Annotated in this window: 37 protein-coding genes and 1 pseudogene; 29 read left to right on the top strand and 9 right to left on the bottom strand. The window is 39.8% G+C overall.

What is annotated here, in order from left to right:
- Window positions 1–125: 125 nt before the first annotated feature.
- Window positions 126–422, bottom strand: coding sequence for a cupin domain-containing protein (locus CQA58_RS06645; RefSeq protein WP_115569941.1), 297 nt, complete (start codon window positions 420–422; stop codon window positions 126–128).
- A gap of 47 nt (window positions 423–469) precedes the next feature.
- Between CQA58_RS06645 and pyrC the strand changes: the two genes are divergently transcribed.
- From pyrC to CQA58_RS06615, 6 genes are all read left to right on the top strand, one after another.
- On the top strand, window positions 470–1,489 hold the full coding sequence (gene pyrC, locus CQA58_RS06640; protein WP_115569940.1) for a dihydroorotase: 1,020 nt from the start codon (window positions 470–472) through the stop codon (window positions 1,487–1,489).
- Between the two features lie 180 nt (window positions 1,490–1,669).
- Window positions 1,670–2,728: a type II asparaginase gene (locus CQA58_RS06635; protein WP_211305721.1), complete on the top strand. Its 1,059-nt coding sequence runs from the start codon at window positions 1,670–1,672 to the stop codon at window positions 2,726–2,728.
- A gap of 88 nt (window positions 2,729–2,816) precedes the next feature.
- Window positions 2,817–3,392, top strand: coding sequence for a Crp/Fnr family transcriptional regulator (locus tag CQA58_RS06630; RefSeq protein WP_115569939.1), 576 nt, complete (start codon window positions 2,817–2,819; stop codon window positions 3,390–3,392).
- Between the two features lie 100 nt (window positions 3,393–3,492).
- Complete coding sequence (locus CQA58_RS06625; RefSeq protein WP_115569938.1) at window positions 3,493–4,158, top strand: endonuclease; 666 nt, start codon at window positions 3,493–3,495, stop codon at window positions 4,156–4,158.
- A 71-nt stretch (window positions 4,159–4,229) separates the two neighbouring features.
- A complete protein-coding gene (locus CQA58_RS06620) occupies window positions 4,230–4,886 on the top strand; it encodes a DNA-methyltransferase (protein ID WP_245942794.1) in 657 nt (218 codons plus the stop codon).
- A 77-nt stretch (window positions 4,887–4,963) separates the two neighbouring features.
- Window positions 4,964–5,992: a lipid A deacylase LpxR family protein gene (locus tag CQA58_RS06615; RefSeq protein WP_170126761.1), complete on the top strand. Its 1,029-nt coding sequence runs from the start codon at window positions 4,964–4,966 to the stop codon at window positions 5,990–5,992.
- 20 nt (window positions 5,993–6,012) lie between these two features.
- On the opposite strand, the gene tpx is transcribed toward CQA58_RS06615, so the two are convergent.
- Window positions 6,013–6,507 (bottom strand): thiol peroxidase, encoded by a 495-nt coding sequence (gene tpx, locus CQA58_RS06610; protein ID WP_115569935.1) that lies wholly within the window; start codon window positions 6,505–6,507, stop codon window positions 6,013–6,015.
- Between the two features lie 120 nt (window positions 6,508–6,627).
- Between tpx and CQA58_RS06605 the strand changes: the two genes are divergently transcribed.
- From CQA58_RS06605 to CQA58_RS06580, 6 genes are all read left to right on the top strand, one after another.
- Window positions 6,628–6,840, top strand: coding sequence for an alkylphosphonate utilization protein (locus tag CQA58_RS06605; RefSeq protein WP_115569934.1), 213 nt, complete (start codon window positions 6,628–6,630; stop codon window positions 6,838–6,840).
- Between the two features lie 14 nt (window positions 6,841–6,854).
- Complete coding sequence (locus CQA58_RS06600; RefSeq protein ID WP_170126760.1) at window positions 6,855–7,517, top strand: uroporphyrinogen-III synthase; 663 nt, start codon at window positions 6,855–6,857, stop codon at window positions 7,515–7,517.
- 82 nt (window positions 7,518–7,599) lie between these two features.
- Window positions 7,600–8,442: a peptidylprolyl isomerase gene (locus CQA58_RS06595; RefSeq protein ID WP_170126759.1), complete on the top strand. Its 843-nt coding sequence runs from the start codon at window positions 7,600–7,602 to the stop codon at window positions 8,440–8,442.
- Window positions 8,443–8,463: 21 nt separating this feature from the next.
- The gene (locus tag CQA58_RS06590) at window positions 8,464–9,387 is read left to right on the top strand and encodes a class II fructose-bisphosphate aldolase (RefSeq protein ID WP_115569931.1); all 924 of its coding nucleotides are present in this window, start codon (window positions 8,464–8,466) and stop codon (window positions 9,385–9,387) included.
- 15 nt (window positions 9,388–9,402) lie between these two features.
- Complete coding sequence (gene efp, locus CQA58_RS06585; protein ID WP_115569930.1) at window positions 9,403–9,966, top strand: elongation factor P; 564 nt, start codon at window positions 9,403–9,405, stop codon at window positions 9,964–9,966.
- Window positions 9,966–10,514: a DJ-1 family glyoxalase III gene (locus CQA58_RS06580; protein ID WP_115569929.1), complete on the top strand. Its 549-nt coding sequence runs from the start codon at window positions 9,966–9,968 to the stop codon at window positions 10,512–10,514. Before efp ends, CQA58_RS06580 begins: the two co-directional genes overlap by 1 nt.
- A 183-nt stretch (window positions 10,515–10,697) precedes the next feature.
- Here CQA58_RS06580 and gatB read toward each other — a convergent pair whose 3' ends face one another.
- The 3 genes from gatB to CQA58_RS06565 form a co-directional block, all read right to left on the bottom strand.
- Window positions 10,698–12,119 (bottom strand): Asp-tRNA(Asn)/Glu-tRNA(Gln) amidotransferase subunit GatB, encoded by a 1,422-nt coding sequence (gatB, locus tag CQA58_RS06575; RefSeq protein WP_115569928.1) that lies wholly within the window; start codon window positions 12,117–12,119, stop codon window positions 10,698–10,700.
- A gap of 641 nt (window positions 12,120–12,760) precedes the next feature.
- Entirely contained in the window at window positions 12,761–14,266 is a 1,506-nt protein-coding gene (locus CQA58_RS06570) for an OmpP1/FadL family transporter (RefSeq protein ID WP_115569927.1), read from the bottom strand.
- Between the two features lie 42 nt (window positions 14,267–14,308).
- Window positions 14,309–14,752 (bottom strand): GatB/YqeY domain-containing protein, encoded by a 444-nt coding sequence (locus tag CQA58_RS06565; RefSeq protein ID WP_115569926.1) that lies wholly within the window; start codon window positions 14,750–14,752, stop codon window positions 14,309–14,311.
- A gap of 74 nt (window positions 14,753–14,826) precedes the next feature.
- On the opposite strand from CQA58_RS06565, the gene flgH reads away from it, so the two are divergent.
- The 4 genes from flgH to pseI are packed head-to-tail and all read left to right on the top strand — an operon-like array spanning window position 14,827 to window position 18,475.
- Window positions 14,827–15,543 (top strand): flagellar basal body L-ring protein FlgH, encoded by a 717-nt coding sequence (gene flgH, locus CQA58_RS06560; RefSeq protein WP_115569943.1) that lies wholly within the window; start codon window positions 14,827–14,829, stop codon window positions 15,541–15,543.
- The gene (gene pseF / locus CQA58_RS06555; RefSeq protein ID WP_115569925.1) at window positions 15,527–16,207 is read left to right on the top strand and encodes a pseudaminic acid cytidylyltransferase; all 681 of its coding nucleotides are present in this window, start codon (window positions 15,527–15,529) and stop codon (window positions 16,205–16,207) included. Before flgH ends, pseF begins: the two co-directional genes overlap by 17 nt.
- Window positions 16,197–17,477, top strand: a complete 1,281-nt coding sequence (locus tag CQA58_RS06550) for a GNAT family N-acetyltransferase (protein ID WP_115569924.1) — start codon at window positions 16,197–16,199, stop codon at window positions 17,475–17,477. The genes pseF and CQA58_RS06550 overlap by 11 nt, the downstream gene beginning before the upstream one ends.
- Window positions 17,474–18,475: a pseudaminic acid synthase gene (gene pseI / locus CQA58_RS06545; protein WP_115569923.1), complete on the top strand. Its 1,002-nt coding sequence runs from the start codon at window positions 17,474–17,476 to the stop codon at window positions 18,473–18,475. The genes CQA58_RS06550 and pseI overlap by 4 nt, the downstream gene beginning before the upstream one ends.
- A gap of 75 nt (window positions 18,476–18,550) precedes the next feature.
- Here the strand turns inward: pseI and fur are convergent, their stop codons facing one another.
- Entirely contained in the window at window positions 18,551–19,000 is a 450-nt protein-coding gene (gene fur, locus CQA58_RS06540) for a ferric iron uptake transcriptional regulator (protein WP_115569922.1), read from the bottom strand.
- Window positions 19,001–19,095: 95 nt separating this feature from the next.
- On the opposite strand from fur, the gene CQA58_RS06535 reads away from it, so the two are divergent.
- From CQA58_RS06535 to CQA58_RS06510, 6 genes and pseudogenes are all read left to right on the top strand, one after another.
- Complete coding sequence (locus CQA58_RS06535; protein WP_115569921.1) at window positions 19,096–20,184, top strand: aminotransferase class I/II-fold pyridoxal phosphate-dependent enzyme; 1,089 nt, start codon at window positions 19,096–19,098, stop codon at window positions 20,182–20,184.
- Window positions 20,185–20,198: 14 nt separating this feature from the next.
- A pseudogene (locus tag CQA58_RS06530) lies at window positions 20,199–22,221 on the top strand (penicillin-binding protein 1A).
- Between the two features lie 95 nt (window positions 22,222–22,316).
- Complete coding sequence (locus tag CQA58_RS06525; protein ID WP_115569919.1) at window positions 22,317–23,531, top strand: hypothetical protein; 1,215 nt, start codon at window positions 22,317–22,319, stop codon at window positions 23,529–23,531.
- Between the two features lie 148 nt (window positions 23,532–23,679).
- Window positions 23,680–24,231 carry a DUF507 family protein gene (locus tag CQA58_RS06520; RefSeq protein WP_115569918.1) on the top strand — a complete coding sequence of 184 codons (552 nt, stop codon included), beginning with the start codon at window positions 23,680–23,682 and terminating at the stop codon, window positions 24,229–24,231.
- Window positions 24,228–25,346 carry a glutamine-hydrolyzing carbamoyl-phosphate synthase small subunit gene (gene carA, locus CQA58_RS06515; protein WP_115569917.1) on the top strand — a complete coding sequence of 373 codons (1,119 nt, stop codon included), beginning with the start codon at window positions 24,228–24,230 and terminating at the stop codon, window positions 25,344–25,346. Before CQA58_RS06520 ends, carA begins: the two co-directional genes overlap by 4 nt.
- A gap of 120 nt (window positions 25,347–25,466) precedes the next feature.
- Window positions 25,467–26,270 carry a hypothetical protein gene (locus CQA58_RS06510; protein ID WP_115569916.1) on the top strand — a complete coding sequence of 268 codons (804 nt, stop codon included), beginning with the start codon at window positions 25,467–25,469 and terminating at the stop codon, window positions 26,268–26,270.
- Here the strand turns inward: CQA58_RS06510 and tgt are convergent.
- Window positions 26,267–27,415, bottom strand: a complete 1,149-nt coding sequence (gene tgt, locus CQA58_RS06505) for a tRNA guanosine(34) transglycosylase Tgt (RefSeq protein WP_115569915.1) — start codon at window positions 27,413–27,415, stop codon at window positions 26,267–26,269. The genes CQA58_RS06510 and tgt overlap by 4 nt on opposite strands.
- An 87-nt stretch (window positions 27,416–27,502) precedes the next feature.
- Between tgt and CQA58_RS06500 the strand changes: the two genes are divergently transcribed.
- From CQA58_RS06500 to bioV, 6 genes are read left to right on the top strand one after another with little or no spacing between them, the layout of a single operon-like run.
- The gene (locus tag CQA58_RS06500; protein WP_115569914.1) at window positions 27,503–28,912 is read left to right on the top strand and encodes a TrkA C-terminal domain-containing protein; all 1,410 of its coding nucleotides are present in this window, start codon (window positions 27,503–27,505) and stop codon (window positions 28,910–28,912) included.
- Window positions 28,899–29,912 carry a 3-dehydroquinate synthase gene (gene aroB / locus CQA58_RS06495; RefSeq protein ID WP_115569913.1) on the top strand — a complete coding sequence of 338 codons (1,014 nt, stop codon included), beginning with the start codon at window positions 28,899–28,901 and terminating at the stop codon, window positions 29,910–29,912. The genes CQA58_RS06500 and aroB overlap by 14 nt, the downstream gene beginning before the upstream one ends.
- Window positions 29,909–31,531, top strand: a complete 1,623-nt coding sequence (locus CQA58_RS06490) for a mechanosensitive ion channel domain-containing protein (RefSeq protein ID WP_115569912.1) — start codon at window positions 29,909–29,911, stop codon at window positions 31,529–31,531. The genes aroB and CQA58_RS06490 overlap by 4 nt, the downstream gene beginning before the upstream one ends.
- The gene (mtaB, locus tag CQA58_RS06485; RefSeq protein ID WP_115569942.1) at window positions 31,509–32,765 is read left to right on the top strand and encodes a tRNA (N(6)-L-threonylcarbamoyladenosine(37)-C(2))-methylthiotransferase MtaB; all 1,257 of its coding nucleotides are present in this window, start codon (window positions 31,509–31,511) and stop codon (window positions 32,763–32,765) included. Before CQA58_RS06490 ends, mtaB begins: the two co-directional genes overlap by 23 nt.
- A 3-nt stretch (window positions 32,766–32,768) precedes the next feature.
- The gene (locus tag CQA58_RS06480) at window positions 32,769–34,388 is read left to right on the top strand and encodes an AAA family ATPase (RefSeq protein WP_115569911.1); all 1,620 of its coding nucleotides are present in this window, start codon (window positions 32,769–32,771) and stop codon (window positions 34,386–34,388) included.
- Window positions 34,375–34,896, top strand: coding sequence for a pimelyl-ACP methyl ester esterase BioV (bioV, locus tag CQA58_RS06475; protein ID WP_115569910.1), 522 nt, complete (start codon window positions 34,375–34,377; stop codon window positions 34,894–34,896). The genes CQA58_RS06480 and bioV overlap by 14 nt, the downstream gene beginning before the upstream one ends.
- On the opposite strand, the gene CQA58_RS06470 is transcribed toward bioV, so the two are convergent.
- Window positions 34,865–35,788 carry a PDC sensor domain-containing protein gene (locus CQA58_RS06470; protein ID WP_115569909.1) on the bottom strand — a complete coding sequence of 308 codons (924 nt, stop codon included), beginning with the start codon at window positions 35,786–35,788 and terminating at the stop codon, window positions 34,865–34,867. The genes bioV and CQA58_RS06470 overlap by 32 nt on opposite strands.
- Before the next feature lie 23 nt (window positions 35,789–35,811).
- A complete protein-coding gene (locus CQA58_RS06465) occupies window positions 35,812–36,675 on the bottom strand; it encodes a 1-aminocyclopropane-1-carboxylate deaminase (RefSeq protein ID WP_147288618.1) in 864 nt (287 codons plus the stop codon).
- A gap of 161 nt (window positions 36,676–36,836) precedes the next feature.
- On the opposite strand from CQA58_RS06465, the gene CQA58_RS06460 reads away from it, so the two are divergent.
- Window positions 36,837–42,927 (top strand): beta strand repeat-containing protein (locus CQA58_RS06460; protein WP_147288617.1); only part of this gene is annotated, 6,091 nt, incomplete at its 3' end.

Here is a 42,927-nt window from a genome sequence, read left to right as displayed (position 1 = left end):
AGTTCAATCTTGGAGCAAGATATAGTTTCTAGGATATGAGGATAGAGAAAGGGTGGGATAAAAAAAGGGGTGGGAAATAAAATGAGGGAAAGAGGGGTGGAGAGATGAGGAAAATCCCCCTCTCTCTATCGATACAAACTTAGTCTTACAATAGAGTTGCTAAGGGCTTCAAGGCTATGAACCACCCCTTGCTCTAAGAAAATGCTATCAAGCTCATTCATCTCAAAAAACTCTCCCCCTACTCCAAACCTAATCTTTCCGCTTAGCACCTGCACTCCGATTTGTTTGGGTGCTTTGTGATCTTCTAGCTTCCCACCTTGAGCCAAAGTGATTTTTATCTCTTTGCTCCCCTCATACTCAAACATCACTTCAATCGTTTTCTCTTGGCTAAAATCAGCCTCATTCCATTTTTTGATTTGCATTAAATCTCCTTATTTTATAATTTGCCAAAACCAAGAAGGACTAAGCGATGCAAATCACTCTAAAAAATCCCCTAGATATGCACCTCCACTTAAGAGAGGGCGATACTTTGGCGTGTGTTTTTCCTTTTAGCTTCACTTCTTTTGCTGGAGGAGTTGTGATGCCAAATCTCTCCACCCCTATCACCTCCACAGCACTTGCTATGGATTATCAAGAGAAGCTTTATGCCCTTAGCAAAGAATTTGAAGCAAAAGTGGCTCTTTATATCACACCAAATTTAAACAAACAAGAATTATTACAAGCAAAAGAGAAGGGAGTAAAAATCCTCAAGCTCTACCCCAAAGGCTCTACAACCAATAGCCAAAATGGAGTAAGTGAGATTTTGGACAAAAGCACACTAGAGATTTTTTCCATTGCTCAAGAGCTAGGATTTATCCTCTCAATCCACGCTGAGAGTGGAGGGTATAGCCTTGATAGGGAATTTGAGTTTTTAGAAATCATCAAAGAGATTGCAATCAATTTTCCCACTCTCAAAATCATCATTGAGCATTTAAGCGATAGGCGAAGCATTGAGGTATTGGAGAGATACTCTAATGTCTTTGCCACCCTCACACTTCATCACATCACGCTCTGCCTTGATGATTTGCTTGGAGGGGGATTAAATCCTCATCTCTTCTGCAAACCTATTTTGAAAAGCCCCAAAGACAGAGACGCCCTGCTCTCCTTAGCTCTTGAATCTCATCCAAAGGTTTGCTTTGGCTCTGATAGTGCCCCTCATCTGCTTAGCAAAAAACTCACTTCTCCTGCAAGTGCTGGGATTTTTTCAGCTCCTTTTTTGCTAGAGCAACTCTGCACCCTCTTTGAATCACACAACAAGCTTGAAAATCTCCAAAGCTTTATAAGTGATAATGCGATTAAAAACTATGAACTCAATCTTCAATCAAACAAAATCATCACTCTTCACACATCTCCTTGCACTATCCCCTCCTCTATCCCTATGGGCAAAGAGTGCATTGTCCCCCTAAATGCAGGAAAAACCCTGCCTTGGAGCATTTCTCTTCACTCCTAGTGGTGAAGAGTGCTTTACAAAAAGAAACAAAATCTCTCCTCTTCTCCAAAAAATGGGAATAAGAACTTTTCTTTAGAAAAACTTTTGAATAAAAATCAATTTTTGTCATCTTTTGTCAATTTTTTAAAGATTAGATACAAGATAGCCTAAATATTGGGCAAGAAAACACAAGGAGAAAAAATGAATAGGTTTTTAAGAGCAGTTGCCATTGTTTGTATGGCTAGTTTTTTGAGTGCTGGAGATAAGCCTGTGGTTTATATTTTAGCAACAGGTGGGACGATTGCTGGAGCTTCAAGCTCTTCTACGGCTTCTTCTTATGATGCAGGTAAAGTGCTGATTGAAACAATACTACAAGCCCTCCCCAAAGATGAAGTCGCAAAGTATGCAACTCTCAAAAGTGAGCAAGTTTTGCAAAAAGGAAGTCAAAATCTCACACCAAGTGATTGGCTAAAAATCTCAAAGCGTGTCAATGAACTTCTCAAAGACAAGAATATTGATGCAATTGTCATCACACATGGGACAGATACGATTGAGGAGAGTGCAATGTTTTTGCAACTCACTACAAAAAGTGATAAGCCTGTGGTGCTTGTAGGTGCGATGCGTCCTTCCACTTCGCTTAGTGCTGATGGTCCAAAAAACCTCTTTGATGCCATTGTCCTAGCAAGTTCTCCTCTCTCTAAAGGCAAAGGAGTGCTACTCACTTTTAATGGCAATATCCTCAGTGCCTCTGATGTTACAAAAAGCTCTCCTGTGCATATTGATGCATTCAAACCTGCAAATATTGGCTATCTAGGTTATATGTGGAATAACACTCCTTATTTTCTAAGAGATAACTTGCAAAGACATACCACCCAAAGCCAATTTGATATCTCCAACACCTCCTCACTCCCCCAAGTAGAAATCCTCTATGGATATGCAGGGAGCAGTGCAAAAGCAGTAGAAGATGCAGTCAAAAATGGAGCTAAAGGGATTGTATATGCAGGAGTGGGAAATGGAAACTTCAATGATGAAGTGCAAAAAGCACTAATCAAAGCAAGTCAGAGTGGGGTAAAAGTAGTGCGAACCTCAAGAATCATCTATGGACCCACACCTCAATGGGGAGAGGTTGATGATGAAAAATATGGATTTATCACATCTTGGTGGCACACTCCTCAAGCTACAAGAATTATTTTAATGCTTGGATTAAATGCTGGGATTACAGATAGCAAAGAGCTTCAAAAACTAATGCTCTCTTACTAAACCCCTTTATTCTAGTGATAGGGTTTCTCCCTATCATTTATCTTAAAAATTTTTGCTACAATCTCCAAAAATCTTTGGAAAATTAACAATGCAAGAATATTTTCAAGAAAAAGACTTACTTTATTTTACTTATCCCAAAGGCAAACGCCTCTTTGTCAATCAAGAGATATGTGAGGGAGTAATGTGTCTTTTGAGTGGGAAAATCCGAGTCTTTAGCACTTCTTACAATCACAAAGAAATCACACTTTTTTTCTTAGAGCTAGGAGAGTTTTGTGTGCTATCAGCCTCTTGTGTTTTGCCAAGTTTTGAGCTTGACATCACACTAGAAGTCCAAGAAAAAAGTCAAATCGCACTCCTGCCTAGTCAAAAAGTCAAAGCTCTCTCTAAAGAAAATACACGATTTGCTCTCAAAGTCAATGAAATCATCAACAAACGCCTATCTCAAACTCTTCAAGTCCTCACTAGTGTGGCTTTCACTCCACTTCAACAAAGGATCAAAGACTTCTTGCTTCAATCTCATCAAGAAGTGCTATATATCACTCATAAGGAATTAGCCAATCATCTAGGAAGTGCAAGAGAGGCAATCAGCAAAACCCTAAAGGAGATGAAGCAAAGGGGCGAAATAGATTTGCAAAGAGGAAAAATCATTATCAAAAACCTCTAGCAACACTTCAATAAAAATTTTTATCCAAATTTTTCTCAATTTTTATCAAAAAATTAATTATAGTTCTAAGTTTATTTTTATCCCCTATGAAGGCAAAGCAATGCGTATTTTTATCTTTTTTCTTTTTACACTCTCACTCTACTCTCAACCCTCTTTTTCCCAATCCAAGAAACTCCTTAAAGAAATTTACTCTGACAATCAATATACTTTTTATTGCAATACTCCTTATGTCTATGTAGGCAAAAATGCGATTTTGCAAAATGATGGGAGCTATACTCCAAGAAATCCCACCACCAAAAAAGGCAAACCCAACTTACGCACACAGCGAATTGAATGGGAACATATTATGCCTGCACAAAATTTTGGCAAACATCTGCCTTGCTGGAGAGAAGGTGGAAGAAAAGCGTGTCAAAAAGACCCTACTTTTACAAAAATGGAAGCTGATATGCATAATCTTGTCCCAAGCATTGGAGAAATCAATGGCGATAGAAGCAACTATCGATACGCCCAAGCAGGAAAAGAAGTCCCATTCAATCAATATGGCAAATGCAGATTTTATGTGGATTTCAAAAACAAAAGGGCTTATCCACGAGATGAGATAAAGGGCGATATTGCAAGAGCATATCTATATATGAGCAAAACCTACAATATCCCTCTAAGCTCTCAGGAGAGGAAACTTATGGAGGCGTGGGACAAACTAGATCCCATCAGCGAATGGGAAAAAGAAAAAAATCGCAGGATTGAGCAAATCAAGAACAAGCTCTAAAATGCAAAAACAACCATTTTTCTCTGTATTTTTTATAAAATCTCTTTGATATTTTGTCTTTAGGAGAATCTTTGCAAACCCTACTCAATCGCCCTCTTAGTATCTGTGGCTTAAAACTTCTCTCTCAGATTCCCCCTCAAAGCATCTCCCTTGCTTTCTTTGATCCCCAATATCGTGGGGTGCTAGATAAGATGAAATACGGCAATGAGGGAGAGAGGCAGAGGGGAAGAAGTGAGCTTTTTCAAATGAGCGAAGAGATGATAGGCGAGTTTATAGCCAAACTTCATCAAGTGCTAAAACCTAGCTCTTATTTAATGCTTTGGATTGATAAGTTTCATTTGTGTGAGGGAGTGCAAAAATGGCTAGAGAACACGACATTTCAAAGTGTAGATCTCATCACTTGGGATAAGGGAAAAATGGGAATGGGTTATCGCACAAGGCGACAAAGTGAGTATTTGCTTATCTTACAAAAAAAACCTATCAAAGCCAAAGGCACTTGGAATCTCCACAATATCCGCGATGTGTGGAGTGAGAAACTCTCAAGTGAGGAGCTAAAGACTCACCCCCACTCCAAACCCAAAGGACTGCAAAAAGCTCTAATCCTTTCTTGCACAAAAGAGGGAGATATTGTGCTAGATCCTGCAAGTGGAAGCTTTAGCGTGTTTGAGTGTTGCAAAGAGCTTGGAAGAAACTTTATTGGAACAAACCTAGAGAGCCAAGAGCAATGAGAGTTCAGAGGATTTTTAGCATTTTATTAGTATGAGTGCTAAAAAATCTTTGAATATCCCAAAATATAGGAGGAATGATGAAAAAAATATTTTTTATTGCATTGATTACAAAGCTCTCTTTATCTGCCCTAGAATCCCTCACTCCACCCCAATACACAAAAGAAGAAATCACGCCCCAGCCCTCTTCGCTCCCACTTTACAAAAAACACTATATTGGAGCAATAAGCCAAAATGACGCATATTTTGACTCAGTGATTGATCGCTACTACACAGCAGGACAAGGAATCCTTTATAGCTCTCCTGAGGGAGAATATGGACTGCTTGATAAAATTGGCTTGATTAAGGGCAATACCTCATTTTCTGTGGCAATCAACCAAAGCATTTATACCCCCATAGATAAGTTTGCTCTTGCTCCTGAAATCGGAGACCACCCATATGCAGGGTATCTCAATCTTGGTTTTGCACTTCATCACAGAACTCAAAACACTCTTGAAACTCTAGGGGTAAGAGTGGGAGTGAGTGGGAAATATGCCTATGGCAAAGAAGCACAAAATGGGATTCATTCCCTTATGGGACTTAGACTTTCAAATGGCTGGGATACGCAAGTGGGAGATGAGATTATCCTCAATCTCTCTTATGAACTAGCCTATCGCTACTTTTTTTTGGAGAGTGAATACTTTGATATTGATGTGATTCCCTCTCTTGAACTTGCTTTTGGAAATGCCAATGTCTTTGCCAAGCTTGGAGGAATGTTTCGTGCAGGATATAACCTCAAAACCACCTTTCTCCCTCAAGGGATTGCAGGGGAGAATTGGGGTTTTTCTAGTGGTAGAGTGTATGGCGATGGGCTAGGAATCTATGGCTTTGTGGGAATGTATGGCTCTTATGTAGGGCATAATCTTTTTATAGAAGGCAATGTCTTTGGCAAAAGCCCTTATCCTATCAGCACACAACTCTCTCCTTTTGTAGGCTCTGTTGTGGGGGGATTTTCTATCGTTTCAGGGATTATGAGCTTTACCTACCAAGTGATTTATACAAGTAAAGAGTTCAAAGCTCAAGATGGAGCTCACGGGGTGGGAAGTTTTGCGTTTGCGTGTAGCTTTTAGCCCACAAGGGGCTAAGAGGATTAAAACAAGTCCATTACAGCCTTATAGTTTGGCTCATTTGTAATCTCTGGCACGATTTCTTGATAGATAACCTTTCCTTCAGGATCTAGGACAATCACACCACGAGCAAGAAGTCCTCTTAATGCACTATCATCAATAAGCACACCATATTTTTTACCAAATTCTTTAGCTCTGAAATCACTTGCTACAACTAGGTTTTCAATCCCCTCTGTTGAGCAAAATCTTCCTTGAGCAAAGGGCAAATCCATACTGATGACAAACACTTGAGCATTGGGAAGTTTAGAAGCTTCAGTATTGAACTTTTTAGTTTGCATTGCACAAACACCTGTATCAAGACTAGGAACAAAATTGATGATTTGATACTTGCCACTTGCTCCACCGATTTTAACTTCGCTTAAATCTTTGCTAGGGAGTGTAACCTCAGGTGCAATCTCTCCGATTTGTAAAACTTTTCCTGCTAAAGTCACAGGAGTTCCTTGAAAGGTAGGTTTCATTATATTTTCCTTTTGTTTTAAGATAAGAATTTATTGTCTAAAAAAGACTCCAAAAATGTATCAAAAAGAATCAAATTTGAGGTAAATTTTCATCTTAAATATTTTCTATAAGGAGAAAAAATGAGCGTAAAAGATAGTAATGGGAATGAACTTAGTGCTGGAGATAGCGTGCAAGTCATCAAAGATTTGAAAGTCAAAGGTTGTTCTGCTACTCTAAAGCGTGGGACAATCATCAAAAACATTCGCCTCACCAACAAAGACGATGAGATTGAAGGAAAGGCTGACAAAGCAGGAGTAGTCGTGCTAAAAACCTGCTTTCTCAAAAAAGTTTAGCTAGGAGTGGGGCTTTGCGTGAAATCATCGTGGTGGGATATCAAAACTATGATTTTGCCAAAAGCCTAGTAGTGGGGGAAATCATTTATGAAGATTTTTGCCTTGATTTAAGAGGATTTGAAGCATTAATCTTCACTTCCAAAAACGCTATCCTTTCCTTAGAGGAAAATGCCAAAAAACACTCCCAAATGCAAGAGTGGAAGCAAAAACCAAGCTATGTGATAGGTAGGGGAAGTGCAAAGGTTTTGCAAAATCTTGGAGGCAATCTTGCCTATATCTCGCCAAACTCTCACGGCAAAGAGTTTGCAACCCTTTTGCAACATACACTTAGTCCCCAAACCTCACTGCTCTATCTTAGAGCCAAAAACATTATCTCAAATCTTGATGAGACTCTAAAAAATGCAGGATTCTCTATCCACTCTCAAATTGCTTATCACTCTAGCCCACTATCACTCAAAAACTCACAAAAACCCCCTAAAAATAGCATTTTACTCTTCACTTCCCCTAGTGCTTATGCTTATTTTTTGCAAAATTTTCAATGGGATAGTAGCTATCTGGCTGTTGGGATTGGGAAAAGCACTTTTGAGAGTTTTGAGAGTGGGATAAAAAAGGAAATTTCCCCCATTCAAGAGATAGAAAAAAGCATAAAACTTCTTCAAAGTCGTCTTGGTGTTTAAATATTGACTTTTTGTGTAGTAAAATAAAAACTTCTATGTATCTTTAAGCAAGATGCAAATTTCAACACCAAAGGACACTAGAATGAAAAAGATTCTAATTAGCTCAATTCTTGCAGGAATGATGTGTGCCACTATGGCAACTGCTGAGGTTTTTGCAACGGTTGATGGACAAAAGATTACAGAAAAAGATATGGATTTCTTCAAGCAAGTTATCCCTGGATTTAGCTATGACAAGCTTTCAAAACAAGACAAAGAAGCTGTAATCAATCAATTGATTGAAAGAAAACTTGCTCTCATTGCTGCTACAAAAGACAAAATTGAAAAAGACAAAGAATACAAAGAAGCTCTTAGTATCCTCAAAACTAATCTAGCGATTGATTTGTGGATTAAGCAACAACAAGAGAAATTTTCTAAGAGCATTAAAGTAACTCAAGAAGATGCAAAGAAATTCTATGATTCAAACAAGAATCTATTTATCGATCAACAAGCTCAAGTACGACAAATCGTTGTGAAAACAAAAGAAGAGGCTGATAAAATCCTAGCAGATCTCAAAGGCAAAAAAGGCGATGCACTTCAAAAACTATTTATTGATCTTGCAAACAAATACTCTATTGACGCAGGAACACAAAAAAGCCAAAATGGTGGAGATCTAGGCACAGTTAATCGCAATCAAATGTTGCCACAATTCACTGAAGCTGTTTTTGGACTAGCTCCACAAACTTACACAACAACTCCTATCCAAACTGAAGCTGGATACCACATCGTTTTCCTCCAAAGCAAAACTGAGGCAAAGACAGTGCCTTTTGATCAAGCAGAAAGTGCTATCCAAAACAACCTCAAAGCCCAAATGGTTGAGATGAAGATTAGAGAAACAATGAAGCAGATGAGAGAGAAAGCAAAGGTAAAAATCGAGCCTATCAAGTAATCTTTGAAGCAAGGAGAGAGAATGCTTGTTTGTGGAAATGATATTTTAATCCCTGCAAGTGAGCAGGGATATGGCGTAGGTGCGTTTAACTTTGTCAATTTGGAAATGTTAAAAAGCATTTTTGAATCTGCAGATGAAGTTTCCTCTCCTTTGATTGTCCAAGCAAGTGAGGGGGCAATCAAGTATATGGGACTTGATATTTGCGTCTCACTGACAAAAGCATTTGCTCAAAAATACCCTCATATCCCCGTAGCACTCCACCTAGATCACGGCACAAGCTTTGAGAGTTGCAAAAACGCTATTGATGCAGGTTTTACTTCTGTAATGATTGATGCTTCTCATCATTGTTTTGAAGAAAATTTGAAGATGACTCAAGAGGTTGTGCAATACGCTCATCGCTTTGGCGTGAGTGTAGAAGCAGAGCTTGGAAGGCTTATGGGGATTGAGGATAATATTTTAGTCGATGAAAAAGATGCAACTTTGGTTAATCCCAAAGAAGCTGAAATCTTTGTCAAAGAAAGTGGGGTGGATTTTCTTGCCCCTGCAATTGGGACAAGTCATGGAGCTTTTAAGTTCAAAGGAGAGCCAAAGCTTGATTTTGAGCGATTGAGTGAAGTGAAAAAACTGACAAAAATCCCTCTAGTTTTGCACGGAGCAAGTGCAATCCCTGATAGCGTCAGAGAGAGCTTCCTCTCTAGTGGAGGAGATCTCAAGGGAAGCAAGGGAGTGCCTTTTGAGTTTTTGCAAGAGGCAATTAGGGGAGGAATCAATAAAATCAATACCGATACTGATTTGCGAATTGCATTTATTGCAGAAGTGAGAAAGGTGGCAAATGCAAACAATAGCGAATTTGATTTGCGTAAATTTTTCACTCCTGCAATGCAGGCTGTAAAAGAAGTAATCAAAGAGCGAATGCAACTTCTAGGAAGTGCAAACAAAATCTAAAAATAAGGAAAAAATATGGCAATTGGAATGAGTGAACTCAAAAAAGGACTAAAAATTGAGATTGATGGGATTCCCTATCGAATCACAGAATATCAACATGTAAAACCTGGAAAAGGTGCGGCTTTTGTAAGAGCCAAAATCAAGTCATTTCTTGATGGCAAAGTGATTGAGAAGACTTTTCACGCAGGAGATAAGTGTGAAGAGCCAAATTTGCAAGAAAAAAGTATGCAATATCTCTATCACGATGGAGAAAATTTCCAATTTATGGATACAGCTACTTATGAGCAAATTGCACTTACAGATGATCAAGTAGGAGAGGTTGCTAAGTGGATGATTGATGGAATGAGCGTGCAAATCCTTTTCCACAATAACAAAGCAATCTCAGTAGATGTCCCACAAGTAGTTGAGCTAAAAATCATTGAAACTGCTCCAAACTTCAAAGGAGATACTTCAAGTGGTGGTAAAAAACCTGCAACCCTAGAGAGTGGAGCTGTGGTGCAAATCCCTTTCCACGTGCTTGAAAGAGAAGTAATCCGCGTCAATACAGAAACTGGTGAGTATGTAGAGAAAGTCAAGTAATGGCAAAGATTTTACTCCCTCTAGCGTGTGGATTTGAAGAGATTGAGCTAGTAAGCATTGTTGATGTTTTGAGAAGAGGTGGAGTGGAAGTGGTTTTGGCTTCTCTTGACTCTGCTCTCAAAGTCAAAGGGGCTCACAATATCTCAATCATTGCAGATACTTCATTGCAAGAAATTAAGCCCAATGAGTTTGATGCAATCGCATTGCATGGAGGAATGGAGGGGGTGCAAAATATGTTGGCTTCTCCTACACTTTTGCAAATCATCTCAGATCTTGCTTCTTCTCATAAACTCATTGGAGCAATCTGTGCTGCTCCTTTGGTGCTTGATGAATTGCATTTGCTTACAGAAGATTTCTGCTGTTATCCTGAGTGTGAGAAGATGATGAAGCATACCCAAGCTCAAAGGCTAGATTTGCCTTGTAAAACTTCAGATCGTATCATCACAGGCACAGGACCTGCTTTTGCAATCCTTTTTGCTCTTGAAATTTTAAAATCTCTAAAAGGAGAGAGCAAGGCTCAAGAAGTCCAAAAACAGCTTTTGCTCTAAAATTTGCAAAGACTCTTAGAGGGGCTTTGCAATCCCTCTATTTTCTCCTCAAAAGTTTATACTCTTAACCCTCTTAAACCCACACAACCACAATAAGTTTTTTGGATTTAAAAAGAGCATAAAAAGACTTTAGAGCATTAGCACACACCCCCTCCCCCTTCACACCCCTCCCCTCTAAATATTTTAGCCTAATCTTTCTTTTAAGAGCTCATTCACTCTTGCAGGAGAAGCACCTTTGGCACTCTTCATCACTTGCCCTACAAAGAAGCCAAAAAGCTTGTCTTTTCCACTTTTGTATTCTTCTACCTTATCGCCATTAGCACTCAAAACTTCTTCAATAGCACTAATAATCGCCCCATCATCATTGACTTGCTCCAATCCCATAGACACAATCAACTCATCGACATCTCCCCCCTTGTTTTCTACTAGCACCTCTAGGATTTGCTTTCCACTCTTGCCACTGATTTTGCTCTCCTCTACTCTCTTCACTAGAGTTGCTAAGAGTTTGCTGTCAATTCCACAATTTTGAAGTGTTAGCTCCCCTTTGAGTTTCCCTAAAAGCTCAGTATTGAGCCAAGAGGTTGCACCTTTTGGAGAGATTCCAAAGCCTAGCATTTCCTCAAAATATTTGCAAAGCTCCAATGAGCTTACAAGCACTTCGGCATCGCCTTCTTTGATCCCATACTCTTGAATATAGCGTTGCTTTTTCTCATCAGGCAATTCAGGGATTGCTCTCCCCTCTCTCATCAACTCCTCACTGATATACACAGGAAGCAAATCAGGATCTGGGAAATAGCGATAATCAGCTGATTCTTCTTTGCCTCTCATTGAGCGAGTTACACCCTTTGAGGTATCAAATAGTCTAGTTTCTTGCACGACTTCTTTTTCATATACGCCATCTTGCCACGCCTCAATCTGTCGCTCCACCTCATACTCTATGGCTTTGGCGATAAACTTAAAGCTATTGAGGTTTTTTATCTCCACTCTTGTATAGAGTTTGCTATCTCCTTTGGGACGGATAGAAACATTGGCATCACATCGGAAACTTCCTTCTTGCATATTGGCATCAGAAATCTCAATAAATCTCACAATTGAGTGAAGCTTTTTGAGATATGCCACAGCCTCATCAGCACTTCTCATATCCGGCTCACTGACAATCTCAAGCAATGGGGTGCAAGCACGATTGAGATCAACCTTTGAAACCTCTCCCTCATGGATATTTTTCCCTGCATCTTCTTCTAAATGAGCTCGTGTGATTCCAATGACTTTCTTCTCTCCATTGACCTCAATCTCAAGGCTACCTCTCCCCACGATTGGCACTTCAAATTGACTGATTTGATAGGCTTTGGGAAGATCAGGGTAGAAGTAGTTTTTTCTTGCAAAGATAGAGTTTTGGTTGATTTGTGCATTGATTGCACTTCCAAAAGAAATAGCCTTTTTGACTGCTTCTTTGTTTAGCACAGGTAAAGCCCCTGGTAAGCCTAGACAAGTGGGGCAAACATTGGTATTGGGTGCTTCACCAAAAGAAGTCGCACAAGAGCAGAAGATTTTTGTTTTGGTATTGAGCTGGACATGCACTTCAAGTCCGATAATCGTTTCAAACATCGCTTTTCCTTAATGTGAGAATTTTAAGTGCTATTGTAACGCATTAAATCTTGGAGTATGTGTTTTATTGTAAAGTCTAGGAGTTTTTTAGCTTCTTTGATTGTTTTTGATTTTTTGTTTTTTATTTTCCCAAAGAAAAAGGCTTACCCCTCCTCACTCCCCTCAGCCCAAAAAGAAAGTCTTGCTCCTTTCTTTTTGCCAATAGGGGAGAGCCTCGCTCAATCTTGCTCTTGAGGTTTTGAGGGATAAGGCACTTCTGCCTTATCTAACTTCCTCAAAATCCTCACCACGAGCAAGGCGAGAGAATGGGTGGATAAGATTTGAGAGGGATTGTGGTTTGATTGGGTATTTTTGGCTTTTTTTGTTGTTTTGGTTTTTTTATTCTTTTTTTGATTGCCAAAGAAAAAGGCTTACCCCTCCTCACTCCCCTCAGCCCAAAAAGAAAGTCTTGCTCCTTTCTTTTTGCCAATAGGGGAGAGCCTCGCTCAATCTTGCTCTTGAGGTTTTGAGGGATAAGGCACTTCTGCCTTATCTAACTTCCTCAAAATCCTCACCACAAGCAAGGCGAGAGAATGGGTGGATAGGGTTTGAGAGGGATTGTTTTTAGGGTTTTGAACTAGAGGGGAAAACCCCTCATTGTCTTAAAATCTACAAGCCATTGAGACATTGACAAGCTGAAGTTTGCCAAGTCCATTTTCAGATTGGATATAAGAATCGCGATTATCTTTGAGTGTCATTGAATACGCCGCTCCGACATCAAGAGAGTCATTAAACATTGAATACCTTACACCTACTCCCATCATATAGCCATTGGCATCAGGGATTCCAAACCCATCTTTTGGCACAGGAGTTTCATCATAAGCAAATGAAGCCATAGCTTTGAGTTTTTGAGTCACATCCATTGTAACTCCTACACGATAAGAATTGGTATCTTTCCACCCTCGCCCAATCGCCACAGAATCATAATCTGCCCCACTCATCATATTTTGCATATATGCAGCTCTCTCTTCTTCTGTTTTTCCCATATAACTTACCATACTTCCACTGATATTACTAAATCTTTGGTTTTGGTATTGAAATTCAAACTTATTTCCATAGCTCCAAAAGTTTCTCTCATACACTGCTTCAATCAAAAATCTTCCCAATCTTTGAGCGATTCCTACTTGAAACACAGGAGGAACATCAGTAGAGAGGATTAAATCTGCATCCATTTGAGCTTTTACCAAAGGATTGTCTTTGTTTCCTGTTGTAGCTATGGCACTCAATTCTCCTTTGAAATCAATATGCAAGGGAGAGCGATAAGTAGCCGAGATTGTCAAACTATCTGTCCAAAAGGCTAAAGGCTTTACACTCAAAGCCACATTGTAGCCAAAGCCCACTCCATTGGTAGAGGAAACTTGATCCACTGCTGTTGTTCCCGAGGTTGCAATTATTGCCGATCCCACTTGTTGCTTTGCTGTATATGGAACATAAAGAGAATTATTAAAATCTCCTTGTCCATACATAATCCTTCCCCCCACTCCTATCCCTAGCCAATTTCCCACCTTAAAAGAAATGCTAGGATTGACTTCTACCATTGCAATAAAGCTATAATCTAGAAAATCTCCCCCTCTTCCATCCCAATCCATTGTCATTCCTGAAGGTGCAGTTACTGCAAGTCCGACATTGAATCCTCCCCAAAATGTAGGACTTTTATAAAAGACTTCAGGATAGACAAAATTTGTAGGATTGGCGTGTCCTTTGGCTGAAGTTTCTCCGGCAGAAATATCTGAAGGTCCAAGCAGTGCAACTCCAGAACACACAGCAAGTGCGGCAAGCCTATCCCAAAAACTAGCATTTGGTTTTACACTACATTGAATTTGTGTTCCCTGATCTCTTCCAATTTGATTTTTTATCTTTGTAAAATCTGTGGTGAAATCAAATGCAGGGACATGAATCCAAGTCGTAGAAATCTCTAACTCGTGCTTATCAGAAAACTTTCCAAACCCCATATTTGCAGGATTATAAAATGAGCTATCTGCTCCATTAGCCCCTGCCACATACGCCGAACTCAAAGCAATAGAGTTCAAACTATGCTCATTGAGTTTGAACCCACCACCAAAGAGCACTCCTCCCACACATAATAATGAAGCGATAAGCTTTTTCATTTGTCTCCTTTGTTGTCTAATTCAAATCTATCTTATAAAACTTTAAGATAGAAGCTCTTTTGCAATCGCACTTATTCTCTTTCCATCAGCGACAGAAGAGAGCTTTTTGCTTGCACCCATTACCTTGCCTAGATCTTTGCTCCCCTCAGCACCTATCTCTGCAATGAGTTTTTTTACAGCTTCTTTCAGCTCTTCATCACTCAACTGCTTTGGAAGATAAGAGAGAATTATATCCATTTCTTGTTTTTCTTTTTGTGCTAAATCATCTCTTGTTGCATTAAGATAAGCTTCAAGTGCATCTTCTCTTTGCTTATAAGCACTTTTCAAAATTCCAATCACATCTTCATCACTTAGCACAATTCGCTTATCTACCTCCACTTGCTTTAAAGCAGAATTAAGCAATCTCAAAGTATCTCTTTTGAAAGTCTCACCACTTTTCATTGCTTCTTTTAAATCTTGTGCCATTCTTTCTTTGATTTGGCTCATTGTCTTTTCTCCTCATTTTGGAATAAATCTTGCTTCTCTCCCCTCCAACAACACATTTGAAAGGAATCAAAGCTGTGAAAAGGATTTATTTTACACTATTATCACTATCTTTGGGATTATCTATCCATATACTTAATGCCCAAGAACCCAAAATCGATCTTGCTCCACCTGAGTATGTAGAAGAGATGCCTGAGAAAGAATTTATCCCTGAATTTAGCAAAGCAGGAAGTCTGTTTGGACAAGGAGATCGCCCACTCTTTGCTGATAGAAGAGCAATGAAACCTGATGATTTAATCACAGTAATTATTGATGAAAGCTCCACTTCATCATTTAATACTACAAAAACCTACAATGGAAGCTCAGGAGGGAATGTAACCCCTCCACTCCTAGCTTATAATGGAAGTGATGAGGATCAAAAAAAGGCAGTAGAATATCTCAATAACCAAGCCAACTACACACTCCAAAAAGGCAACAATACCTCAAATTTTCAAGGTGGAGGGAATCAAAGCACCACCCAAACCACTACCCTCACCCTCACAGCAAGAGTCATCAAAGTGCTTGAAAATGGCAATTACTTTATCTATGGCAACAAAGAAATCCTAGTCGATGGAGAAAAGCAGATTATGAGGATTAGTGGCGTGATTCGCCCCTATGATATTTCAAGAGAAAACACCATTGCTTCCAAATACATTGCAGATGCCAAGATTGAATATGCTACCAAAGGCTCAATCGCCCAAACCACTAAGCAAAAGCCCACTATTCAAAAAATCGAAGATGACTACCCATTCTAATTTGTTTTGCATTATCCCCGCTCGTGGGGGGAGCAAAAGAATCCCCCAAAAAAATATCAAACCTTTTTTAGGCAAACCTCTTATTGCCTACTCAATCCTCTGTGCCAAAAGTGTGGGGGCTGAGGTGATTGTCAGCACAGATTGTGAGGAGATTGCCAAGATTGCAAAGGAGTATGGAGCTAATGTGCCATTTAAAAGAGATGAGCGATTAAGTGATGATTTTACCCCTACACTTGAGGTGATAGCAGATTGCATAGAGAAATGCTCTCTCCCCCCTCACTCTACTATCATCACGCTCTATCCCACTGCCCCACTCCTCTCTCCTCAAACCCTCCAAAATGCCCTCACACTTCAAAGCTCTAGCTATGTTTTCTCTGCCACACGATTTGATTTCACTCCCTTTAGAGGCTTTAAGCTTGAGGGAGATAAACTCTGTATGCTCTATCCAGAACATCTCAATACTCGCTCTCAAGACTTACCCACACTCTATCACGATGCAGGGCAATTCTATATCGCCCTAGCTCAAACCTTTAGCGATAAGCTCCCTATCTTCTCTCCACAAAGCACTCCCTATATCCTCCCCTCACTTTGTGTGCAAGATATTGACACGCTAGAGGATTTCGCACTAGCAGAGCTAAAATACAAGGTGCTTTATGAGAGTTGATCTCTTTTGTGAGAGTGGGGAGAGATATGGACTAGGACATTTGAGGAGATGTGAGAATCTATTTTTGCACCTCAAAGCTATTTTTCCTACAATCCCCCTCACTCCTAGCTTTCACTCCAGCTTCTCTCTCCCACCCTATCCTCTTGAGATTGTAATCATTGATAGCTATATTACACCCAAAGAGTTTTATGAGAGTATTGAGTGCCAAATCTTAATCTGTCTTGATGATTTTTTTCGTATCCCCTACCCCAAACACGCCACAATCCTCTCCCCCACTTTGGGAGCAAAAAGTCATAAAAATCGCTATGGTGGAGAGGGATATGTCATCTTAAATCCTCTTTTTCTCACTCCCCCCAAAGTCCCCACACAAAAGGGCAGAATCTTAGTCAATCTTGGAGGAAGTCGCCAAGATAGGCTTCTTGATATTCTCACTTCCACACTCAAAGGAGATATCCATATCATCAACCCCTATTATAAAAGCTCAAAGTTTCCCACCTACTCTTCTCTTGCCCCTAGTGAGATTTGCACTCTCATTGATAGCTCAGAGATTATCATCACTGCTGGTGGTGGAGGACTCAATGAAGCCCTCTCTCGTGGCAAAAAAATCATCGCTCTACTTTTGGCTGATAATCAACTCTCTCAACTCACCCACGCTCACTCCCTCCCCTCTCTCCTTACAATCTTCTCCCTCAAAAATCTCACTTGCAAACTCACCCACTCCCTCTCCCTCTTATACTCTCTCCCCACCCCCTCCCCCAAAGCGTTGGGATATAGGCTTGATAAACTCCTCTACAAACTTCTCTTGCCCTTGCTCTCTCCTAGCAATGCTCTGCATTTCTCACTCCTTAGCCACACCCAAAAACTTGAGGTATTAAAACTAAGGAATCAAAAAGAAGTGAGGGAAAACTCACTCAATCCTAAAATCATCAGCACAAAAGAGCATTTTGATTTTATCGCCTCACTCACTTTCTCCCAATTTTTTTGGGCTTTTTTTGAAGATGAGCGATGTTGTGGAGAGATTGTCGCTGTGGGAAGTTTGCAGATTGAAGGAGAGAGGGCAAAAATGGGGATTTATAAAAATATGAAATACAAAGGCGTGGGAGAAAAGATATTGCACTCATTATATGAGAGTGCCAAAAAACTATCTGTAAGCACCATAGAGATTGAGGTTTTAAGACACAATAGCAAGGCTTTACATCTCTATAAAAAGAGTCGATTTAGCACAAAATCCCAAAATGAGAAAAGTTTAATTATGGAGAAAAACCTATGAGTCCCCTTATCGTTGCTGAGCTAAGTGCCAATCATAATCAAGACTTCAGCCTTGCCCTAGAGAGTATCAAAGTCGCCAAAGAGATTGGAGCAGATGCTATCAAAATCCAAACCTACACCCCCTCTTGTCTAACTCTAGATTCTCAAAATGAGGATTTTCTTATCAAAGAAGGACTATGGAAAGGGGAAAATCTATACTCTCTTTATGCCAAAGCCTACACTCCATTTGAGTGGCATAAACCCCTCTTTGAATACGCCAAAGAGATAGGAATCACGCTTTTTAGCACCCCTTTTAGTTTGGAGGGATTGGAGCTTTTGGAGAGTTTGGGGTGTCCGATGTATAAAGTTGCAAGTTTTGAGCTAACCTATCTTGATCTCATCAAACACATTGCCTCCACAAACAAACCTATCATTCTTTCAAGTGGAATGGCGACAGATGAGGAGATAGGAGAGGCGATTAGGGTGTGCAGAAGTGTGGGAAATGAAGATATTACCTTGCTTAAATGCACTTCTTCTTATCCCACACCCTTAGATGAAGCACATTTGAGCGTGATGAAGACTTTTGAGAGCAAATGGGGGGTAAAAGTGGGATTAAGTGATCATACACAAGGCTTTTTAGCCCCTGTGATTGCCACAAGTTTGGGAGCTAGTATGATAGAGAAGCATTTTATCATCGACAAATCTCTAGGAGGGGTAGATAGTGCTTTTAGCCTAGACAAAATAGAGTTTGAAGAGATGATAAAATATGTGAGAAATACTGCCCTAGCTTTGGGAGATGAGGATTATCAAAATAGCATAGAGGATAAAAAAAGAGAATTTTCAAGAAGTATTTTTGCAAGCAAAGCCATTAAAAAAGGAGAGGTATTTAGCCTAGAAAATCTTACAATCAAACGCCCCAATAAAGGGCTTCACCCTAGATTTCTTAATAATGTGCTTGGCAAGAGAGCGACAAGAGATTTGGATTTTGCCACACCATTAAAAAATGGGGACTTTGAATAGTTTTTGTGGATTGTTTGGTTATATTTTTCATAACTCCACAAAGAGAAAATATAGCCCACCCCATTTTATAATCTATCACTTCCTAATACAATTCTTACACTTGACAAAGAGCTTCATATCGTGACTGATGAGTTTTGCTCCATATTTTTTGGCCACTTCATCTTGCAGACGCTCAATCTCATCATCAACAAACTCTATAATCTCTCCACACTCCAAGCAAATGATATGATCGTGATGAGATTTTGAAGCAATCTCATAGCGTTTGCCACTTCTATCGGTTTTTAGCCCACAAATAAACTGCTCTTGCTCTAGAAAGCTCAAAATCCGATACACAGATGAAAGACTTGCATTTTTGTCTGTCATCTTGATTTGAGTAGCGACCTCTTCAGGGCTTAGGTGTGTGCCACTTTTGTATAACACAGCCAAGACTTCCTCTCTTTGTTTGGAATTCTTAAGCCCCTTTTCTTTGAGATTTTTTCTCAAACGCCCCAAAATTGACTCTAAAGTTTCTAAACGATTTTCCATTCTTTCCTACTCTTTATAAAACATTTAAAAACATTGTAGCAAATATCCCATTATAATTACATTTTTGAGAAATTTTCTACCCTAAAGGAGAGCTAATGCCTTATGCCAAAGAATTAGCGATTATGCAAAAAAAGGGTATTGTCAGAAGCAAAAAACTGCACTCTCCCTCCCTGCTTGATTATGCTTCAAATGATTATTTGGGGCTTTCCACTCACACACCCCTCCTCAATCACGCCATAAAAAAGCTCAAATCCTATCCCTATCACTCCCCAATCTCTTCACTAGCAGTCAATGGGTATCATCAGATTCACTATGAGTTTGAAGAGTTTTTGAAATCCTATTTTGGTTTCCCTGAGGCTACACTTTTTGGAAGTGGATTTTTGGCAAATGTCGCCCTTTTTGAAACTTTGGTGAGAAAGGGAGATGTGATTTTTGTCGATGAGCTTTATCACGCAAGTGGCAGACTTCCTGCAAAACTTTTGGGGGAGAGGGCAGTGTTTTTCTCTCACAATAACCCCCAAGATCTAAGAGAGAAGATAAACAAAACCCCTATCAAAGGCAGGGCTTTGATAGCTATTGAGGGGGCATATTCAATGGATGGGGATATAGGGGGAGAAGAGTTTGAGAGTATTGCTAGAGAATTTGGAGCATTGCTTATCGTCGATGAGGCTCATAGTAGTGGGGTTTTGGGAGAAAATCTCAAAGGGTATTTTGATTTTTATCATATCACACCCAAAGATTATCATATCAAAATGGGGACTTTAAGCAAGGCTTATGGAAGCTATGGAGCATTTGTCTTGGGAGAGAAAAGCGTGATTGACTTTCTTTTTACCAAAGCCAAAAGCTCTATCTATACCACAGCTCCTAGCCTTTTTGATATTGCTTTGGCTCATTGCAATCTTATATATATCCTCACCCACACCCCTACTCTAGCCCACAAACTCAAAGCTCAAAAACAAGCCCTCTCTCCCCTGCTTCACACAGATTCTCAACTTGCAATCCTGCCCTTCTCCTCTCAAGAGAGAATGCTAGAAGTAAGCAAAGAGCTAGAGAAGGAGGGCTTTTTGGTAGGCTCTATTCGCAAACCCACAGCTCAAACTCCACGCTTACGCATAAGCCTAAATATCAAAAACCCAAAATTCCAAACTCAAAAATTATGTAAAATACTTCAAAAAATACTCTAAGGATAATTCAAATAATGTTTAGCAAGATTAAAAACTCCATTCTCATTGCTCTCATTCTCATCTCTTTGGTTGTTTGTGCGTATATGGTGCGAATCTTTTTCACACTTTCAGAAAATTTGGAGAAAATCACAAACTATCAGCCCAATATCGCTACTCAAATTTTTGATAGAAAAGGAAGATTGATTGCCAATGTGTTTGATAAAGAGTTGCGATTTTATACCTCTTTTGATGAGATACCTCCAAGAATGATAGAAGCACTCCTAGCTGTGGAAGATACGCTATTTTTCGAGCATAGTGGGATAAATTTTGATGCGATTTCTAGAGCGATGATAAAAAACCTCATTGCTAGAAAATATCTTGAAGGAGGAAGCACCCTCACCCAACAGCTTGTCAAAAACATTGCCCTCACACGAGATAAAACCCTTGATAGAAAGCTCAAAGAAGCCTTGCTTTCTTTCCAAGTCGAACAAGCTTTGAGCAAAGAGGAGATATTGGAGAGATATTTTAATGAAACCTTTTTTGGACACGGCTATTATGGGATCAAATCTGCCTCTCTTGGATATTTCAAAAAACCTCTCAAATCCCTATCACTCAAAGAAATTGCAATGCTAGTAGGACTTCCTAGAGCTCCAAGCTTTTATGATCCTACACGCAATTTAGAGTTTTCTCTAAGTAGAGCAAACAATATTTTAGAGCGAATGAGAAATCTAGGGTGGATTTCTCAAGAAGAATACCTCTCAAGCATTGCTGAAGTGCCAAAGGTGTATTCTCAAAGCCTCACCCAAAACAAAGCCCCCTATGTGGTTGATGAAGTGCTAAGACAACTTAGCTACATTCCTGATCTCAAAACCAATGGCTACAAAATCTATCTCAATATCGATCTAGACTATCAGCAAATCGCACAAGAGGCGATTATCTATGGACGCCAAAGAGTGCTAGATAGAATCAACGATCGACAAAAAACTCCAAAAGAGATAAGCAATGAGCCTCAAGAAGATACACTCAATGGTGCAATGGTAGTTACAGAGAGCAAAAGTGGAAAGATTTTGGCACTTGTAGGAGGAGTGAATCACTCTCAAAGCTCCTTTAATCGTGCCACTCAAGCCAAAAGACAAATGGGAAGCTCTATTAAGCCTTTCATCTATCAAATCGCCTTTGACAATGGCTATGCTCCTGCAAGTCAAGTGCCTGATGTGGCAAGGAGTTTTAATAGAACTTTTGATAAGCAATCCACTCGCCAAAGTGAGAATCAAGATGTAGAAAATATGGACGAAGAGGAGTATTGGCGACCCAAGAATTTTACAAAGAGCTTCAGTGGAGTTGTAACACTCAAAACTGCCCTTACAAAATCCCTTAACCTCGCCACTATCAATCTTGTAGAGCTTATAGGTTTTGATAAAATGTATAATGATATTGAAAGATTGGGATTTGAGAATATCCCCAAAGATATGTCAGTGATTCTTGGAAGTCTTAGTCTTAGTCCATTAGATGCTGCAAGAGAGTATTCTATCTTTAGCAATCAAGGCACACTTGTTTATCCCTATCTTATCAATCGCATTGTCGATAAAGAAGGCAATAGCACACAATTTGAAAAAGAAGAAGAGCCAATCACTAGCAAAGAACAAGCATTCCTTACCACAAGTATTCTCCAAGATGTAATCAACAAAGGAACAGGACGCCAAGCCAAAGTCAAAGGCATTGCCCTAGCAGGAAAAACAGGGACAAGTAATGACAATATTGATGCGTGGTTTTGTGGATACTCTCCTAGCATTCAAGTGATTGTTTGGTATGGTAGAGATGATAACTCTCCTATTGGCAAACACGAGAGCGGCGGGGTTGTCGCCCCTGCTCCATTTGCTTACTTTTTTACCAATCTCTTAAAGATTGAACCAGGGCTGAAGAGAGAGTTTGAAATCCCCAAAGGAGTGTATAAGCAAAATATCAAGGGAGAAACCTACTACTACACCAATATCTCTAACCCCAACAATTCTGATAAACTTGAAAATATTCAGCAAAAACCTATTTTTTAGCCTATAAATTTTGAGAGAATCCTCTCAAAATTTCACTATAATGCACCCCTTAATTTCACTACCCAAAGGAGTAAAAATGAAACAGACATTTAAAACTCTTCTATGGGGGGGGGGGTTATTGCAACTTCTCTCCTAGCCCAAGAGAGTAATTTGCAAGATTTGAGTAACCCCTCAAATCAAGAACAAAAAAGCTTTATTGAGCGTATGAAAGAAAAGGAGCTAGAACTTCAAGTCCCTAGAGAAACGGTGCCAGTTACAGAGAGCAGATACCCTATCAAAACACCTATACCCAAGACAGCTCACTATCTCCCCTTTCTTCAAACCCTGCTAAATATCAAAGAAGGGACACTTCCCAACCCTCTTGGTATCTCAATCATAGGGAGCTACACCACAGAAACTTATAGAGTGAAAAAATTTAGTGGTGAAATGGGAGTGGGAATTGGGGATAAAATCGGAGGTTTATTTGAGAAAATTCCTTCAAGCTTTAATGTCCCTGTCAAACTCCCTATTTTAGGACAAACCAATATTGCCATTCCACTTTTTGGCACTCTTGGTGTCATCTCAAAAACGCCAAGAGATCAATTCATTGCAGATCTCAAAACTCAAATCAATAACGCCTTTGGCACAGGAGAGAAAGAGTGGAAGCTTTCAGAAGGCACGGTTAGCACAAAAACTTCAGCAATTGGTGCAAAGGTTGATACTTGGCTTTTTCCTTTTATGAATCTCTTTATGAGTGCAACCTATGTGCATATGGAGCAAGAAACGCGTGTGGGAAGTGCAACAATCCCCCTAGATTCGCCTATCACTATCAATCTTGATGGGACAGCTTTTGGCAATAATCCCAAAACAATTACACTCAATGAAATCACTTTCCCCATAGGTTCAGTCAAAAATACCCTAGATGGGTTTGCAGTGATGGGAGGGACAAATCTTGCCATTGGTTATAAAAGCTTTTTTGCTTCTTGTATGATTGGTGGAGGCTATGTGCAACTTGATGATTGGCAAAATGATGTCAAAGGATTTGTGCAAAAACCTTTTATGTATATTGCACCAAGAATCGGATATACCTATGAGGGAGTTTTTACACTTCATACAGGAGTGCAAAAAATCAAGCTTTTTAGCTCCACTAAAGGCAAGGATTTGAGTGCTTCAAGTGGAGGGTTAGTAAAAGGATATTCAGTAGAAGTAGATAAATTCCCTATCAATTTTTTGGCAGGGGCTCAATTTATGCCAATGCGAGATTTTGGAATCTCACTTGAATATGTAGGAAGCCCTGATACAAGTGGTATCAACGCCGAGATTGCCTATCGCTTCTAATCCCTCTTTGAGGGAGTATGGGGGTATTGTCATCAATCTAGGGGGAAGATTACAATCTCTTTTGAGCTTGAAGCGTTTTGCATACAACTTCACAAACAATTTAATCTAAAAAAGGTTAAAATACACTCAAAAAAATTAAGGTTTGAATATGAAGATAAAATTACAACACGCTCCTTATGTAGCAAACAAAGTGGCACTTGACCTCTTTAACTCCCCACTTTTGGAGGAAAAATCCTCCATAGAGCAACTCCAAAAAACTATCCTTGAAGTTTTGGAAAAAGATATTAAGCAAGAAATTGCACTTGATGAGAAGACTAGAGTTTTGCTAGAGCAAAATCTTGATGAGATTGAGTTTATGAGAGCTGATGAGCGACAATTGTTTTGGATGATAAAAAAGCAAATTGCCAATGAAATCAACTTCCCTCTTAATTGGGACGATAGATACAGCAACCTCTCTCACGAGATACTAAAAGCATTGCAAGAGAAAAAGCTTATCGTTTTTTCTCTCTCTGATAATGTCATCAAAAATCTCATCTTCAAAGCCATAGATTCTTATGCCAAAATCTATGAAGATGCTGAAGAAGTCGTGCTTGAAAAACTCAAAAACTACAAAAAAAAGCTAGTGGTAGGAAGTGATGAGTATGAACTTGTATTCAACAAACTCTATGAGGAAGAACTTAAGAAAAAAGGATATCTATGAAACCTGCCTATCTCTACTTTGAGAATGGGACTTTTATCAAAGCCCAAAGTTTTGGAGCAAATGGCACTCAAGTAGGAGAGGTGGTGTTTAACACCTCAATGAGTGGCTATCAAGAGATTATCACAGATCCAAGCTATGCAGGGCAATTCATCACTTTTACAATGCCTGAGATTGGAATCATTGGCACAAATCCACAAGATAATGAGCGAGAAATCCCTCACTGCAAAGGAATCTTTGTGCGAAATTATGAGGACTTTTTCTCAAACTTTAGAGCCAAAGAATCTCTTCAAGACTTTTTGCAAGAGAGAGGGATAATGGGGATTTGTGATATAGATACAAGAGGACTTACCAAAATGCTTAGGAGTGAGGGAGCAATGATGGTAATAGTTTCTACTGAGATAGAGGAGAGAGAGGAGCTAAAAACACTCCTAAACTCCTCTCCAAGGATTGAAGAGATAAACTATATCAAAGAGGTTTCACTCAAAGAGGACAAAACCCACACTCAAGGGACATTTTGCTTCCAAAGTTTTGACTACTCTACCCCAAAGACAGAGAAAACTATCGTTGCTATTGACTTTGGAGCAAAGGACAATATCCTCAATGAGCTTGTCAATGTGGGGCTAAAAACTATTGTCAAACCCCACAGCTTCAATGCTGATGAAATCATCGCACTCTACAAAGAGGGCAAAATCCAAGGCGTTTTCCTCTCCAATGGTCCTGGAGATCCAATGGTTTTGAGCCAAGAAGTGGAGCAGATCAAAAAACTCATAGCTCAAAAAATCCCAATGTTTGGAATCTGTCTAGGACATCAACTCCTCTCTATCGCTCATGGCTACCCCACAGAGAAGCTCAAGTTCGGACATCACGGAGGCAATCACCCTGTCAAAAATCTCATTAGCAATGAAGTAGAAATCACAGCACAAAACCACAACTACTCTGTAACAGAAAAAATCAAAGAAGTAGCAGAGGTTACACATATCAATCTCTTTGATGGCACGATTGAGGGTGTGAGATATAAAGATTCGCCAATCTTCTCTGTCCAATACCACCCTGAAGCTAGTCCTGGCCCACAAGATAGTAAAAATCTCTTTCTGCAATTTGCTCAAATGCTCTAAAAGAGCTTTGAGTCCTCACACAAATCTTTCAATTTCTCAAAATTTTTTCCACTTTTTAAGCTGTTTTTAAGTGGGGGGGGGGGCATAATCTATTTTTATTTTACAAAATAAGGATAGAAGATGAAAAAGACACTACTTGCAAGTCTAGGACTTGCCACATCGCTTTTGGCAATCACTCAAGAGCAACAGATTGAGATTGATAGGATTTTTGAAGGATACAGGGCAAAGATTGAAAGCAATCAATCCCTATCAGAGAGCAGAAAGAAGAGTATTCTTAACAATCTTGCAGACAAAAAGAAAGAGATTGAATCACAAAGTGATGAGGAAATTGCAATCTATCTTGATAAAAATTCAGGAGATTCAGAAAGGATAGAGAGAGCAAAGCAAAAAGAAAAAGAGCTAGGGATTGAAGAGTATAAGCCTACAAGTTCAGATGATTGGCTAGGGTGGGTTTTTGGTTCATTTGGAGCAAGGTTTTCTTCATTTTTTGGAGGAAATAGTGGTGGAGCATATATGGGGTATGCAACCATAGGACCAAAATATAATTTCTCTAGTGGAGGCTCTAGCTTTCTTAGAACAAAAGGTTTTTCGCTCTCCCTCCCCATAGGATTTGGAGCAATCAATACAAGTGGGATTAAAAACGATGTGGATTTTGCACTCCCTATCGCATTAGAAGCAAATTATATGTTTAGCGATTATATGGGGTTTGGAATCAGTGCAGGAGTCAGATATACATTCTCTCCACAAGACATAGGGAATCTCCATATTATGGATTTTTACGCAGGATTTGATTTGATTTATGGAGCATACATTGAAGCAGGATATGTATTTTATAGCTCACAAGATGTAACTCTTGGAAATCGCACATACTCCACTGACCCTCTAAGTGGGGCAATTACGCTTAATGTAGGGTGGAGATTTTAGCTCTCCCCCACTCTTTTGGCATAAAAATCTTTTCTAAACTCCATAAACTCTCCTTTTAAGATTGCTTCCCTTGCACTTGAGAGAAGATTGAGATAGTATCTGAGATTGTGGATACTTGCTAGGCGATGATAAGTAATCTCACTGCTTCTAAAGAGATGATGGATATAAGCCCTTGAAAAATTGCGACAAGTGTAGCAATCACACTGACTATCTAGTGGGGACTCATCAAGGGCATAGCGTGGGGATTTGATAGAGAGTTTGCCAAAGTGAGTGAAAATCGTGGCATTTCTAGCATTGCGTGTTGGCATCACACAATCAAACATATCTACTCCCCTAGCAATCGCTTCTATGAGATTCTCTGGTGTGCCAACCCCCATAAGATATCTTGGCTTATGGCTAGGCAAAAGAGGGGTAGTGAAATCAAGTGTGTGATACATCTCCTCACTGCTCTCTCCCACAGCAAGTCCTCCGATTGCATAGCCATCATACTCATACTCTACCCCCTCCACTTCACTTCTCAAAGCCACTAGCTCACTTGCACTTTTATACCTAAATCTCTCAGTAGTCCCCCCTTGCACGATTGCAAAGATATTATTAGTTTGAGCCTTGCCTTGAGATTTTTGCAATGCGTGATAATCAAGGCTTTGTTTTGCCCATAAAGTGGTGCGATCAATGGATTGCATAATCCTCTCTTCACTTGCAGGAAGTCCCACCAAATCATCTAAAATCATCATAATATCGCTATTGAGGGCATACTCAATATCTAACACTTTCTCTGGGGTGAAAAAATGCTTTGAGCCATCAATATGAGAGGCAAACTCTATCCCCTCCTCTCTTCTCTTCCCTCCCAAACTAAAAGCTTGGAATCCCCCACTATCGGTTAGAAAATTTCCACTATATCCACTAAATTTATGCAATCCCCCCAAAGCTCTCATTTTCTCAATCCCCACCCTCAAATACAGATGATAAGTATTGCCTAGGATAATCTTTGCTCCTAGATTTTGCTCCACATCGATAAAATCTAGCCCCTTAATCACCCCTTGAGTGCCAACAGGCATAAACACAGGGGTTAAAACCTCGCCATGAGAGAGAGTGAGCTTCCCTGCTCGTGCAAGATTATCCCTAGCTTGAAGTTCAAAACGCATATTTCTTTCCTTAGCTCAAATCTTTTGAAAACCTTTTGTATAATTTTAGCAATACAATCAGTGCAAAAAGGATTTTAAGCAAAACAAATGAAAAAAATCGGACTTATTTTAGAGGGGAAAACAGCAGAGTATTTTCTAAGCCATTTGCTAGAGCAGTATCATAGCTCCCACTACTACACCATCATCACCCAAGAAAGTGAGCTTATCCCCTCCACTCACCCCAATAACTTTAGCTTCTTTTGTTTTGATCCTACCTCAAACTCAAAACTTCGCAACACCCTCACAGGGGATTATCATCAGTTTTTTCTCATTCATCAAGACATAGAGGAGTGCAAGATTATCTACTCACTCCTTAGAGCCCTCTATCCCCAAACCCTCATTGTCGCAAGTGTGAAAGAAAGTCTAGGGATAGATGATGATTTGCTCCAAGAAATCTCTATTCCTCTAGTAATGAGCAACAAACTTCTAGGATATTTGCCCAATTCTCCTGTAACACTTCATGATTTTGGACTAGGCGAGGGGGAAGTAATGGAGATTTTAGTGCCAAGTGGGAGCGTGTATTGCTATCGACAACTTGGCTCAATCGCTCAAAAAGATTGGAAGATTGTAGGAATCTATCGCCACAATCAGCTTCTTCTAAGCACCTATTCTCTCACAATCCAGCCCAATGACAGACTCCTAGCTATCGGCAATCCCAAAATCTTAGGCAATGTCTATCGCCAAATCACAAGCTCACTAGGACAATTCCCTATCCCTTTTGGGAAAGATTTGTTCCTCTATCTTGATGAAGAAATTTTGAGTGAAAATGAGATTTTGAGAGATTTAGATGATGCGTTGTTTTTGCACCAAAAACTCAATAGCAATCAACTCTATATCACACTCCTCAACCCTGCAAATTTTGAGCTTCTCTCTCATCTCAAAAGCATTCAAGCTCCAAATATTCATCTCTACATTGACTATCAAAAACGCACATTTGAGGAAATCATCACCCTAGATAAACCCAAAAAAATCGGACTTGCAATCCTCAACCCCAAGCTATTTGCTCTCAACAAAAAAACTCTATTTGAGCTTTTTATCCCTATTTTTAAAACCTCTCAAACCCCACTTTGTGAATGCAAAGAAGCAATCACACTTTTGGGAGAAGAGAAGATAGAGAATATCGCTTCAGTCTCCCTAGATATCGCCTCTCAGCTCAATCTTGGCTTTGAGATTTATGACTATGATGTCGATGAGAACTACCATACAGAGAGTTTTGAGAGTTATAAAACCCTCTCTCAAGTATTCAACAAACCTATCTCTCTCACACTCTCAAGCACCAAAAACCCTATCATCTTTCTCCAAGAGCAAAAAAGGGCTTTGCTTCAGTTTATCCCATTCTCTCCAAGCATAGTCAAATACGCTTTGGGTAAATTTGCTTCCACAGATTTATCAAGATATAGTGCAGATATGAATCTCTATCCCCAAATCCTTATCCCCCTGCCCTATGAAAACGCTTAATCTTCATAACTCTCAAATCCACTTCTTTCTCCCTGATAGACTAGAGAGTGAGGGAAGTGTGCTAGTGGTGAGCGATAGCCAAGTCGCTCCACTCTATCTCAAGCAATTCCTCTCCCAAATCCACGCCCCTCAAGTCTTTAGCTACATTTTGCCAAGTGGGGAGGAGAGCAAAAACCCCAAAGAGCTTTTCTCTCTCCTAGAATACGCCCTAGCTTGCAAACTTGATAGAAAAAGTCTAATGATTGCACTAGGAGGGGGAGTGGTGAGTGATATTGTGGGACTTGCAAGTGGGTTGTATATGAGAGGGATTGACTTTTACTCAATCCCCACAACACTTCTAGCTCAAGTTGATGCAAGTGTAGGGGGAAAATGTGGGATTAACTCCCCACAAGGCAAAAATCTCATCGGCATCTTTCATCAACCCTCCAAAGTCTTTATCTCTCCCCTCTTTCTCTCCACTCTCCCCCCAAGAGAGTTCAATGCAGGACTTGCAGAAGTGATAAAAATGGCAATTTGTTTTGATAGCTCACTTTTCTCTTCTCTCTCCTCCCCTCAATGGGTGAAGCAAAATATAGAGGAAGTGATTTACAAAAGTATTTCTCTCAAAGCCCATATCGTAGAGCAAGATGAGAGAGAGAGCAATCTTAGAGCTTCTCTAAACTATGGACATACTTTTGGGCATATCATCGAGCAAGAGGGAGATTACAAAAAGTATTTGCACGGCGAGGCTGTAAGTATGGGAATGGTGATGGCAAATGCTTTGGCAACTTCTTATAATGGATTTTCTCAAAATAAAGAAGTCATAGAGCTTTTGCAAACCTATCATCTCCCCACTCACTATCATATCAATCATCTTTCTAGCTTTTTTGATGCACTTTTTTTAGATAAAAAGACTCAAAATCGCAAAATTAAATTTATACTTCCAAAAGCAATTGGGAGTTATGAGTTTGCTTATCCTCAAGAAGAGGAAATTATGGAAGTTTTAAGGGATTTTGTATGAGAAAGCTTTTTGGGATTTTGGTATTTTTGGGGATAGTCAATGCAGTAGCAGTGGATTCTTTGACACAAGATAGAATCAAAGCCATTCAAGATGAAATATCGCTTTTGGATAAAAAACTTGATGGTGAGCAAAACCCTTGGATTCGCAAATACAACAATTCTGCCAAATACGCCTCAATCCTCAATCAAATCAAATCACTTGAATGGCAAATCAAACGCACCAAACCTACCTCTAGCAATACCGAGCAACTCCAAGTCCTCAACAATCGCCTTGAAACTCTCCAAAGACAAAAAAGTTTTTTCACTGATGAGAAAAACCCCTACAAAGAGCTAACAGAAATCAAAGATATTGAGAAGATCCCCACTATCACAAACCCTATTGCTATCATTGGAGCAAAGGATTTCATCAAGCAAATTCGCTCACAAGAAAAAACCCTTCAAAACAATCTTGATAGCCTCAAAGACACAATTAGAGCATTGCAAGAGAAAAAAGCTCTTCTTGATGCCCTACTCAATCTTGAAGATAAGTCTCAAAACTCTGAAACCCTAGAGGAGATTCAAAGATTGCAAAATATCAAAATCGAGCTTGAAGGGGCTCAAAGTATCCTAGAAACTTCTATTGAGGTATATTCAAGAAAATCAAACGATATTATCTCCAAGCTTGAAGAGCAAATCCAAAAGCAGACAATCAAGACAATTTATGTGCTTATCATCTGTATCACAATCTTTTTCATCGCTTTGGCTATCAAGTTTGCCCTCAAAAAATACCTTGATCAAGAGCGACTTTATATTGCCAATAAGATTGTCAATTTTGCAAATATCATCATTATCGCCATTGTTTTGCTCCTAAGCTATCTCAACAATATCACCTATCTTGTAACATTCTTAGGATTTGTCTCAGCAGGTCTTGCATTTGCGATGAGAGATCTCTTTATGAGTTTTTTGGGGTGGTTTGTCATCATCATCGGTGGAGGATTGCACGTGGGGGATAGGATTCGCGTTCATCGTGATAATACCACTTATGTGGGAGATATTTTGGATATCTCAATGACACGCATTACTCTCTTAGAAGATGTAACGCTCAATACCTATATGGAAACACGCCGAGCAGGGAGAATCATCTTTATCCCCAATAACCTCATTTTCACTACAATCATCAGCAACTACACTCACGGAGGAATGACAACGGTTTGGGATGGGATAGACTTTACCATTACCTTTGATAGCAATCACAAAAGAGCCACAGAAATCGTGCAAGAAGTGGCTAGAAAACACTCTAAGCCTCATATCGAGAGTGGCAAAAAACGCCTTTTGCAACTCAAAGAACGCTACTCTATCAAACGCATTAGCCTAGAGCCTAGAGTGTTTAATATGATTGAGCCAAATGGGGTAAGAATCTCTTTGTGGTATCAAAGCAATGCTTTCACAATCCTCAATCTTAGAAGCACAATCTCTCTTGAGATTATTGAGCAAATTGGCAAAGAGCCTGATATCAAACTAGCTTATCCTACGACCAAGATTGTCAATACAGGAAGCGATGGAGTTTGGGAGAGATTCACTCACGAGCCTCACCCCAAAGAGTGTGATGAGGGAAAAAATGAAACCAAAAGTGTATTTTAAAACCTTTGGGTGTCGCACCAACCTCTTTGATACCCAAGTGATGATAGAAAACCTCAAAGACTTTGAGGTAACTCAAGATGAGAGTGAAGCTGAGATTATCATCATCAACTCTTGCTCTGTAACCAATGGGGCTGATAGTGGAGTGAAGCACTATCTCAACAAAATTAGCAAAACAGACAAAAAGCTTTATTTCACAGGCTGTGGAGTGAAGACTAAGGGCAAAGAGATTTCCCCACTTGTGCGTGGTGTCTTTGATCACGCTCACAAAGAAAATATCAATTCTCTTTTAAAAGAAAACAAGCCCTTTTTCTACACCTCCCCTCAAGAAGATAGCCATATTGATAAAACTTTAGTGAGTGAGTTTGTAGGCAAAAGCCGAGCATTTATCAAAATCCAAGAGGGTTGTGATTTTTCTTGTAGCTATTGCATTATCCCTTTTACAAGAGGCAAGGCTAGGAGTTTGCCCCAAGATTCAATCCTCAAACAAGTCAAAATTCTAGCTGAAGGTGGAGTGCAAGAAGTTGTGCTAACAGGCACAAATATGGGGAGCTATGGCAAAGACACTCAAACCTCAGTCCCCAAGCTCATCAAAGAAATTGCCAAAATTGAAGGAATCAAACGCATTAGAGTTGGCTCACTAGAGCCTAGTCAGATTGGAGAAGAGTTTTTGGAGCTTTTGGGGGAAGAGTTTTTAGAAAAACACCTCCACATCGCACTTCAGCACTCTCATAATACAATGCTAGAAGTAATGAATCGAATCAATCGCTTTGAGAGTGATTTAGAGCTTTTGCAAAAAATTGCCTCTAAGGGCTTTGCGATTGGGAGTGATTATATTGTGGGACACCCTAAAGAGAGTGAGGAGGTATGGAGTGAGGCCTATGAAAACCTCAAGCTTTTACCCCTTACTCATATTCACCCCTTTATTTATAGCCCAAGAGATGGCACACCCTCAAGCCATATGAAACCTCGTATCAATGGAGCAATTTCCAAAGCTAGACTTCATCAGCTCAAAGCTCTAATTGAAGAGAAAAATCTAGCCTTCAGACAAAAAAATGCTTCCACTCCTTTGCAAGTCTTAGTAGAGAGTTATCAAAATGGAGTTGCACTAGGGCTAGATCAATTCTATAACAAAGTCAAAATCCACACCCCTCAAGCTCCAAAAAATCATTGGCTAAGCATTACACAATACACAATCAAAAATGAGTATAATGAGATAAATCTACACAAAGGATAGACTATGAACTCGCCCAAAAAGAAACTTACTCTTGCTCTCTCTTTGGTTGCTTTGTTTCTTGTTTTGATTTCTTTCTTGCTCTTCAAAGACCATACCAAAACCATTGGCTTACAAGAATTCCCCTCTCTAGCACACAATGCAAGTAAGTTTGAGCTAGATGATCAATATCTCTACTTTTGGCACAACAATGAGCAATACAAAATCTTAAGAGATGATAAGGTATTGCAAAGTATCTCCTCTCCTATCACCTATCGACGCTCTTATTGGCTATATTCACTTCTTGGAGCTATCTTACTTTTACTTGGAGGTGGAGCATATCTTTATCGCAGATTTAAACCCTCTCCTGCCCCCTCTCCTCTAGCTCCCTCTAGCACTCCTCAAAAAAGCACAAAGTCCAAAGAAGAAGTCATCACCCCAATCCAGCCCAACCCCAAAATCACTCTAAACTCTCTAGCAGGGATTAGTGAGGTAAAAAGTGATTTAAGAGAAATCATTGACTATCTCAAAAACCCTAGCAAGTATAGAAAACTAGGGCTTAGAATGCCAAAAGGTGTGCTTCTAGTAGGACCTCCAGGGGTGGGAAAAACAATGCTTGCCAAAGCCCTAGCAAGTGAGGCAGGAGTGCCGTTTTTTTATCAGAGTGGAAGCAGTTTTTCTCAAATCTTTGTAGGCTCAGGGGCTAAGAGAGTGCAAGAGCTATTCTCCCAAGCCAAAGAAGCTCAAAGTGCAATCATTTTCATCGATGAGATTGATTCTGTGGGCAAAGAGAGAGGGGTGGGGAGAAATGATGAGAGAGAAAGCACCCTCAATCAACTTCTTACAGAAATGGATGGGTTTATGGATAGCTCCAATCTCATTATCTTTGGAGCGACAAATCACGCTAGTGTGCTAGATCCTGCTTTGCTTAGAAGTGGGCGATTTGATAGAAAAATCTATATTGATCTCCCCTCTCCCAAAGAGAGAGAAGAGATTTTCTCCCTCTATTTGCAAGACAAAAATTTCTCTTTCTCTATCCCCAAAATCTCTCAAGAATGTTTGGGCTTTAGTGGGGCGATGATTGAGAGCCTAGTGAATGAAGCAGGACTGCTAATGCTAAGGGATAAAAGAGAGGTAATAGAAGAGAGAGATATACAAAATGCCAAAAATAAGCTTACACTCTCACTCAAAAAATCCCCCACTCTCACTCAAGAGCAAAGAAAAGTTTTGGCACTTTATCAAGCTTCAAAAGCCCTCTTTGCCCTCAAATCTCATATCAAGTTTATAAAAATCTCACTCCAAGAAGAAGAGAGTGTATGGGAGAGTCAAGAAGTGCTAAGCCAAACAGACGCCCTCAACACCCTCAAACTCCACCTTATAGGCTACACAGCCCTCAAACTCCACTATCACCAAAGCTTCTCTTGTGTAGAAAATGATTTAAAAGTGGCAAAAGAATGGAGTGAAAAAATCTCAATACTTTATGGAATGGGAGAGAGATTGTTTGTAGAAGATTCAAATCTACTTCTCCAAGCCCAAAGAGAATGTCAAGAATTTATCCAATCTCACACCCAAGCAATCCAAACTCTCCAAGAGGCATTTTTGCAAAAAGAATGCCTAAGCTTCCAAACTCTCAATGACTTACTTTAGTGGATTTTGCTTTGAGGGAGAAAGTGAGATTTTCTCCCACATTCCCCTCACCCACAATGCTTTCACTCTCACAGGATTTAGCTATGGAGCAATCAAAGCCTATAAATACGCCCTGCAATCTATCCAAGAGGGCAAGAGGATTCAGAGTCTCAATCTCCTCTCTCCTGCGTTTTTCCAAACCCAAAGCCCCTCTTTTCTCAAAGCCCAAATCTTAGGATTTCGCAAAAATCCTCAATCCTATATCCAAACCTTCCTCTCTGCGTGTGGCAATCCCAATGGTAAGTTTTTCAAAAATGGCACATTAGAGGAGCTAGAGGAATTGCTGTATTTTCAATGGAGCGAGAGTGAGCTAGAAAAGTTAGTCAAAAATGGAGTGAAAATCAATGTGTTTTTGGGAGGGGAAGACAAAATCATCTCCCCCCTAGAGGCAAAAAAGTTTTTTCTCCCCTACTCTCAAGTCTTTTTTTATAAGGGTTTCAACCATTGCCTGAAGTGCGATCATCTTTGACTGCACTATAAGCAAACTTGACATACACACTAAGCCCCAAAAGTAGCAAGGCTACTCCGCCTGTAAGATAGAGGGTGTATTGGATTTTCTCAGGCTCAATAATGCTGAACTTAAACACAAGCATTAACGCCTCAATCGCCAAAGCGATGATGATAGAACCAAGAAAGCGAATCATTGTTTTGTGAATGGCATAGTGGTTTTCTCCTGTATTTCTTCCCAAAACCTCTTCTTCAAATATGGCTTTGACCAAATCCACTATCGCTAGGGAGAGTGTGAGCAAAATGGTTGCTTCAAATACCTCTTTGATATCAAGTTTGTTGAAGTGAATGAGGGCATTCCAAAAGCTATAAACACCCCTAAAGAAAAGCAGTGCAGACACACAAAAGAGCATCAAAGAGAGGGCAAAATAAGCCAAATTTGAAGTCTTAGAAAACGCATCATAGAGCTTGGTGGGTGCTCCGATTTTGATTGCTTCCTCAAGTGTGAGATCAATACAAGCAATATACACAAGCTCCCCACTCTCATCATAAATCGGATAACTTGCAGTTACTACAAGTTTGCCCCCATTGATACTTGGATAAGGATCAGTGAGTGTGCATCTTCTCTCTTTTTTGCACTCATAGAAATACGCCCTATCAGCATAATTGGGCTGAGTTTTTTCCACAGAACAACTCTCTTGGTGCAACTTCCGCACTTGATTACCTTCACTATCAAGCACATACATTGCATCAAAGACTTGTATCTCTAAAGCAATCTTTTCAAGCTCTTTTGTGATTTGCTCCAAGCTTGGGGTTACCACAGAGCTTTTGATATGGCGTGAAAAGAGGTAGCACATATATGCACGCACCTCATAGCGAATCTTTGAATACTTACTAATATCTTTTGATAGCATAAAAACCTCCTAAAAGCAAAATGCTAACAAAGTTTTTTCAATCGATATCTTTTTTCTTGCGTAATATTGCCTAGCAATCCACCTGAATGGATAAAGACAATTTCCCTCTGACTAAACCTCTCTAGATTCTCCAAAATCTTCACCCAAAGCACACAATCATAAAGCAAATCAAACTCTACTCCATTCTCTCTCCAAGCCTTATAAACCTCCCACACTTTAGCGTGAGGTTTGCCAAAAGGGGTATGAAACTCACTTGAGAGAATTTTGGGCTTCTTCTCATAGGCATTCACCCTCTCTAGCAAATCTTCCATCTTCCCAGCACCCAAAGCAGTATAAACCTCTAGCCCATATTGAGCTAGGGCAATACTTGCAGTGCCAATCCCACTAGAGTAGAAAAAGATTGGAGAGTGCAAATGTGCTGTTTGCTCTCTTAGCTCTTTGTCTAGCTCTCTCATTCCCTCCATTGCTAACTCCACACTTCCTCCTTGAGGGATAAAAAGCATTTGAGGGTTTGAGGTAGCAAAGCTATGAGCCTCTTGCTGAGGAAAAGGAGTTTGGACAAACTCCACTACTCCACTAGAGAAAGCATAAGCAAAATTGCCTTCCCTCTGCTCTAGCAGAGCTTTTGAAAAGGGGGTGGTAAAGTAAATAAGCCTTGAGCCTTTAAGCAAAGCTAGAGAACTTAGGCTTTGAAGAGCATTACTTTGATTACCCCCATAGCTAATGAGTGTCTTGTCTTTCAAATCCTCTTTGAGAAGTGAAGCAAATTTTCTAGCCTTATTGCCACTAAAGAGAGGGTGAAGCAAATCATCACGCTTGATATAAACCTTGCAAGAAGCAAAGTCAAAGGATTGCAAAGGAGTTGGGGACAAAAAAGCAAAAGACATAAAAACCTCAATCAAAAGCAAAGATGATACACCTCAAAAAGACAATAAAATGAAAAAATCAATAAATCAATAGTAAATCAGAATCAAAAGAATGGAATTTTTTGTAGAATTAAAAGAAAAAATATCATCACCTACTTCTATAGGTAAATTCGGAGGATACAATGAAAGGTTTTTTGACATCTAAGGGGGGGGGGGATAAACACAGATTAGATGCCACCCCTCTTCAATCTTTGACTTCACAAAAGGTGTTTAAACCCCTTATCGCAAGTTCCCTTGCTTTGGCTCTTGGAGTAAGCGTAGCAGTAGCAAATCCTACAATCACTACAGGAGATAGCACTACCGATATTAGCGATTCACTTGGTATCACTTGGCAACAAGATAGCAATGGCAATGCATATACACCACAAAACAGCGATGGTAACAGTGCTATCACCCAACTATTCCTTAGCTTTAATAGTGCAGATACAAATGAGGGGACAACAGAGGGCAGTAATGGCTATGCTATTAAGGCAAGCAGTGCTATCAGAAATCTCACACTCACAAGCGATAAGACAATCAATATGGGCGAATCTGGCTCACTTGAAATGCGTGCAGGTAAATACCTCTCTGGTGCAAATGACAAGATTATCACGCTTGACCTCTCAGGAGTTACAGGAGAGAACTACGCTCTTATAGGAAATTTTAAAACAGGAGGGGGAGCAGGAAACACCAATATTGCTAATTTTGGAGGAAATGGAATCAATGGAAGTGTAACGCTTGATGGTTCAGCTTCAACAGAAATGTATTTTACAGGCAATGCAGGAAAAATTACTGGGGCACTAAGCATTACTCAAAATAGCACAAATATCATCTCTTTTGAAAGTGGTGGAAGCATTGGAAGCTTTACTGCCACCAATGGAAATAGCACAATCAATAATCTTACATATATTTATAACAATAGTGGCACCAATGCCAATGATGTTGTTACTATTGGTAGTGGAACGAATGTTTTAAATTTCCTTGACAATGGAGTTATCACAGGAAATGTCAACTTCTATGGTGGGACAACCACTATGACAAATCTAGCTACAATAAATGGTAATATCAAAGCCACAGCTCCAGCTAGACCGGGCTACAACAACTATTCAACACTAACTCTCTCCAATACCGTAGTAAATGGAGATATTACTTTAGAAAAGATTACATATTGGAATCACTATATTTCAATCTTTGGTGTTAAATCTGTAAACAATATCAGTGCTAGAGGAGAAGCTCGGTGGACGCACACAAAAAAATTACTAGTTGTTTTTAGCGATCAAGCAAGTGTGAAAGGAGATATTGAAACAAAAGATGAAGCAATTACTGAACTTATATTTTCTCAAGCCACTTCAGCCACACTTCAAGGCAATAACAATAGTGCAATCGATATAACAGCAAAGCAAACAGAGGGAGCATATGGAAACTATTCAAAAAATGTTTTAATCTTTGGAGCAAATACCACAGCCAAGATTGGCACTATGTCCACATCAGGAGATTGGGGAGGAGGAGACTCCTCTGGAGCCACTTTCAATGTTCTAAGCTTCAATGATGACACAAATTCCAATACCAATGTTACTATTAACGCCATCAATTCATACTATGGGCGAACCATTATCGGAAAAGACATTGTAAATTATAATTCTTCAGTTACTTATAGCGATGCTCTTTTTGGAAATGGTGGATACAAACAGAAAATTTTCAATGCTTCTGTCACTGAATTTGTGAAATCCACTCATTCAGCTAGTGGGACTTTTACCTTTGGAGACAATAGTGCTGGTACAATCACTGATGCAATTGTTGCAAATCTTGGAGGTAAAAACTACATCAACGCAAATGGAAACACAACAATCAAAGGAAATATCCTCTCCTCTGTCACTTCTTCAAGCGGTCCTACTAGTGGGCACAACAACCTCATTGTCCTCACAGGAACTTCAGCCACACTTGGAGAGGACAGCAAGGCGATTTCTATCAAAGTAGCCAACAACGAAGGACAACCCTACGACAAAACCTCCAACAACACTCTTTTGCTAGGAGCAACCACAAATACACTCACTCTCTCAGCTCTTTCAGCAAGTGGGACTTATAACTCTGATGCAAATCAAAACTTCAATGCCCTAAGTATCAATAGTGGCACAACAACAGCGACAATCACTTCAATCAGTGCAGGATTTGGGACTAATATCATTGGAAAAGATCTTATCACTCAAGGAGATAGCGATGGCAATGGCAGTGGTTACAACACTGCTCTTTTTGGTAGCAATGCCGATACTCCTGTTATCCAAAGTGGATTTATCGCTGAATTTGTGAAATCCACTCATTCAGCTAGTGGGACTTTTACCTTTGGAGATAATAGCACTAGCCCAATCACTGATGCTATTAGCACAAGTCAAGGGGGATTAAACTATATCAATGTGAGTGGAACTACCACAATCAAGGGCAATATCCTCTCCTCCACTCAAGGCTCAACAGGTGAAAACAACAATCTCATTGTCCTTACAGGAACTTCAGCCACACTTGGAGAGGACAGCAATGCAATTTCTATCAAGGTAGAAAACTCTATTGGAGCTGCCTATGAAAGAAGCTCCAACAATACTCTTTTGCTAGGAGCAGATTCCAATACACTCAATCTCTCAGCTCTTTCAGCGAATGGGACTTATAACTCTGATGCAAAAACAAATTTTAATGCCCTAAGCTTCAATAATGCTACAAATAATGGGGACAAGACTTTAGGTACAATAAGTGCAGGCAATGGAAGCAATATCATCGGAAAAGATCTTATCACTCAAGGGGATAGCAGTGGTTATAATACCACTCTTTTTGGCAATGCCAATACTCCTGCTATCCAAAGAGGCAGTAATAATTTTGCCTCCACCTTTATGTCTGATGCTCATACAGCCAAAGGGACTTACAACATCACTTCAATTACTATAGAAAACACCGTAATGGGAGGAAACTATATCAATGTAGAAAATCTTACTATCACAGGTGGTGTCAAAGCAAGCTCAACAAATATGCTAACAAGTAATGAGCGTTTTGTGGAGAATTATATCTATACCAATGGAAGTGGCACAAGCTCAATTTCAGGAGGAGTTTCAGTAAGCACAGGTGGAAGTGTAGATACAAAAAATGTCATTACTTTTGCAGGAAGTGGGGCAAACTCTATTGAAGGAGAGATTAGTGCAAGTGGTGGAAGCAATAACATCTCTCTTGCCAATAACCTTACTACTACAGACAATATTACTAAATCAGATGGAGGAGCAAACTATTTCACTTTTATAGGCAATGGAACTCTCACTCTACAAGGAGAAACAAACCAAATCTCCACCCTCACAGCCTATGCTCCTAGCACTAGAAGCACATCGGCTTCAACTCTAGTCATCGATAGCTCAACTCAAAGTAACAACACTACTATTGATAGACTTACTAATGGTGGGAATCTCATTGTCAAATTCACTGGATCAGAAGGAAATAAAACTGCTACTCTAACAATCTCTTCTCTCACTGGAAACACCCTCAAGGCTATCACTCTAGGAGAGAATGCTGCAAACAACACCCTAGATCTCACAGCCCTCAGAAACACTACAATCTCTGAAAAGATTAATGTAGGAGCAAATCAAGGACTAAACCTCAAGCTCAACAATACTGCTCTGACTACAAGTGGCTGGAGCAATGCAGGAAACTCCACGATCATTGTAAATGGAAACTCAAGCCTACAAGGTGGAGTAGTAGAGCTCACAGGATTGACACTGCAAAACTCATCTGCAATGACACTCAAAAACACAAACACCACGATCACTACCCTCACTACCAATGGGACAAATACTCTAACAACTAGCGATGGAAGCACGACAATCACTGATGCAATCACAATTGATTCGAGCAAAAACCTTACACTTGCTCTAAGCTCTGATACTTCTAGCCCAAGTGATACGCTTGTAACCCTCAATGGCACAATCAGTGGAGCAAATGTAAGCTTCAGTGGTGGAGTTAATCCTGCCGATCAAGTCCATTTCTCCGAACTCCTTTTGCGTGGAAATGAAAGCAATGCACTTGCCAATGTAACAACAAGTGCCACAAATGCAAAAATCACGCTTGATTCTGCAAACACCACGATCTCTGCACTTTCATTCCAAAATAATGGCTCTATGCTTCTTGGATTTACAGGCACAGGGAATTCCACTCTAACTCTCTCAAATTCTGTTAGTGTGGAGAGTGGACAAGCATTGGGGATTTCTATTGGTGGAAGCGGGACTAGAACTCTTAGCGTTGCAGGAAGTATCACCTTTAATTCTGGATCAACTCTTATCGTGGATTTTCAAAGGACACAAGCAGGAGATAACATCACAGCCACTCTAGGCTCAAATCAATCTTTCAATATCGGAAATGGAAGCAATAGTATTATCAATTTGCGTGGTGGAGAAGGAAACTCAAGACTTAATGGAAACATTGAGCTTACAGGTGGGACAAATACAATCAACTTCATTGATACAGCAACAATGGGTGATGTCATCACTCTCACAAGAGGAAATAATATCATCAATGTCTATGGTTCAGACAATAGCCAAAATACCATTATAGGGACAATGGCAGTCAGCAGAGTAGGTGGAGTCAATAATACGATCAATCTTGAAAATTACTCCACACTCAATCTCACAAATTCTAGTGGTATGATAGGTTCAGGAGAACTCAAAACCACAGCCACAAATATTCTCAACTTCAATGGTATCAATACCACTCTCCAAGGTGGTTTTGGTGCTGAAAATGGAGGAAATGCCACAATCAATGTCAAAAATCTAGGAGCAAAAATCACAGGCAATGCCACTAGTGTAGATGTAAGCTTTAGTGATGTTTCTAACTCTACTCTTACTCTGCAAGGAACTACAAACACGCTCAACACTCTTAACTCAAGTGTAACAGGGAGCAAACTTATTCTTGATGCAATGACAGAGAGTGGTGTGAGTGCAGAGATTAAAGGACAAGTTACTGATACAAGTGCTGTGGGATTGAAGTTTGGCAGTGGAGGAAATGCAAAGAAGTTCATCTTCTCAGCTCAAAACAATACCCTCTCAGGAGTGGAGTTTGATGAAAATGGATCAACAAACAATACACTTTCTTTCACAAAATCAGGAAATAGTATTACTTCAGATTTTGTGATAGGGGACAATCAGGGATTAACACTTGATTTGCAAGATGGATCAGATCTAAGCATTGTAGGTTTTGAAACTCAAGGCAATGGTGTCGCCAATCTCCAATCCACAGGGGCAACCACTCTCAAAGGTGGAGTAGCAAATGCCAATACTCTTACATTACTAAATAATGCTACAAATGCCCTCACCTTGCAAAATTCAAACACTATGATTGACACACTCACAGCCCAAGGCACAAGCAATACTCTCAAGCTTGATGGGACAAATAATGCTGTAAATATGATGATTAGAAATACGCTAAGTGGAGACAACCTAGAAATCACTCTAGCAGGAGCAAACACAAACAACACAGCCATTCTTACTCTCAATGGAGCAAACAACACGATTGGCACTCTCTCACTAGGAACAAATTCTACCAACAACACTTTGATTCTCAACAATGGAGCGACTAAAATTAACAATGCTATGAATGTAGAAGCAAATCAAGGGATTGCTTTTGATTTGACAGATGAAACAATACTAAGCTTCACAGATGGGCTAACCACCAATGCGACAGGAACAACGACATTCAATCTTGGCTCTAGCAATGTAACTTCTACCTCTACCACAATCAGTGGAACTCTCTCAAATAGTGGAGAAAATGTCTTCAATGTCAATTCAGCCATAACCACACTCAAATATGGAGAAAATGGCTTAAGCTTCTCTAGTGGCAATAACAAAATCAATTTTGAGCAAGATGGCTCTACTCTAAAATGGCAAAATATTAGCAATAGCAGTAATGATATCGCCACAGGTGGGACATCTCAAACCTCAATCAACTTCAATTCCTCCGATGCAATCTTAGCAACTGGGATTAGTACAAATGGGGCTAGTGCCACAACCACTATCAAGATTGCAGAAGACAAAAGCGGTGTAATTCAAGGAGCAATCAGCACAACTAATGGAGCTACAAATGTAAATTTTGCAGGGGTAGGAACTCTCACATTGCAAGGTGAAAACAATCAGCTCACAAGTGTAAGCTCTACTACGAGTGGAACACTAAGTCTTGATGGAGCTTCAAATGAAAATGGAGTGAGTGCTAGTGTTT

The sequence above is a fragment of the Helicobacter brantae genome (genome assembly GCF_003364205.1).
Lineage (GTDB): Bacteria > Campylobacterota > Campylobacteria > Campylobacterales > Helicobacteraceae > Helicobacter_G > Helicobacter_G brantae.
This window is presented reverse-complemented; position numbering and strand designations above follow the sequence as displayed.

What these genes read in the sequence shown, in the direction of transcription:
- CQA58_RS06645 (WP_115569941.1), bottom strand. Translation starts at nt 422, where the DNA reads ATGCAAATCAAAAAATGGAATGAGGCTGATTTTAGCCAAGAGAAAACG.
- pyrC (WP_115569940.1), top strand. Translation starts at nt 470, where the DNA reads ATGCAAATCACTCTAAAAAATCCCCTAGATATGCACCTCCACTTAAGA.
- CQA58_RS06635 (WP_211305721.1), top strand. Translation starts at nt 1,670, where the DNA reads ATGAATAGGTTTTTAAGAGCAGTTGCCATTGTTTGTATGGCTAGTTTT.
- CQA58_RS06630 (WP_115569939.1), top strand. Translation starts at nt 2,817, where the DNA reads ATGCAAGAATATTTTCAAGAAAAAGACTTACTTTATTTTACTTATCCC.
- CQA58_RS06625 (WP_115569938.1), top strand. Translation starts at nt 3,493, where the DNA reads ATGCGTATTTTTATCTTTTTTCTTTTTACACTCTCACTCTACTCTCAA.
- CQA58_RS06615 (WP_170126761.1), top strand. Translation starts at nt 4,964, where the DNA reads ATGAAAAAAATATTTTTTATTGCATTGATTACAAAGCTCTCTTTATCT.
- tpx (WP_115569935.1), bottom strand. Translation starts at nt 6,507, where the DNA reads ATGAAACCTACCTTTCAAGGAACTCCTGTGACTTTAGCAGGAAAAGTT.
- CQA58_RS06605 (WP_115569934.1), top strand. Translation starts at nt 6,628, where the DNA reads ATGAGCGTAAAAGATAGTAATGGGAATGAACTTAGTGCTGGAGATAGC.
- CQA58_RS06595 (WP_170126759.1), top strand. Translation starts at nt 7,600, where the DNA reads ATGAAAAAGATTCTAATTAGCTCAATTCTTGCAGGAATGATGTGTGCC.
- CQA58_RS06590 (WP_115569931.1), top strand. Translation starts at nt 8,464, where the DNA reads ATGCTTGTTTGTGGAAATGATATTTTAATCCCTGCAAGTGAGCAGGGA.
- efp (WP_115569930.1), top strand. Translation starts at nt 9,403, where the DNA reads ATGGCAATTGGAATGAGTGAACTCAAAAAAGGACTAAAAATTGAGATT.
- CQA58_RS06580 (WP_115569929.1), top strand. Translation starts at nt 9,966, where the DNA reads ATGGCAAAGATTTTACTCCCTCTAGCGTGTGGATTTGAAGAGATTGAG.
- gatB (WP_115569928.1), bottom strand. Translation starts at nt 12,119, where the DNA reads ATGTTTGAAACGATTATCGGACTTGAAGTGCATGTCCAGCTCAATACC.
- CQA58_RS06570 (WP_115569927.1), bottom strand. Translation starts at nt 14,266, where the DNA reads ATGAAAAAGCTTATCGCTTCATTATTATGTGTGGGAGGAGTGCTCTTT.
- CQA58_RS06565 (WP_115569926.1), bottom strand. Translation starts at nt 14,752, where the DNA reads ATGAGCCAAATCAAAGAAAGAATGGCACAAGATTTAAAAGAAGCAATG.
- pseF (WP_115569925.1), top strand. Translation starts at nt 15,527, where the DNA reads ATGACTACCCATTCTAATTTGTTTTGCATTATCCCCGCTCGTGGGGGG.
- CQA58_RS06550 (WP_115569924.1), top strand. Translation starts at nt 16,197, where the DNA reads ATGAGAGTTGATCTCTTTTGTGAGAGTGGGGAGAGATATGGACTAGGA.
- pseI (WP_115569923.1), top strand. Translation starts at nt 17,474, where the DNA reads ATGAGTCCCCTTATCGTTGCTGAGCTAAGTGCCAATCATAATCAAGAC.
- fur (WP_115569922.1), bottom strand. Translation starts at nt 19,000, where the DNA reads ATGGAAAATCGTTTAGAAACTTTAGAGTCAATTTTGGGGCGTTTGAGA.
- CQA58_RS06535 (WP_115569921.1), top strand. Translation starts at nt 19,096, where the DNA reads ATGCCTTATGCCAAAGAATTAGCGATTATGCAAAAAAAGGGTATTGTC.
- CQA58_RS06525 (WP_115569919.1), top strand. Translation starts at nt 22,317, where the DNA reads ATGGGGGGGGGGGTTATTGCAACTTCTCTCCTAGCCCAAGAGAGTAAT.
- CQA58_RS06520 (WP_115569918.1), top strand. Translation starts at nt 23,680, where the DNA reads ATGAAGATAAAATTACAACACGCTCCTTATGTAGCAAACAAAGTGGCA.
- carA (WP_115569917.1), top strand. Translation starts at nt 24,228, where the DNA reads ATGAAACCTGCCTATCTCTACTTTGAGAATGGGACTTTTATCAAAGCC.
- CQA58_RS06510 (WP_115569916.1), top strand. Translation starts at nt 25,467, where the DNA reads ATGAAAAAGACACTACTTGCAAGTCTAGGACTTGCCACATCGCTTTTG.
- tgt (WP_115569915.1), bottom strand. Translation starts at nt 27,415, where the DNA reads ATGCGTTTTGAACTTCAAGCTAGGGATAATCTTGCACGAGCAGGGAAG.
- CQA58_RS06500 (WP_115569914.1), top strand. Translation starts at nt 27,503, where the DNA reads ATGAAAAAAATCGGACTTATTTTAGAGGGGAAAACAGCAGAGTATTTT.
- aroB (WP_115569913.1), top strand. Translation starts at nt 28,899, where the DNA reads ATGAAAACGCTTAATCTTCATAACTCTCAAATCCACTTCTTTCTCCCT.
- CQA58_RS06490 (WP_115569912.1), top strand. Translation starts at nt 29,909, where the DNA reads ATGAGAAAGCTTTTTGGGATTTTGGTATTTTTGGGGATAGTCAATGCA.
- mtaB (WP_115569942.1), top strand. Translation starts at nt 31,509, where the DNA reads ATGAAACCAAAAGTGTATTTTAAAACCTTTGGGTGTCGCACCAACCTC.
- CQA58_RS06480 (WP_115569911.1), top strand. Translation starts at nt 32,769, where the DNA reads ATGAACTCGCCCAAAAAGAAACTTACTCTTGCTCTCTCTTTGGTTGCT.
- bioV (WP_115569910.1), top strand. Translation starts at nt 34,375, where the DNA reads ATGACTTACTTTAGTGGATTTTGCTTTGAGGGAGAAAGTGAGATTTTC.
- CQA58_RS06470 (WP_115569909.1), bottom strand. Translation starts at nt 35,788, where the DNA reads ATGCTATCAAAAGATATTAGTAAGTATTCAAAGATTCGCTATGAGGTG.
- CQA58_RS06465 (WP_147288618.1), bottom strand. Translation starts at nt 36,675, where the DNA reads ATGTCTTTTGCTTTTTTGTCCCCAACTCCTTTGCAATCCTTTGACTTT.